The organism is Streptomyces sp. LARHCF249 (genome assembly GCF_052871255.1).
This window is the reverse complement of record NZ_JBIXJQ010000020.1, coordinates 57,672-103,615: the sequence shown is the minus strand read 5'-3', so window position 1 is coordinate 103,615 and position 45,944 is coordinate 57,672. Positions and strand designations below refer to the sequence as shown.

At 72.7% G+C, this 45,944-nt stretch carries 33 protein-coding genes; 26 read left to right on the top strand and 7 right to left on the bottom strand.

All coding sequences use genetic code 11. From position 1 onward, the window contains the following. Positions 1-102 precede the first annotated feature (102 nt). Positions 103-345, bottom strand: coding sequence for an antitoxin (locus ACIPUC_RS35670; protein ID WP_446594539.1), 243 nt, complete (start codon positions 343-345; stop codon positions 103-105). Positions 346-368: 23 nt separating this feature from the next. Further along, entirely contained in the window at positions 369-515 is a 147-nt protein-coding gene (locus ACIPUC_RS35665; RefSeq protein ID WP_446594538.1) for a hypothetical protein, read from the bottom strand. 244 nt (positions 516-759) lie between these two features. On the opposite strand from ACIPUC_RS35665, the gene miaA reads away from it, so the two are divergent. The 6 genes from miaA (at position 760) to hflX (ending at position 8,741) form a co-directional block, all read left to right on the top strand. Further along, positions 760-1,698, top strand: a complete 939-nt coding sequence (miaA, locus tag ACIPUC_RS35660) for a tRNA (adenosine(37)-N6)-dimethylallyltransferase MiaA (protein WP_446594537.1) — start codon at positions 760-762, stop codon at positions 1,696-1,698. A gap of 132 nt (positions 1,699-1,830) precedes the next feature. Continuing rightward, entirely contained in the window at positions 1,831-2,406 is a 576-nt protein-coding gene (locus tag ACIPUC_RS35655; protein WP_446594544.1) for a hypothetical protein, read from the top strand. A gap of 34 nt (positions 2,407-2,440) precedes the next feature. Then, a complete protein-coding gene (gene dapF, locus ACIPUC_RS35650) occupies positions 2,441-3,316 on the top strand; it encodes a diaminopimelate epimerase (protein WP_446594536.1) in 876 nt (291 codons plus the stop codon). A 140-nt stretch (positions 3,317-3,456) separates the two neighbouring features. After that, on the top strand, positions 3,457-5,583 hold the full coding sequence (locus ACIPUC_RS35645) for a RelA/SpoT family protein (RefSeq protein WP_446594535.1): 2,127 nt from the start codon (positions 3,457-3,459) through the stop codon (positions 5,581-5,583). Positions 5,584-5,691: 108 nt separating this feature from the next. Beyond that, positions 5,692-7,131 (top strand): M1 family metallopeptidase, encoded by a 1,440-nt coding sequence (locus ACIPUC_RS35640; RefSeq protein WP_446594534.1) that lies wholly within the window; start codon positions 5,692-5,694, stop codon positions 7,129-7,131. Positions 7,132-7,235: 104 nt separating this feature from the next. Next, positions 7,236-8,741, top strand: coding sequence for a GTPase HflX (hflX, locus tag ACIPUC_RS35635; protein ID WP_446594533.1), 1,506 nt, complete (start codon positions 7,236-7,238; stop codon positions 8,739-8,741). A 75-nt stretch (positions 8,742-8,816) separates the two neighbouring features. Here the strand turns inward: hflX and ACIPUC_RS35630 are convergent, their stop codons facing one another. Next, positions 8,817-9,986, bottom strand: coding sequence for a trypsin-like serine peptidase (locus tag ACIPUC_RS35630; RefSeq protein WP_446594532.1), 1,170 nt, complete (start codon positions 9,984-9,986; stop codon positions 8,817-8,819). 286 nt (positions 9,987-10,272) lie between these two features. Here ACIPUC_RS35630 and ACIPUC_RS35625 point away from each other — a divergent pair, with 286 nt between their 5' ends. The 5 genes from ACIPUC_RS35625 (at position 10,273) to ACIPUC_RS35605 (ending at position 19,518) form a co-directional block, all read left to right on the top strand. Then, on the top strand, positions 10,273-11,670 hold the full coding sequence (locus tag ACIPUC_RS35625; RefSeq protein ID WP_446594543.1) for a diaminobutyrate--2-oxoglutarate transaminase family protein: 1,398 nt from the start codon (positions 10,273-10,275) through the stop codon (positions 11,668-11,670). A 1,110-nt stretch (positions 11,671-12,780) separates the two neighbouring features. Beyond that, positions 12,781-14,775 (top strand): IucA/IucC family protein, encoded by a 1,995-nt coding sequence (locus ACIPUC_RS35620; RefSeq protein WP_446594542.1) that lies wholly within the window; start codon positions 12,781-12,783, stop codon positions 14,773-14,775. A 30-nt stretch (positions 14,776-14,805) separates the two neighbouring features. Further along, positions 14,806-15,504 (top strand): GNAT family N-acetyltransferase, encoded by a 699-nt coding sequence (locus ACIPUC_RS35615; protein ID WP_446594531.1) that lies wholly within the window; start codon positions 14,806-14,808, stop codon positions 15,502-15,504. Positions 15,505-15,602: 98 nt separating this feature from the next. Next, on the top strand, positions 15,603-17,495 hold the full coding sequence (locus tag ACIPUC_RS35610; protein WP_446594530.1) for an IucA/IucC family protein: 1,893 nt from the start codon (positions 15,603-15,605) through the stop codon (positions 17,493-17,495). A gap of 52 nt (positions 17,496-17,547) precedes the next feature. Continuing rightward, complete coding sequence (locus ACIPUC_RS35605) at positions 17,548-19,518, top strand: ATP-dependent DNA helicase (RefSeq protein ID WP_446594529.1); 1,971 nt, start codon at positions 17,548-17,550, stop codon at positions 19,516-19,518. A gap of 144 nt (positions 19,519-19,662) precedes the next feature. Here the strand turns inward: ACIPUC_RS35605 and lexA are convergent, their stop codons facing one another. Then, positions 19,663-20,454 (bottom strand): transcriptional repressor LexA, encoded by a 792-nt coding sequence (lexA, locus tag ACIPUC_RS35600; RefSeq protein ID WP_384216050.1) that lies wholly within the window; start codon positions 20,452-20,454, stop codon positions 19,663-19,665. 468 nt (positions 20,455-20,922) lie between these two features. Here lexA and nrdR point away from each other — a divergent pair, with 468 nt between their 5' ends. The 7 genes from nrdR to ACIPUC_RS35565 all read left to right on the top strand — a co-directional run bounded on the left by nrdR (position 20,923) and on the right by ACIPUC_RS35565 (position 29,632). Next, positions 20,923-21,435 carry a transcriptional regulator NrdR gene (nrdR, locus tag ACIPUC_RS35595; protein WP_266940660.1) on the top strand — a complete coding sequence of 171 codons (513 nt, stop codon included), beginning with the start codon at positions 20,923-20,925 and terminating at the stop codon, positions 21,433-21,435. Positions 21,436-21,575: 140 nt separating this feature from the next. After that, positions 21,576-24,467, top strand: coding sequence for a vitamin B12-dependent ribonucleotide reductase (locus tag ACIPUC_RS35590; protein WP_446594528.1), 2,892 nt, complete (start codon positions 21,576-21,578; stop codon positions 24,465-24,467). A gap of 139 nt (positions 24,468-24,606) precedes the next feature. After that, a complete protein-coding gene (locus ACIPUC_RS35585; RefSeq protein WP_446594527.1) occupies positions 24,607-25,455 on the top strand; it encodes an arylamine N-acetyltransferase family protein in 849 nt (282 codons plus the stop codon). Positions 25,456-25,487: 32 nt separating this feature from the next. Next, positions 25,488-26,093 (top strand): YdbC family protein, encoded by a 606-nt coding sequence (locus tag ACIPUC_RS35580; protein WP_030709623.1) that lies wholly within the window; start codon positions 25,488-25,490, stop codon positions 26,091-26,093. Positions 26,094-26,176: 83 nt separating this feature from the next. After that, complete coding sequence (locus tag ACIPUC_RS35575; RefSeq protein WP_446594526.1) at positions 26,177-26,836, top strand: histidine phosphatase family protein; 660 nt, start codon at positions 26,177-26,179, stop codon at positions 26,834-26,836. A gap of 11 nt (positions 26,837-26,847) precedes the next feature. Continuing rightward, complete coding sequence (locus ACIPUC_RS35570; RefSeq protein WP_446594525.1) at positions 26,848-27,765, top strand: ADP-ribosylglycohydrolase family protein; 918 nt, start codon at positions 26,848-26,850, stop codon at positions 27,763-27,765. Positions 27,766-27,934: 169 nt separating this feature from the next. After that, complete coding sequence (locus ACIPUC_RS35565) at positions 27,935-29,632, top strand: DUF4153 domain-containing protein (RefSeq protein WP_446594524.1); 1,698 nt, start codon at positions 27,935-27,937, stop codon at positions 29,630-29,632. Between the two features lie 77 nt (positions 29,633-29,709). On the opposite strand, the gene ACIPUC_RS35560 is transcribed toward ACIPUC_RS35565, so the two are convergent. Next, entirely contained in the window at positions 29,710-31,263 is a 1,554-nt protein-coding gene (locus ACIPUC_RS35560) for an MFS transporter (protein ID WP_446594523.1), read from the bottom strand. 627 nt (positions 31,264-31,890) lie between these two features. Between ACIPUC_RS35560 and ACIPUC_RS35555 the strand changes: the two genes are divergently transcribed. Together ACIPUC_RS35555 and ACIPUC_RS35550 are read left to right on the top strand one after the other, a co-directional pair. Further along, positions 31,891-32,601: a ribonuclease HII gene (locus ACIPUC_RS35555; RefSeq protein WP_446594522.1), complete on the top strand. Its 711-nt coding sequence runs from the start codon at positions 31,891-31,893 to the stop codon at positions 32,599-32,601. Between the two features lie 76 nt (positions 32,602-32,677). Next, positions 32,678-33,331: a hypothetical protein gene (locus ACIPUC_RS35550; protein WP_446594541.1), complete on the top strand. Its 654-nt coding sequence runs from the start codon at positions 32,678-32,680 to the stop codon at positions 33,329-33,331. A gap of 136 nt (positions 33,332-33,467) precedes the next feature. Here ACIPUC_RS35550 and ACIPUC_RS35545 read toward each other — a convergent pair whose 3' ends face one another. Continuing rightward, positions 33,468-34,097: a hypothetical protein gene (locus ACIPUC_RS35545; RefSeq protein ID WP_446594521.1), complete on the bottom strand. Its 630-nt coding sequence runs from the start codon at positions 34,095-34,097 to the stop codon at positions 33,468-33,470. A gap of 215 nt (positions 34,098-34,312) precedes the next feature. After that, positions 34,313-36,472 carry a RecQ family ATP-dependent DNA helicase gene (locus ACIPUC_RS35540; protein ID WP_446594520.1) on the bottom strand — a complete coding sequence of 720 codons (2,160 nt, stop codon included), beginning with the start codon at positions 36,470-36,472 and terminating at the stop codon, positions 34,313-34,315. Positions 36,473-36,595: 123 nt separating this feature from the next. On the opposite strand from ACIPUC_RS35540, the gene ACIPUC_RS35535 reads away from it, so the two are divergent. From ACIPUC_RS35535 to ACIPUC_RS35510, 6 genes are all read left to right on the top strand, one after another. Next, positions 36,596-37,858, top strand: a complete 1,263-nt coding sequence (locus ACIPUC_RS35535) for a DUF4192 domain-containing protein (RefSeq protein ID WP_446594519.1) — start codon at positions 36,596-36,598, stop codon at positions 37,856-37,858. 209 nt (positions 37,859-38,067) lie between these two features. Then, positions 38,068-40,056: a glycogen debranching N-terminal domain-containing protein gene (locus tag ACIPUC_RS35530; RefSeq protein ID WP_446594518.1), complete on the top strand. Its 1,989-nt coding sequence runs from the start codon at positions 38,068-38,070 to the stop codon at positions 40,054-40,056. Positions 40,057-40,158: 102 nt separating this feature from the next. Then, positions 40,159-40,905: an NUDIX hydrolase gene (locus tag ACIPUC_RS35525; protein ID WP_446594517.1), complete on the top strand. Its 747-nt coding sequence runs from the start codon at positions 40,159-40,161 to the stop codon at positions 40,903-40,905. A 170-nt stretch (positions 40,906-41,075) separates the two neighbouring features. After that, on the top strand, positions 41,076-42,908 hold the full coding sequence (locus ACIPUC_RS35520) for an ATP-binding cassette domain-containing protein (protein ID WP_446594516.1): 1,833 nt from the start codon (positions 41,076-41,078) through the stop codon (positions 42,906-42,908). Positions 42,909-43,044: 136 nt separating this feature from the next. After that, positions 43,045-43,986 (top strand): FadR/GntR family transcriptional regulator, encoded by a 942-nt coding sequence (locus tag ACIPUC_RS35515; protein WP_446594515.1) that lies wholly within the window; start codon positions 43,045-43,047, stop codon positions 43,984-43,986. Between the two features lie 362 nt (positions 43,987-44,348). Then, on the top strand, positions 44,349-45,944 hold the full coding sequence (locus ACIPUC_RS35510) for an RNA polymerase sigma factor (protein WP_446594514.1): 1,596 nt from the start codon (positions 44,349-44,351) through the stop codon (positions 45,942-45,944).

Here is a 45,944-nt window from a genome sequence, read left to right as displayed (position 1 = left end):
GGCGGGGGGGGGGGGGCCCCCCCCCCCGGGGGGGGGGGGGGGCCCCGGGGGGGGGGGGGGGCCCCGCCCCCCGCGGCCCCCGCGCCCCCTTCCGGTACCGCGTCAGGAAGTGGCCGGCGGCGTCGGCCCGCCGGCGTCCTTGTGCGCGATCTTGCCCAGGGCGTCCTTCGCCTTGCCCGTGCCGCTCGTGATCCGGTCGCTGTACTTGCCGTGGGTCTTGGAGTCCACGGCCTTGGCCACCTTGTCCAGACCCTCGGTGATCCTGCCCTCGTTCTTCTGGGCGAGGTCGCCGACCTTGTCCTTCGCCGGAGCGAGCTTGGCCTTCAGATTGTCCAGCAGGCCCATGGGTCACCTTCCATTGGCGGTCGCTACGTACGGGCGCCCTCGCCGGCTTCGTTGTCCACGGCCACCTCGGCCGACTGCTGCTTCGGGATGTCCACGGCTTCCGCCGCGGGGGCCTCCGGACCAGCGGGCTCGGCCTCGGCCTCGTCGGCCGTACCGGACTCCGTCGTCACGGCCTCGGCAGCGACCTCCTCGGCCGCAACCTCGTCCTTACGACGAAAAAACCGATCAAAAACGCCCATGTCTACTCCCATAACGTTACTCGTGTGAGTGAAGTTCCGCCTTGGCCGGACCGGCCTCCGCCGGACGCACCGCCGGGCGCACTCCGGCCGGAACCTCGCCAGGGCAACGACCCCGTCACTGCCCCGTCACCTCACCCGATCGGGTACACGCCGCGGGGTTTGCGAGACTGGGGCGGTGAGGAAAGCAGCCCCCGCACCGCGGGTCATCGCCGTCGTCGGACCCACCGCGGCCGGAAAGTCCGATCTGGGCGTCGCCCTGGCCCGTCATTTCGACGGCGAAGTCGTCAACGCCGACTCCATGCAGCTGTACCGGGGGATGGACATCGGCACCGCCAAACTGACGACCGCGGAACGAGGCGGGGTCCCGCACCACCTCCTCGACATCTGGGACGTCACCGAGACCGCCAACGTCGCCGAGTACCAGCGCCTGGCCCGCATCGAGATCGACAAACTCCTCGCCGAGGGCCGTACGCCCGTCCTCGTCGGCGGATCCGGCCTGTACGTGCGCGGGGCCCTGGACGCCATGGAGTTTCCCGGCACCGACCCCGCGGTCCGCGCCCGGCTGGAGGAAGAGCTCGCCCTGCGCGGCTCCGGCGCCCTGCACGCACGCCTCGCCGCGTCCGACCCGGCCGCCGCCCGGGCGATCCTGCCCAGCAACGGGCGCAGGATCGTCCGCGCGCTCGAGGTCATCGAGATCACCGGCCGCCCCTTCACCGCCAACCTGCCCGGCCACGAGTCCGTCTACGACACCGTGCAGATCGGCGTCGACGTGGCCCGCCCCGAACTCGACGAGCGGATCGCGCTCCGGGTGGACCGGATGTGGGAGGACGGGCTGGTGGAGGAGGTCCGCGCCCTCGAGGCCCGGGGACTGCGCGACGGAATCACCGCCTCCAGGGCGCTCGGCTACCAGCAGGTGCTCGCCGCGCTCGCCGGGGAGTGCACCGAGGACGAGGCCAGGGCCGAGACCGTCCGCGCCACGAAGCGGTTCGCCCGTCGGCAGGATTCGTGGTTCCGCCGCGACCCGCGGGTGCACTGGCTCAGCGGCGCCGCCGCCGACCGGGGGGAACTCCCCGGGATCGCACAGACGTTGGTCGAACGAGCGGTTACAGCCTGATCACGTGATGGCATCGGGACGCCCCGGGCGCCCGTTCGGGGGTCGGCGGCGTGCCATCATCAAACTCCTGGCGGTGCGGTCACCGGCAGTGCATGGCGGCGTACTGAGTCCGAGTGGGGAGGGCGCGTGGCGATGGAGGCCGGCCCTCGTGACACCGGGCAGGGCAACACCCGGCGGGAAGCGGACCCGAAGCTTCTCGACCGGCTGGACGGAACCGGAACCGGAACCGGAAGCGGAACGGGAAGCGGAACCGGAAACGGAACCGCCCCGGGAACCGAACCCGCCGGGCTCGGGCTGCCCGCCGACCCCGCGCGGCTGACGCCCGACGGCCCCGACGCGCCGGACAGCGCCGACGTGGATGCGGGCGGGCCCGAGTTCGAGGTCGAACTGCGTCCGCAGCGCCGCCTGCGCCTGTGGCAGATCGCCCCCATCGTGATGCTCGGCGCCGCCGGCTCGCTCATGTTCGCCTTCCCGCTCGCCTTCGAGTTCGGCGACGGCGGAGCCGTGGTCGCCATGCTCGGCTTCCTCATCAGCTGCTGCGCCGGCGGCTGGGGCATGATGGCCGCGCGCCGCGTCGGCTACACCTGGCCCGGGCTCCCGGCCCGGGGCAGCGGCCGCCGCCCCGACTGGCGCGTGGCCGCGCTGTACGCCGTGGCCGCGCTGGCCCTCGTAGCCCTCGCCGTGTACCGGGTGGCGCGGCTCCGCTGAACGCCCGCGACCAGCGGATCGGTACCATGAGCGGGTGACGCAGAACAGCCTCTCCTTCCTCAAGGGCCACGGCACCGAGAACGACTTCGTGATCATCCCGGACCCGGACAACGCCATCGAGCTGCCCGCGTCCGCCGTCGCGAAGCTGTGCGACCGGCGGGCCGGGATCGGCGGAGACGGCGTCCTGCACGTGGTCCGGTCCGCCGCCCACCCCGACGCCGCGCACCTGGCCGGCGAGGCGGAATGGTTCATGGACTACCGCAACAGCGACGGCTCCATCGCCGAGATGTGCGGCAACGGCGTCCGCGTCTTCGCCCGCTACCTCGAGCACGCCGGCCACGTCGAGCCCGGCGACCTCGCGATCGCCACCCGGGGCGGCGTCAAGCAGGTCCACCTCGACAAGAGCGGCGACGTCACCGTCGCGATGGGCCGCGCGGTCCTCCCCGAGGGCGAGGTCACCGTCTCCGTCGGCGAGCGCAGCTGGCCCGCGCGCAACGTCAACATGGGCAACCCGCACGCCGTGGCCTTCGTCGACAGCCTCGACGACGCCGGGAACCTGTACACCGCCCCGCCGTTCAGCCCCGCGTCCGCCTACCCGACCGGCGTCAACGTCGAGTTCGTCGTCGACCGCGGCCCCCGCCACGTCGCCATGCGCGTGCACGAGCGCGGCTCCGGCGAGACCCGCTCCTGCGGCACCGGCGCGTGCGCCGTCGCCGTGGCCGCCATCCGCCGCGACGGCGCGGACCCCGCCGCCACCGGCGCGCCGGCCACGTACACCGTCGACCTCCCCGGCGGGACCCTGGTCATCACCGAGCACCCCGACGGGCGGATCGACATGACCGGACCGGCCGTGATCGTGGCCGCGGGCGAGTTCGAGGCGGCCTGGCTCACCGAAACGGCTTTCGCCTGAAGCTTCCCTCTAATGGGTGATCCATTTCACGCTGAGCGAGAGGTGGACTGCGCCACGTGGTGGGGTCGGTAACATCAGGCACCGGCCCTGAGGGCTCACCCCATGCCCACCACCGCCGGTCGAAGCCGCCGGAGGTGCCCATGAGTGCAGAGGCCACGAACCCCGAAGCACACCCCGAAGCGCCCCCCGAGCTCCGCAGACGCGGCCGGACCAGGCTCGATCTGCGCCGGCTCGGGCGCGCGGCCCTGCTCGGGCCGACATCCCGCGACCGGCTCCCGGACGCCATCGGCCACGTCGCGGAGGCACACCGCGCCCACCATCCGGACGCCGATCTGTCCGTTCTGCGCCGCGCTTACCTGCTCGCGGAGACCTCGCACCGCGGCCAGATGCGCAAGAGCGGTGAGCCGTACATCACACATCCGCTCGCCGTCACCCTGATCCTGGCCGAACTCGGCGCCGAGACCACCACGTTGACGGCCTCCCTCCTCCACGACACCGTCGAGGACACCGACGTGACCCTCGATCAGGTCGGCGAGGAGTTCGGCGACGAGGTCCGCTTCATCGTCGACGGCGTCACCAAGGTCGAAAAGATCGACTACGGCGCCGCCGCCGAACCCGAGACCTTCCGCAAGATGCTCGTCGCCACCGGCAACGACGTCCGCGTGATGTCCATCAAACTCGCCGACCGGCTGCACAACATGCGCACCCTCGGCGTGATGCGCCCCGAGAAACAGGCCCGCATCGCCAAGGTCACCCGCGACGTCCTCATCCCGCTCGCCGAACGCCTCGGCGTCCAGGCCCTCAAGACCGAGCTCGAAGACCTCGTCTTCGCGATCCTGCACCCCGAGGAGTACGAGCGCACCCGCGCGCTCATCGCGGCCCACGCGGGGGACCGCGACCCGCTGCCCGCCATCGCCGACTCCGTACGGACCGTCCTGCGCGAGGCGGGCATCACCGCCGAAGTACAAGTACGGCCGCGGCACTTCGTCTCCGTGCACCGGATCGCCCTCAACCGCGGCGAGCTGCGCGGCTCCGACTTCGGCCGCATCCTCGTCCTCGTCGCGGAGAACGCCGACTGCTACGCCGTGCTGGGGGAGCTGCACACCTGCTTCACCCCGGTCGTCTCGGAGTTCAAGGACTTCATCGCCACCCCGAAGTTCAACCTCTACCAGTCGCTGCACACCGCCGTCGCCACCCCCGAGGGCCACGTGGCCGAGGTCATCGTGCGGACCCGGCAGATGCACCGCGTGGCGGAGGCGGGCGTGGTCGCGCTCGGCAATCCGTACGCCACCGCGTCCGCCGCGTGCGGCGCGTCCACGACGGCCACCGCCGCTTCCGGGGCCCCGGCCGCCCCGGCGGACCCGTACGAGGAACGCGTGGACCCGACGCGGCCCGGCTGGCTGTCGCGGCTGCTCGACTGGCAGCAGTCCGCGCCCGACCCCGACACCTTCTGGAGCGTCCTGCGCGCCGAGCTGGCCCAGGACCGGGAGATCACCGTGTTCCGGGCCGACGGCGGGACGCTGGGCCTGCCGGCCGGGGCCAGCTGTATCGACGCCGCCTACGCGCAGCACGGCGAGGCGGCCCACAGCTGTATCGGCGCCCGCGTCAACGGGCGCCTCACATCCCTGTCCGCCCCGCTGTCCGACGGGGACACCGTGCAACTGCTGCTCGCACAGGACGCCTCCTCGGGACCCGCCGCCGAGTGGCTGGACCACGCGAAGACCCCCGCCGCCCGGATCGCCATCAGCAGCTGGCTCGAAACCCATCCCGACCGCGCGATGGCCACCACCACGGCGGCCCGGGCACCGCTCTCCGTGGTCGGGGCGCGCGGCGGCGGTGCCAACGCCGTCGCCGACCTGCCGAACGCCCCCGTACGGCTCGCCGGCTGCTGCACCCCCGTGCCGCCGGACGCGGTCGCCGGATTCGTGGTCCGGGGCGGGGCCGTCACCGTGCACCGCATCCACTGCGCCGCGGTCGCCCAGATGCGGGCGGTGGGGCGCACTTCCGTCGCCGTGCACTGGCGGGCCACGGCGGACTGCCGGGTCACGCTGCTCGCCGAATCGTTCGGCCGCCCCCACCTGCTGGCCGACCTCACCGAGGCCATCGCCCGCGAGGGCGTCGAGGTCGTCTCCGCGACCGTCGAACCCCCCGTGGAACAGCGGGTCCGGCACACCTACACCCTCCAGCTCCCCGACGCGGCCGGGCTGCCCGCCCTGATGCGCGCGATGCGGAACGTGCCCGGCGTGTACGACGTGAGCCGCGCCTAGCCGGCCGGCTCCGACGGCTAGCCCGGGTCCGCGCCGGAAGGTCCCGTTCGGGTGGACCCGTCGCGCGCCGTACGCGGCCGTGTGGCGGACGCTGATATGCGGTGGTGGATGCAGCTCACCTCCCCGCGCCTGCGCGCCGCCCTGCTCGCCGCGGCCTCCCTCACCCTCGTCGCCGCCGTACTGCCCCCGCCGACGCCGCTGGGCATCGGCGACCGGCTGTTCCCCGAGCTCGGGAACCCCGGGTACGACGTGCTCTCGTACGACCTCTCCTTCACGTACAAGGACAACCGCACCCCCCTCGACGCCGTCACCGTCATCGACGCCTGGGCCCTGCAGCCGCTGGAGCGGATCAACCTGGACTTCACCCACGGAAAGGTGGCGTCCGCCGAGGTCAACGGCGAGCCGGCCCGATTCGAGAGCGTGGGGGAGGACCTCGTCCTGACGCCCGCGCGCCCTGTCACCGCCCACGTGCCGCTGCACATCACCGTCCGGCACACCAGCGACCCGCGAGGGCGCGTTGACGGCGGCTGGGTGCCCACCGAGGACGGCCTGGCCATGGCCAACCAGGCGGACGCCGCCCACCGGGTCTTCCCCTGCAACGACCACCCCGCCGACAAGGCGTTCTTCACCTTCCGGGTCACGGCCCCCGAAGCGCTCACCGTCGTCGCCAACGGACTGCCGGTGGCAGCGGCCCTGCCCGCCGGTCCCTCCAAGACGTGGACGTACCGCACCCGGCATCCGATGGCCACGGAACTGGCCCAGGTCTCCGTCGGACGCTCCGCGGTCGTCCACAGCACCGGACCGCACGGGCTGCCGCTGCGCGACGTGGTGCCCGCCGCCGACCGGCAGAAGCTGGACCCCTGGCTGAAGAAGACCGCCGGCCACATCGCCTGGATGGAGGAGCGGGTCGGCCGCTACCCCTTCGAGAACTACGGGGTGCTGATCGCGCGGGCGACCACCGGCTTCGAGCTGGAGACACAGACCCTCTCGCTCTTCGAGCACAGCCTGTTCTCGGGCGAGGGCTACCCCGAGTGGTACGTCGAGTCCGTGATGGTCCACGAGCTCGCCCACCAGTGGTTCGGCGACAGCGTCGCCCCGCGCACCTGGTCCGACCTGTGGCTCAACGAGGGACACGCCACCTGGTACGAAGCCCTGTACGCGGACGGCCTCGGCAAGTACTCCCTGGAGCGGCGCATGCGCGAGGCGTACCAGCGCTCCGACCAGTGGCGGGCCGCGGGAGGCCCCCCGGCCGCGCCCAAGGCGGCCGCACCGGGCGAGAAGATCGGCCTGTTCCGGCCCGTGGTCTACGACGGGTCCGCCCTGATCCTCTACGCGCTGCGCCAGGAGATCGGCACCCAGGCCTTCGACCGCGTGGAGCGCCGCTGGGTGTCCGAGCACAAGGACGGGGTCGCGGGCACGGAGGACTTCGTACGCCTGGCCTCGCAGGAGGCCGGACGGGACCTGACGGCCTTCCTGAAGCCCTGGCTCTACGGGCAGACGACCCCCGCGATGCCCGGCCACCCCGAGTGGAGCGGGAAAAGCGTGTGACCCGCGAGGAACGGGCATGTCACCATCGACAGGGCCGTTCGGGGAATCCCCGGGCGGTGTGACACGTTGGACGTGACAGTTATCCGAATCGACGTAGGGATCCAATGACCTCCTCTTCTTCCCCTTCCCAGGACGCGCGGGACGCACAGGACGTGCGCGAGTCGCAGAGCTTCACCGAGAGCCTTCGGGCCGATGCCCTGATGGAAGAGGACGTCGCCTGGAGCCACGAGATCGACGGAGACCGCGACGGCGAGCAGTTCGAACGCTCCGAGCGCGCGGCACTGCGCCGCGTGGCAGGCCTCTCCACCGAGCTCGAAGACGTCACCGAGGTCGAGTACCGACAGCTCCGTCTGGAGCGGGTCGTCCTCGTAGGCGTCTGGACCTCCGGCACGGTGATCGACGCGGAGAACTCCCTCGCGGAGCTCGCGGCCCTCGCCGAGACGGCAGGTGCCCTCGTACTCGACGGTGTGATCCAGCGCCGCGACAAGCCGGACCCGGCCACCTTCATCGGCTCCGGCAAGGCGCGCGAGCTGCGGGACATCGTCATGGAGAGCGGCGCTGACACCGTCGTCTGCGACGGCGAGCTCAGCCCCGGCCAGCTCATCGCCCTCGAGGACGTCGTCAAGGTGAAGGTGGTCGACCGGACCGCCCTCATCCTGGACATCTTCGCCCAGCACGCCAAGTCCCGAGAGGGCAAGGCACAGGTCGCACTCGCGCAGATGCAGTACATGCTCCCGCGCCTGCGCGGCTGGGGTGCCTCGCTGTCCCGGCAGATGGGTGGCGGCGGCGGTGGCGGCATGGCCACCCGAGGCCCCGGTGAGACCAAGATCGAGACGGACCGGCGACGGATCCGCGAGAAGATGGCGAAGATGCGCCGGGAGATCGCGGACATGAAGACCGGCCGCGACATCAAGCGGCAGGAACGGCGCCGCAACAAGGTCCCCTCGGTCGCCATCGCCGGCTACACCAACGCAGGCAAGTCCTCGCTGCTCAACCGCCTCACGGGCGCGGGCGTGCTGGTGGAGAACGCACTGTTCGCCACCCTCGACCCGACCGTGCGCCGGGCCGAGACGCCCAGCGGCCGGATCTACACCCTGGCCGACACCGTCGGCTTCGTCCGGCACCTGCCCCACCACCTCGTCGAGGCGTTCCGCTCCACGATGGAGGAGGTCGGCGACTCCGACCTCATCCTGCACATCGTGGACGGCTCGCACCCGGCGCCGGAGGAGCAGCTGGCGGCGGTCCGCGAGGTCATCCGCGAGGTCGGCGCGGTCAACGTGCCCGAGATCGTGGTGATCAACAAGGCGGACGCGGCGGACCCGCTCGTCCTCCAGCGCCTGCTGCGCATCGAGCGGCACTCCATCGCCGTCTCGGCGCGCACGGGCATGGGCATCGAGGAACTCCTCGCGCTCATCGACTCCGAGCTGCCGCGGCCCGAGGTCGAGGTGGAGGCCCTGGTGCCGTACACCCGCGGCTCGCTGGTCGCCAAGGCGCACGCCGAGGGCGAGGTCCTCTCCGAGGAGCACACCCCGGAGGGCACCCTGCTCAAGGTGCGGGTCCACCAGGAGCTGGCGGCGGACCTCGCTCCGTACGCGCTCGCCAAGCGGTGACCTGACGCGCGCACATGTGAAAGGACCGGGGCCCCTGCGACGCAGGGGCCCCGGTCCTTTCACATGCGGTGGGCCCTACTTGAACTTGCCGCTCACGGCGTCGAAGATGCCCTTCGCCTCCGGACCCAGCCGGGGTCCGGCCAGCCAGCCCGCCTTGGCCGGACCGATCGAGGTGTTCGACACCAGCGCCGGCTTGCCGTCCGCGCCCGCCGCGACCCAGCCGCCGCCGGAGGAACCGCCCGTCATGGTGCAGCCGATGCGGTACATCACCGGGTCGTTCGCGGTCAGCGACAGCCGGCCCGGCTTGCCCGCGCACTGGTAGGCCTTCTGCCCGTCGAACGGAGCGGCCGCCGGATAGCCGGTGGCCGTGATGCTCGCGACCTTCGGCACCGCGGGAGCGGCGAACTCCACGGGGAGCGCCGAACCGACCGTCTCCTCCAGGGACTTGCCGCTGCCCTTCTCGGGGGTCACGTGCAGCACCGCGAAGTCGTACGGGGCACCCGCGCCGCCGGTCGGACCGCCGGTCGCGATCCACTGGTCGGAGGTCTGCGCCCAGTCGCTCCACCAGACGCCGTACGGGGCCACCTGCTCGCGCGGCGCGCCCTTGAGCTGCGCCGCGGGCTTGCCCGCGTTGTTGTACGACGGGACGAAGGCGATGTTGCGGTACCAGCCGCCGGACTTGCCCGCGTGCACGCAGTGGCCCGCCGTCCAGACCAGGTTGGACTTGCCGGGATGGGCCGGGTCCTTGACCACGGTCGCCGAGCAGACCATCGAACCCTCGGGCCCGTCGAAGAAGACCTTGCCGGCCTCGGGAACGCTCTGGTGGTAGGGCGGGTTCGCCGCCTTGGCCGTCACCGGCGCCGGGGTCGGGTCGGTGACGCCCTGGTCCTTGCCCGCGTCCGGGTCCACGGAAGGCTGCTTCGGCTGCTCCGCGTCACGCATGCGGTCCGGGTCCCACAGGTCCTCGATGATCGGGTTGATGTAGTCGCCCGCCTCGCGGAGCCAGTCCTCCTTCTTCCAGTCCTTCCACGCACCCCCCTTCCACTTCTCCAGGTCGATGCCGTGCTCCTTGAGCTTGTCCTTGAGCTGGTCCGGGATCTTGATCCCGTCCGTGCCCGGAAGGCTCGCCGCCACGGTCGGCTTGGCGTCGCCGCCGGCCTCCCCGTCGCCGGGCCCGCAGGCGGCGGCGGTCAGCGTGAGCGCGACCGCGCACAGGATCGCGGTGACCGGTCGGTTCGGTCGCATGTCGTTCGTCCCCCAGGTGGATTCGAGGCGTGGAGTGCAGCACCCCACTATGCCGCCGAGGTTGGGGACGGCACAGCCCGGGGCAGCGGTTCCGTGTTCTCTTCGCCCGGCGGGCAAGGATCTTGGCCCCACCCGTGATCCGTCGCCGCCGCCGTCGTTGGTACGTACGGGGGATGGGCGGGCAGCGCTCGTGTTCGAGGCGCAATCCGGAAGAGAACTCCGTGCGGGAGGACCGACACTCGTGGCTTTGACCGAGCCGGCGGCGGCCGCGGCCGCCGCCGCACAGATGACGCCGCCGCAGGCGCCTCCACACGATCCACCGCAGGTTCCGGCTCAGGTTCCGGCGCAGGTTCCGCCGCAGGGAGGCCGGTTGCCGGGGGTCGCCGGCCCGGTCCTCGCCGACGCCATCCTGCGACGGCAGGCGCAGCGGGAGTCGGCCGCCCGGACGTACGCGCGCTCGCTGCCCATCGTCCCCGTGCGCGCCCGCGGCCTGACCATCGAGGGCGCCGACGGACGCCGCTACCTCGACTGCCTCTCCGGGGCCGGGACCCTGGCCCTCGGGCACAACCACCCGGTCGTCCTCCAGGCCGTTCGCGGAGTCCTCGACTCCGGGGCGCCGTTGCACGTCCTGGACCTCGCCACCCCGGTCAAGGACGCCTTCACCACCGAGCTGTTCGCCAACCTGCCGCCCGAACTGGCAGCCGACGCCCGCGTCCAGTTCTGCGGACCGGCCGGCACCGACGCCGTGGAGGCCGCCCTCAAACTCGTCCGGACGGCGACCGGCCGCTCCGGGCTGCTCGCCTTCACCGGGGCCTACCACGGGATGACCGCCGGAGCCCTGGACGCCTCGGGCGGGGCCCAGGACGTACGGGTGACCCGGCTGCCGTACCCGCAGGACCACCGCTGCCCGTTCGGAGTCGGCGGCGCCGAAGGAGCCGAACTCGGCGCCCGCTGGACCGAGAACCTGCTGGACGACCCCAAGGGAGGGGTGCCCGCCCCCGCCGGGATGATCCTCGAACCCGTACAGGGCGAGGGCGGGGTCATCCCGGCCCCGGACGCCTGGCTGCGCCGGATGCGCGAGATCACCGCGGCGCGGGGCATCCCCCTGATCGCGGACGAGGTGCAGACGGGCGTGGGCCGGACCGGCGCCTTCTGGGGAGTCGACCACGCCGGGGTGGTACCTGACGTGATGGTCCTGTCCAAGGCGATCGGCGGCAGCCTGCCGCTCGCGGTGATCGTGTACCGGGCGGGTCTGGACGTGTGGACCCCCGGTGCCCACGCGGGCACCTTCCGCGGCAACCAGCTCGCCATGGCCGCCGGCACCGCCACGCTCGCCTTCGTCCGCGAGAACCGGCTCGCCGAGCGGGCAGCCGCGCTGGGCGAGCGGATGCTGACGGCCCTGCGCGGCCTGGCCGCCGCCCACCCCTGCATCGCGGACGTGCGCGGCCGCGGCCTGATGATCGGCGTCGAACTCGTCGACCCCGACACCGGGACCGCCGCGCCGGCCCTCGCCGAGGCCGTCCGCCAGGAGTGCCTGCACCGGGGCCTGATCGTCGAACTCGGCGGCCGCCACAACACCGTCGTCCGCCTGCTCCCCCCGCTGACCCTGACCGACGAGCAGGCCGCGGCGGTCCTCGACCGCCTGGCCGACGCCATCCCGGCCGCCGCCCGCCGGACCCACTGACCCGCACCCCGAGGACCCGCGATGCCCGACCCGCACCACGCCACCCCGCCCCCCACCCACCTCCTCCCGAAATCCCCACCCCCCGCACAGCACCACGCCCCGCCCGAGCCCCAGTCCCCGCCCCAAGCCCCCCCACTGAGCCCAGCCCAGTCCCAAGCCCCGGTCCTGGCACAGGCTCAGTCCCAGTCCCCAGCCCTGGCCCAGGCCCAATCACAAGCCCCGGCGTTGGGCCAGGCCGAGGCCCCGGCGTTGGGTGCTGCCCAGGCCGCGACTCCGGCCCAGGCCCCCGCCGCCGGTACGGCCGAGGTGCACGCCCCGATGCGGGCCCCGGGTCCGGAGCAGGCTTCGGCCCAGGCCCCCACGCTGGGCCCTGCCCAAGCCCCGGCGTTGGACGCTGCCCAGGCCGCGACTCCGGCTCAGGCCCCCGCCCCCGGTACAGCCGAGGTGCACGCCCCAATGCAGGCCCCGGGTCCGGAGCAGGCTTCGGCCCAGGCCCCCGCGCTGGGCCCTGCCCAGGTCCAACTCCCGGCGTTGGACCGGACCCAGGCTCAGGCCCAGCCCCCAGCCCCAGGCGCGACCGAGGCGCACACCCCCGCCCAGGGCCAGGCCCAGGTGCAGGCCTCGACCCAGGCCCCTGCCATGGATCCGACCCAGACGCAGGCCCAGCCCCCGACCGAGGCCCCGACTACCGAGGGCCCGGCGCTGGGCCCGGTCCAGCCCCAAGCCCGGGCGTTTGGCCAGGTCCAGAACCTGCCCCCGGCCCCCGCCCAGGCCGCGACCGCAGCCTCCGCGCTGGGCCCGACACAGGCGCATGCCCCCGCCCAAGCCCAGGCCCCGGAACCCGACCCGGACCCCGTACACGGCCCGGCTCAGGTTCCGGCCCTAGGCACTGTTCAGTCCCAGGTCGCCGCCCCGGACCCTGCCCAGACCCCCGTGCAGGGTCCGGCTCAGGCTCCGGCCCTGGATACGGTCCAATCCCAGGACGCCGCCCACGACGCCGCCCAGGGCCCGAACCGGGACCCGGCGCAGGCGCAGGCTGCGGGTGAGGCACCGCCCGAGGCTCGCGCGTCTTCCGACCCCGCGCCCAGGCTCCTGCCCTCCGTGCCCCCCTTGCCCCCGGCGCCTTCCGCACCGGTGGGGCCCGCCGGTCCGCCGGAGCACCCGCAGGCTGGTGTCCCGGCCGCCGCCACCGGGGCGCCGCGCCAGCAGCCCCACGCGGCCGGCGTCGGGGCGGCGGCCACCGTGCCGCGGCAGAAGGACGGCACGCCCAGACCCCGGACCATGTGGGCCGTTCCCGCCGGACCCGGGCCGACCGCGTGGCCCGACCTCCTGGACCACCCGGACCCGGCCGTCGCCGCCGAGGCGGCGGCGGTGGAGAACCTGCTCCGGTGCTGGGTCCGCGAAGCCGCCATCCGACGGCCCGACGGCCCCGCCGGGACCCCGCTGCGCATCCCGCTCCCCGCATCCGGCACGGCCCTGCTCGTCCCCGTCCAGTACTGGTCCGCCGCGGGCTGGCACCGCTTCGGACCCGCCCGGCTGGCCGGGGCCCCCGCCACCGCCCAGGCCGTGGACGCCGTCACCCTGGCCGCACTCATCGCCCGGGAGGGCGCGCTCCCAGGCCCAGGCCCGGGCGCGGTCCCGGGCTCAGCCGGACGCTCCGGCGCGGTCCGCGGCAACGCCGACCTCGTCGGCCGGGTCGCCGACTCGGTCCGCCGCACCGCGGAGTTCATCGCCGACCGGCGCGAACGCCCCGCCGCCCCGGCCGCCATCGGCGTGGACCGCTTCCTGACCGCTGAACAGTCCCTCCTCCTCGGTCACCCCCTCCAGCCGGACCCGAAGAGCCGCGAAGGACTCTCCGAGGCCGAAGTACGCCGTTACTCACCCGAACTCCACGGCTCCTTCCCCCTGCACTGGTTCGCGATCGCACCCTCCGCCCTCGCCACCGAATCCGCCTGGACCGAGCGCGGCCGACCCGTATCCGCCGCCCAGCTCCTGGGCCGCCTCGCCCCCGGACTCCCACTGCCCGACGGCGCCACCCCCCTTCCCCTTCACCCCTGGCAGGCCCGCGACCTGCTCCACCGCCCCGCCGTCGCTGCCCTCCGCGACGCCGGACTCCTGCACGACCTGGGCCCCTACGGCGTCCACTGGTACCCCACCTCCTCCGTCCGGACCGTCCACCGACCCGGCTCACCCGCGATGCTCAAGCTGTCCCTGGGCCTGCGCATCACCAACTCCCGCCGTGAGAACCTCCGCAAGGAGCTCCACCGCGGTGTCGAAGTGCACCGGCTGCTCCGCACCGGCCTCGCCGAGCAGTGGCAGGCGGCCCACCCCGGCTTCGACGTCGTCCGCGACCCCGCCTGGGTCGCCGTCGACTCCCCGGACGGCACCCCCGTCCCCGGACTCGACGTCCTGCTGCGCCACAACCCCTTCCGCTCCGGCGACGACGCCGTCTGCATCGCCGCTCTCACCGCTCCCCGCCCATGGCCCGGCCGGGCCACCATGAGCTCCCGGCTCGCCGAGATCGTCTCCGGACTCGCCGCCGCCACCGGACACGCCACCTCCGCCGTCGCAGCCGAGTGGTTCCTGCGCTACCTCGACCACGTGGTCCTGCCGGTCCTCGCCTTCGACGCGCTCGCCGGCATCGCCCTCGAATCGCACCAGCAGAACACCCTGGTCCTCCTCGACCCGGCCGGCTGGCCTGTCGGCGGCCGCTACCGCGACAACCAGGGCTACTACTTCCGCGAATCCCGCCGCGCGGAACTGGAGCACCGGCTTCCCGGAATCGGCAGCCTCAGCGACACCTTCGTCTCCGACGCCGTCACCGACGAGCGCTTCGCCTACTACCTCGGCATCAACAACGTGCTCGGCCTGATCGGGGCCTTCGGATCCCAGCGGCTCGCCGACGAACGCGTGCTTCTTGCCGCCTTCCGCCGCTTCCTCGGCAAGGCCGCAGGCCTCGGCCCGCTCCCGGCGAAGCTGCTCGACTCGCCCACCCTGCGCTGCAAGGCGAACCTGCTCACCCGCCTGGGCGGCCTCGACGAACTCGTCGGACCCGTCGACACCCAGTCCGTCTACGTCACCATCACCAACCCCCTTCACGATTGACGCGTCGGAACCGACGCGGGGAAGAACCCGATGCCCACCACAGACGCCCCCGCCAATTCCGCCGGCTCCACCACCCATGCCACCGGCACGGTCCGCGCCCACGACGACACCATCGAACTGCGGCTCCCCGCCGGACTGTTGCCGCTGCTCGCCGAAGCCGACCTCCTCGACTCCCCGGCCACCTGGGGCAGCACCGACACCCCTGCCGGAGACTTCCGCCTCGAACCCGTACGACCAGGCCGCGACCTGGAACTCCTCACCGCCTGGATGAACGACCCCGAGGTGGCCGCCTATTGGGAACTCGCCGGTCCCGCCGAGGTCACCGCAGCCCACCTTCGGGCCCAGCTCGACGGGGACGGCCGCAGCATCCCGTGCCTGGGCCTTCTCGAGGGCGCACCGATGAGCTACTGGGAGATCTACCGGGCCGACCTCGACCCGCTCTCCCGCCACTACCCGGCTCGACTCCACGACACGGGTATCCACCTGCTCATCGGAGACGGCACGAACCGCGGCCGCGGTCTGGGCACCACCCTGCTGCGCGCCGTCGCCGACCTGATCCTCGACAACCGCCCCCGCTGCACACGTGTCATCGCGGAACCGGACATCCGAAACACCCCCTCCGTATCGGCCTTCATGAGCTCTGGCTTCCGCTGTTACACCGAAATCGATCTTCCCGAGAAGCGTGCCGCCCTGATGATCCGGGAGCGGGCGCTGCGCAATCTCCTCTGAGTGCCGCCCCGAGCGTCCCGACCGTCGTCGCCGCTTCGCACCTCTCCCTTCGAAAACTCTGCGTCACGCAGCAAAGTTCCCGATCTCCGAGGAGTCCCGTGCCGAATTTCCCCGCAGCCCCCGACTCCGCAGAATCCCCGCTGCCCCCGTCGCCCCAACACCCCTGCACACCGCCCGAGCTCACCCTCGCGACCTGGGGCTCCGCCGCCCGCTGCCTGCTCGCCAAGATGCTCGCCGAGTTCGCCTACGAGGAGATCGTCAGCCCCGTCCCCGTCCCGGCCGCCGCCGGTGACGCGTGGAGCCTGACCCTGGACGACGGCAGCGTCCTCGGCTTCCGGGCCCGCCGCCGCTCGTACGGCAGCTGGCACGTCATCCCCGACACCATCACCCTCACCCCGCCGTCAGCCTCCACCCCGCCGTCAGCCCCCACCCCGCCGGGAGCCTCCGCGCAGCCGCCGACCGCCTTCGGGGATCCGTACGCCTTCCTCGTCCGCTCCCGTACCCTCCTCGGTCTCGACGGAGCCACCCTCGGCCACCTCGTCCGCGAGCTCAGCGCCACCCTCGCCGCCGATGCCCGGATCGACCACACCGCGCTCACCGCCGACGTCCTCGCCGACCTCGAATACGCCCTCCTCGAAGGCCACCAGACCGGTCACCCCTGGCTCGTCCTCAACAAGGGCCGCATCGGTCTCTCCTTCTCCGACACCGCAGCCTGGGCGCCGGAGGCCCGCACCCGTCAGCGGCTGCCCTGGCTCGCCGCCCACATCTCGCTCGCCACCTACCGGGGGACCGCCGGTCTGGAGGAGCCGGCCCGGCTCTACGCCGCAGAGCTCGACCCCGTCACCCGCGCCGGCTACGACCAGGCCCTGCGCGACCGCGGCCTGGATCCGCTCCACTACCTCTACCTGCCGGTCCATCCCTGGCAGTGGGACGAGGTCGTCCTCCCCCTCTTCGCCCCGGCCCTCGCCTCCGACGCCCTCGTACCGCTCCCGGCCGATCCCGACGTACGCCTGCCCCAGCAGTCGATCCGTACCTTCCTCAACCTCACCCGCCCCGACCGGCACAGCGTCAAGCTGCCGCTCTCCGTCTTCAACACCATGGTCTGGCGCGGCCTGCCCAGCGACCTCACCCTCGCCGCCCCCGCCGTCACCGCATGGATCCACTCCCTCCGCGACGCCGACCCCTTCCTGCGCGAGGAATGCGGGGTCATCCTGCTGGGCGAGGTCGCCTCCGTCACCGTCCGCCACCCCGTCTACGACGCGCTCCCCGAGGTCCCCTACCAGTACAAGGAGCTCCTCGGCGCGATCTGGCGCGAGCCCCTCACCGGACGCCTCGCACCCGGCGAGCGCGCCCGCACCCTCGCCTCGCTCCTCCACACCGACCCCCGCGGCCGGTCCTTCACCGCCGAACTCGTCGCCCGGTCCGGGCTGACCCCGACCGCCTGGCTGCAGCGCCTCTTCACCGCCCTGCTGCCCCCGCTCCTCCATTTCCTCTACCGCTACGGCACCGTCTTCTCCCCGCACGGCGAGAACGCCATCGTGATCTTCGACGAACACGACGTCCCGGTCCGGCTCGCGGTCAAGGACTTCGTGGACGACATCAACATCACTGCCGAACCGCTCCCCGAGCTGGACTCCCTGCCCGACGAGGTCCGGGCGGTCCTGCTCACCGAGCCCGCCGACTTCCTGCCCCAGTTCATCCACTCCGGGCTCTTCGTCGGCGTCTTCCGCTACCTCTCAGCCCTGTGCGAGGACCGCCTCGGTGTCCCGGAGAGCGATTTCTGGTCCCTCGTACGGGCGGAGATCCTCCGCCACCAGGCCCGGTTCCCCGAGCTGAAGGACCGCTACGAGCTCTTCGACCTGCTCGGCGAGCGCATCGGACGGCTCTGCCTGAACCGGAACCGTCTCTACGAGGACGGCTACCGCGACCGCCCCACGCGCCCGCACGCCGTCCAGCACGGCACCGTCCCCAACCCCTTGTACCGGCCATGAATCCTCGCCGGTGCGGTTGCTGTCAGTGCGGCCCCGTAGGGTTGTCAGTGCTATGACGAAGCCCTCCCTCCCCGACCTGCTGCACGCCGCCGTCTCCGCCGTCGGCGGTACGGAGCGCCCCGGCCAGGTGGCCATGGCCGAAGCCGTCGCCGAAGCGATCGACGGCAACTCCCACCGGCTCATCCAGGCCGGCACCGGCACCGGCAAGTCCCTCGGCTACCTGGTGCCGGCCCTCGCCCACGGCGAGCGCGTGGTCGTGGCCACGGCGACCCTCGCGCTCCAGCGGCAGCTCGTCGAGCGCGATCTGCCCCGGACGGTGGAGGCACTGCACCCGCAGCTGCGCCGCCGCCCGCAGTTCGCCATGCTCAAGGGCCGCTCCAACTATCTGTGCCTGCACCGCCTGCACGAGGGCGCTCCCCAGGACGAGGAGGAGGGCCTCTTCGACCAGTTCGAAGCGGCCACCCCCACCAGCAAGCTCGGCAAGGACCTGCTGCGCCTGCGCGACTGGGCGGACGAGACGGAGACCGGCGACCGCGACGACCTCACGCCGGGCGTCTCGGACAAGGCCTGGTCGCAGATCTCCGTGTCCTCCCGCGAGTGCCTGGGGGCGACGAAGTGCGCGTACGGGGCCGAGTGCTTCGCCGAGGCGGCCCGCGAGCGGGCCAAGCTCGCGGACGTGGTCGTCACCAACCACGCGCTGCTCGCCATCGACGCCATCGAGGGCGCGCCGGTGCTGCCGCAGCACGAGGTGCTGATCGTGGACGAGGCCCACGAGCTGGTCTCCCGGGTGACGGGGGTCGCCACCGGCGAGCTCACCCCCGGGCAGGTCAACCGGGCCGTGAAGCGGGCGGCCAAACTGGTCGACGAGAAGACGGCCGACTCCCTGCAGACGGCCTCGGAGTCATTCGAGCGCGTCATGGAGCTGGCGCTCCCCGGCCGGCTGGAGGAGGTTCCCGAGGATCTCGGCTACGCGCTGATGGCGCTGCGGGACGCCGCGCGCAACGTGATCTCGGCGATCGGCGCGACCCGCGACAAGTCCGTCCACGACGAGGACGCCGTCCGCAAGCAGGCCCTCGCCGCGGTCGAGAGCATCCACGGGGTGGCGGAGCGGATCACCAACGGTTCCGAGTACGACGTCGTCTGGTACGAGCGTCACGACCGCTTCGGCGCCACGCTGCGGGTCGCCCCCCTGTCGGTGTCGGGCCTGCTGCGCGAGAAGCTCTTCGAGGACCGCTCCGTGGTGCTGACCTCGGCCACCCTCAAGCTCGGCGGCGACTTCAACGGCGTCGCGGCGTCCATGGGCCTGTCCCCCGAGGGTGTCGAGGGGGAGGACGCTCCGGTCTGGAAGGGCCTGGACGTCGGCTCGCCCTTCGACTACCCGAAGCAGGGCATCCTCTACGTCGCGAAGCACCTGGCCACACCGGGCCGTGAAGGGACCCGCGGCGACATGATGGACGAGCTCGCCGAGCTGATCGAAGCGGCCGGCGGCCGCACCCTCGGGCTCTTCTCCTCCATGCGCGGTGCGAAGGCTGCCGCCGAGGAGCTGCGCGGCCGGCTCGACAACCCGATCCTGCTCCAGGGCGAGGAGACGCTCGGCGAGCTGATCAAGGCGTTCGCGGCCGACCCCAAGACGTGCCTGTTCGGGACCCTGTCGCTGTGGCAGGGCGTGGACGTGCCCGGCCCCAGCTGTCAGCTGGTGGTGATGGACAGGATCCCGTTCCCGCGCCCCGACGACCCCCTGATGAGCGCCCGGCAGAAGTCGGTCGAGGAGCACGGCGGCAACGGGTTCATGGCCGTCGCGGCCACGCACGCCGCGCTGCTGATGGCCCAGGGCGCCGGCCGCCTCGTACGGGCCATGGGTGACCGGGGTGTGGTCGCGGTCCTGGATCCGCGCTTGGCCACGGCCCGGTACGGGACCTTCCTGCGGGCCACCCTGCCGGACTTCTGGTACACCACGGACCGGAACCAGGCCCGCCGCTCGCTCGCTTCGATCGACGCCGCTGCGAAGGCCGACGGGAAGTAGTTTCCGGGCGCACGGCAGGAGCCTGAATTGAGCAACCCGTGCGGCGAGCACCCCCCTCTCCAGAGCGGCGCCGGTTAGGCCCAACACACAGCAACCCCCGGGACCGGCGCAGTGGGTCCCGGGGGCTGGACGGAGGCGGCGGTGTCAGACCCGCCGCAGTACGGCGACGACCTTGCCGAGGATGGTCGCCTCGTCGCCGGGGATCGGCTGGTAGGCGGAGTTGTGCGGGAGGAGCCAGACGTGGCCGTCCTCGCGCTTGAAGCGCTTGACGGTGGCCTCGCCGTCCAGCATCGCCGCGACGATGTCGCCGTTCTCCGCGACCGGCTGGCGACGGACCGTGACCCAGTCGCCGTCACAGATGGCGGCCTCGATCATCGAGTCGCCGACGACCTTGAGGACGAAGAGCTCGCCGTCGCCGACGAGCTGGCGGGGAAGCGGGAAGACGTCCTCGACCGACTCCTCGGCGAGGATCGGGCCGCCGGCCGCGATCCGGCCGACCAGGGGAACGTAGGAGGCGGCGGGCTTGCCGGTGGTGTCCGTGGGCTGCGAGCTGGGCTGGTCGGAACCGCGCACCTCGTACGCCCGGGGGCGGTGCGGGTCGCGGCGCAGGAAGCCCTTCCGCTCCAGGGCCATCAGCTGGTGGGCGACCGACGACGTGCTGGACAGGCCGACCGCCTGGCCGATCTCCCGCATCGACGGCGGGTAACCCCGCCGCTGCACGGAGTCGCGAATGACCTCGATGACCCTCCGCTGCCGGTCCGTGAGCCCGGAGCTGTCGGCGCGGATGCCTGGAGGTCGACCTGGCAGCGAGCGTGCGGGGCGTACGGGCTCCGCCTCCGGGTTCAGGTTTGCGTCGTTCATGGCATGCACCGGCTCAAGTCGGCTCTGGGAGCGGTTCTGGGCAGTGATGGCGGCACTGTCTGCGGTCGTGGTCACGTCGGCCCCTCTCGAAATGTTCTCCCTAGCTGGACAACGGTAGTTGCTTTCGAAAGGTTGCGCCAAACACACGTTCGAGTGAAAAATCGCAGATCGTCCCGCGTGGGCAAATCGAGAGGTGTATGGGCGAGCGGTTCGCCGAACGCGGGTTCGGCTCGGCATCCGCTGCTTACGGTACCCTTCCCGGTCGGTCGCGACCCTCCGGGCCAGGGCCCAGTGTGGCACCGGAAGGCCTCGTATCCGCCTATCGGGCGCTGCGACACGCGGAGTCGGGTAAATCCACCCCAACCCAAGATCTAGTGGTTGGATGAGCGCAGCCGCCCAGAAGTTGTGGTCCCAGGGTCCGTCGAGGGTCCCGGCATCGCATATGCTGGAGGCTGCTTCACCAGCCCCCGGCAAAGCTCGTCTCTGCCGTTCAGGGGTCTCGTGAGGTGATTCAGTCGTGCCAAGAGGGAGGGTGAGGGAACCATGCACTGCCCCTTCTGCAGGCACCCCGACAGCCGCGTCGTCGACAGCCGAACCACGGACGACGGCACGTCGATCCGCCGGCGCCGTCAGTGCCCCGACTGCTCCCGTCGCTTCACGACGGTGGAGACGGCCTCCCTGATGGTGATCAAGCGCAGCGGGGTGACCGAACCCTTCAGCCGTACCAAGGTCATCTCCGGCGTGCGCAAGGCGTGCCAGGGGCGGCCGGTCACCGAGGACGCCCTCGCCAAACTCGGCCAGCGGGTCGAGGAGGCGGTGCGCGCCACCGGCAGTGCCGAGCTGACCACCCACGACGTGGGTCTGGCCATACTCGGCCCCTTGCAGGAGCTCGACCTGGTCGCGTACCTGCGGTTCGCGTCCGTGTACAAAGCGTTCGACACCCTTGAAGACTTCGAGACCGCCATCGTGGAACTGCGCGAGCGGCGGCCTCACCCCGAAGAGTGCGGGCCCGGTGGGACCGGTTCGGTCCCCGTGCCCGCCTCCGCCGCCGACTGACCGGACGGCCCTCACCGCGGCGCTTGCGCACCGCGGTGTGGCCGGTCAGTCGAGCGAAGAGACGTAGATACAGATACACAGCACCGTGCCGCGGAATAGCGCTGGCACTTTAGGGCGTTTTGCCCGCATTGGGAGGCGGCATGACAGAGACGGCGAGCAGCTCGGCACGTGGTTCCCGCGCCAAGGGGACCAAGGCTGCCAAGGGCGGCCTGCGTATCGAGCGCATCCACACCACCCCCGGCGTGCACCCTTACGACGAGGTGAGCTGGGAGCGTCGTGACGTCGTCATGACCAACTGGCGCGACGGCTCGGTCAACTTCGAGCAGCGCGGCGTCGAGTTCCCCGACTTCTGGTCGGTGAACGCGGTCAACATCGTCACCAGCAAGTACTTCCGCGGCGCGGTCGGCACCCCGCAGCGCGAGACCGGCCTGAAGCAGCTGATCGACCGGATCGTGAAGACGTACACGAAGGCCGGCGAGGACTTCGACTACTTCTCCTCGCCCGCCGACGCGGAGATCTTCGAGCACGAGCTGACCTACGCGCTCCTGCACCAGATCTTCAGCTTCAACTCCCCGGTGTGGTTCAACGTCGGCACGCCCCAGCCGCAGCAGGTCTCCGCCTGCTTCATCCTGGCCGTCGACGACTCCATGGAGTCGATCCTCGACTGGTACAAGGAAGAGGGCATGATCTTCAAGGGCGGCTCCGGCGCCGGCCTGAACCTCTCCCGCATCCGCTCCTCCAAGGAGCTCCTCTCCTCCGGCGGCAACGCCTCCGGCCCGGTCTCCTTCATGCGCGGCGCCGACGCGTCCGCCGGAACGATCAAGTCGGGCGGCGCCACCCGCCGCGCGGCCAAGATGGTCGTCCTGGACGTGGACCACCCGGACGTCGAGGCCTTCATCGAGACCAAGGTGAAGGAAGAGGAGAAGATCCGCGCCCTGCGCGACGCGGGCTTCGACATGGACCTGGGCGGCGACGACATCACGTCCGTCCAGTACCAGAACGCCAACAACTCCGTCCGCGTGAACGACGAGTTCATGACGGCCGTCGAGAACGGCACCAAGTTCGGCCTGCGTGCCCGCATGACCGGCGAGGTCATCGAGGAGGTCGACGCCAAGGCGCTCTTCCGCAAGCTCGCCGAGGCCGCGTGGGCCTGTGCCGACCCGGGCATCCAGTACGACGGTGTGATCAACAACTGGCACACCTGCCCCGAGTCCGGCCGCATCACCGCGTCCAACCCCTGCAGCGAGTACATGCACCTGGACAACACGTCCTGCAACCTCGCCTCGCTCAACCTGATGAAGTTCCTGAACGACGACGGCAAGGGCAACCAGTCCTTCGACGCCGAGCGCTTCGCCAAGGTCGTCGAGCTCGTCATCACCGCGATGGACATCTCCATCTGCTTCGCGGACTTCCCGACGCAGAAGATCGGCGAGAACACCCGCGCCTTCCGCCAGCTGGGCATCGGCTACGCCAACCTCGGCGCCCTGCTGATGGCCACCGGCCACGCGTACGACTCGGACGGCGGCCGCACGCTCGCCGCGTCGATCACCTCGCTGATGACCGGTACCGCCTACAAGCGCTCCGCCGAGCTGGCCGCCATCGTCGGCCCGTACGACGGCTACGCCCGCAACGCCGAGTCGCACAAGCGCGTCATGAAGCAGCACGCCGACGCCAACGCCGTCGCGCCGCGCACCGAGGACCTGGACAACGCGATCTGGGCCGCGGCCACCGAGGCCTGGCAGGACGTCCTGCGCCTTGGCGAGAAGAACGGCTTCCGCAACTCCCAGGCCTCCGTCCTGGCGCCGACCGGCACCATCGGTCTCGCGATGTCCTGCGACACCACCGGTGTCGAGCCGGACCTGGCCCTGGTCAAGTTCAAGAAGCTCGTCGGCGGCGGCTCGATGCAGATCGTCAACGGCACCGTCCCGCAGGCCCTGCGCCGCATGGGGTACCAGGAAGAGCAGATCGAGGCGATCGTCGCCCACATCGCCGAGCACGGCGTGGTCGTCGACGCCCCGGGCCTGAAGACCGAGCACTACGAGGTCTTCGACTGCGCCATGGGCGAGCGTTCCATCTCCGCGATGGGCCACGTCCGGATGATGGCCGCGATCCAGCCCTGGATCTCCGGCGCGATCTCGAAGACGGTCAACATGCCGGAGACGGCGACCGTCGAGGAGATCGAGGAGATCTACTTCGAGGCGTGGAAGCTGGGCGTCAAGGCGCTGGCGATCTACCGCGACAACTGCAAGGTCGGCCAGCCCCTCTCCGCCAAGAAGAAGGAGGAGGAGAAGGAGCAGGTCACCGCCAAGACGGAGGAGACCATCCGCGCCGCCGTCGAGAAGGTCATCGAGTACCGTCCCGTCCGCAAGCGCCTCCCCAAGGGCCGCCCGGGCATCACCACCTCCTTCACGGTGGGCGGCGCCGAGGGCTACATGACCGCGAACTCCTACCCGGACGACGGTCTGGGCGAGGTCTTCCTGAAGATGTCCAAGCAGGGCTCGACCCTCGCGGGCATGATGGACGCCTTCTCGATCGCCGTCTCGGTCGGTCTGCAGTACGGCGTGCCCCTGGAGACCTACGTCTCGAAGTTCACCAACATGCGCTTCGAGCCGGCCGGCATGACGGACGACCCGGACGTGCGGATGGCGCAGTCGATCGTCGACTACATCTTCCGCCGCCTGGCGCTGGACTTCCTGCCCTTCGAGACCCGCTCGGCCCTCGGCATCCACACCGCCGAGGAGCGCCAGCGCCACCTGGAGACCGGCTCGTACGAGCCCCTCGAGGACGAGCTGGACACCGAGTCCCTGGCGCAGTCGGCCCCGCTCGCCGCGGTGCCGTCGGCTCCGAAGCCGGTCGAGGCCGCTGTTCCGGTCCCCGCTCCGAAGACGGCGCACAGCAACGCCGAACTGGTCGAGATGCAGCTCGGCGTCTCCGCCGACGCCCCGCTCTGCTTCTCCTGCGGTACGAAGATGCAGCGGGCCGGCTCTTGCTACATCTGCGAGGGCTGCGGCTCCACCAGCGGCTGCAGCTGACATCCGGCTGATGCCGTGATCCGCTGAGGCGGGCAGGTCCCTTGGGGACCTGCCCGCCTCAGGCGTTCTCGGGCCCGCGATCATTGGGCGAGTGCTGCCGACGGTGCGGATGCCGCGGACGCGCGAGGGGCACGGGGAGATGGGGAGATGGGGAGCCATGTGGAGCGGTGACGAGCTGGACCTGGACGCGTATCTGGCGCGGATCGGGATCGGGGGTGGGGGCCGGGAACTCCGGCCGGACCTCGAGACGTTGTACGCAGTGCACCGGGCCCACACCGGCGCCATCACCTTCGAGAGTCTGGACGTCCTGTTCGGCCGCCCCGTCGAGTTGGACGTCAAGGCGATGGAGGACAAGCTCGTGCACGCCGGCCGCGGCGGCTACTGCTACGAGCAGAACTCGCTGCTGGCCGCTGCCCTGGAGCGCATCGGCTTCGAGGTCTCGGGGCGGGGCGCCCGCAACCGCACCCGCGGCGACGCCCTGACCCCGGTGACGCACGCCGTCCTCGTCGTCACCGTCGAGGGACAACCGTGGCTGTGCGACGCCGGGTTCGGCTACCAGGGCCCCCGCGAGCCCGTCCCGCTGGCCGAGCCGGGGGCCGAGGTGCGGCAGGGGGAGTGGACGTACCGCGTCCGGGAGGAGGCGGACGGCGTCCTCGTGCTGTGCTTCCTGCGCGGGGGAACCTGGCGCGACCTGTACGCGTTCTCCCCGCAGCAGTACCACCCCGTCGACTACGTCCTGCTCAACCACTACAGCTCCACCCACCCCCGCTCCGCCTTCATCGGGCGGGTCATCGTCCAGCACCCGAACGAAGACGTCCGCCGGACGCTGGTCGGGCGGGAGCTCGTCCGGCTCCACCCCGACGGGCGGGAGGAGCGGGAGACCGTCGATCCGGAGGCGCTGCTCGGCATAATCGACCGGGAGTTCGATCTTCGGTTGCCCGAGCGGGATGCGGCCGAACTGGTACGGATCCACCGCTCCGGGGACTGACCCGGGCCGCGCCGGGACCGTACGATGGCGCAGTGCTGGTCAAGTGGATTCGCTGCACGGTGACGGACCGACGCGGGTTCGAACGGGGGCAGCGCAAATGGGCGGGGCTGCCGGGCGAGCCGGGATTCCGGGGGCAGGGCGGCGGATGGAGCCGGGGCCGGCAGGGCGTCGCGCATGTCTTCGCGTTCTGGGAGAGCCGGTCCTTCTACGACTCCTTCATGGCCCGGAGCCACGACCGGCTGGCCGCCGCGCAGAACGGCACCTACACCGATCTGCGCGTCACCCTCTTCGATCACCGCTTCGACGTGAAGACCGGCTTCGAGCCGCGCTTCACCGATGCCGACGTGGTCCGGGTCGCGCACACACGCGTCCGTGAGGGCCGGGTCGACCACTTCGCCCTCATGCAGGAGAAGGTGTGGAACCCGGCCATGGCGGGCTCGCCCGGCATGGTCCGCGGCCTCTTCGGCGAGGCCCCGGGGCGGGAGTTCCTGGTCCTGTCGATGTGGCACGCAGCGGCCGAGCACGGCAAGTACCGGCAGGAACGGGTCGAGCGGCTCTCCCTGCGCGCCCAGATCCAGGCCGATGTCGAGGCCCTGACCGGCGACGTCGTCGACCTCGAACCCTCCTGGACGGTCTGAGCCGGTGTGACGGTACGACGATCCGGCATGCCTCCCGGCGTGCCCGGTCGGCCGGCCCGACCATGGCCGAATAGGGTCGTGGAATGGTTCGACCACGGCGCATCGTCCTCGTCCGGCACGGGGAATCCGAGGGGAATGCCGACGACACGGTGTACGAACGCGAGCCCGACCACGCCCTGCGGCTGACCGCGACCGGGCGCGAGCAGGCGGCGGCGGTCGGCGTACGGCTGCGCGAGCTCTTCGGCGACGAGACGATCAGCGCTTACGTCTCCCCGTACCGCCGGACCCTGCAGACCTTCCGGGAGCTGCGGCTGGACCCGACGCGGGTCCGGATGCGCGAGGAGCCTAGGCTGCGCGAGCAGGACTGGGGAAACTGGCAGGACCGGGACGACGTACGGCTGCAGAAGGCGTACCGGGACGCCTACGGGCACTTCTTCTACCGCTTCGCGCAGGGCGAGTCGGGCGCCGACGTGTACGACCGGGTCGGAGCCTTCCTGGAAAGCCTCTACCGCAGCTTCGAGGCCCCGGACCATCCGCAGAACGTGCTGCTGGTGACGCACGGGCTGACCATGCGGCTGTTCTGCATGCGGTGGTTCCACTGGTCGGTCGCCGAGTTCGAGGCCCTGTCCAACCCGGGGAACGGCGAATTCCGGACGCTCGTGCTGGGCCCGGACGGCCGGTACCGGATGGACCGCCCGTTTGAGCGGTGGACCACACCCGAGCCCTACGACCTGGACGGCTAGAGTGGCCCGCGATGACCCCTGATTCCACTCCCGAACGGCGCTACGCACGCGCCCTGTCCAGCCTCCGCGGGCTGGCCCTGGGGGACGCCCTGGGCTCCCAGTACTTCGTCCCCGTCAACTACCCGCTCCTGAAGCGGCGTGAACTGCCCGTCGGCACCGACCCGTGGCAGTGGACCGACGACACCGAGATGGCCTGCTCGGTCGTGGCCGTGCTCGCCGAGCACGGACGCATCGACCAGGACGCGCTGGCGAGCTCCTTCGCCCACCACCACGACTTCGACCGCGGCTACGGGCCCGCCGTCAACCGGATGCTGCGCCTGATCCGGGAGGGCCAGGACTGGCGCACGCTGGCCGCCGAGCTGTTCAACGGCCAGGGCTCCTGGGGCAACGGCGCCGCCATGCGGATCGCGCCGCTGGGCGCCTGGTACGCGGACGACCCCGAGCAGGCCACGCACCAGGCGGAGATCTCCGCCTACACCACCCACCAGCACCGCGAGGCCGTCTGCGGGGCCATGGCCGTCGCCGCGGCGGCCGCGCTCGCGGCGGACCCGGCCGGCCCGCCGAAGGCCGCCGACCTGCTGGACGGGGTGATCGCCCTGGTGCCGCGCAGTGCCGTGGGCGCCGGGATCCGTCGCGCGCGGGACATGCTGGACTACGGCGACGCGACCACGGTCGCGGCGGTATTGGGCTGCGGGCGGCGCACGAGTGCCCATGACACCGTGCCCTTCGCCCTGTGGTCGGCGGCGCGGTCGCTGGACGACTACGAGCGGGCGTTCTGGACCACCGCGCAGGTGGGCGGCGACGTCGACACGACCTGCGCGATCGTCGGCGGCGTACTGGGCGCCCGCGGCGACGAGGTGCTCCCGGCCGCGTGGCTGGCGCGCACCGAGGCCCTGCCGGCCTGGCTCCCGGAGGCGGTGGCGCGTTAGCGGCATCCGACCGCGGCGCCCCGGGCGGGGCGAAAGACTCCGTTCCGATTGTCACGGTCCTGCCACAGGAGCCTTTTGAGCCTGTTCAAAACTGCCTGACACCGGCCTACGCTGTCCGCTCCGCCGCCCCAGCTGGAATCGGGGGCGGCCGACAGGGGAGGGGAACCCGATGTCAGAGAACACCGACGGGGCGGACAAGGCCGCGGACCGGACCGAGGGCGCGGCGGCCGAGAGGCCGGCCGCCGAACAGGCGCCACCGGCCGCGGCCGCACCACCGACGGGCACCGGCATCCCGGCCGACGCCGCCGCCTGGCAGGCGTGGCAGCACCAGCAGGCGTGGCAGCGGGGCGCCGCGGCCCGGGCGGCGGCCGCGGCTGCGCCACCCGCGTGGGTGGTGGCGCTGCGGCCCGCCGAAGCCGCCCCGATCGGGGCCGTGACCCTCGCCGCGACGCTGGTCACCGGCCTCTCGGCCGCCCTGCTCCTCGGCGACGGCATCGGCCCGGGCCTGCTGCTGGCCGTCGTACCCGCCGTGGTCGCCGCGTACGCCGCCGCCCGCGCGGCCCGCCGTCCCGCCCGCCCCTGGACCCTGGTCTGGGCGATCGGCTGCCTCGCCCTCCTCGCCGTACCCGCCCTGCGCGACTCGGCGTGGCCGTCCACCCTCGCGGTCCTCTCCGCCCTCCTGCTCGGCGCGCTGGCCCTGCACGGCAGCCGCACCTGGCCCGGCGTCCTGCTCAGCCCGCTCGGCATTTTCGAAGCCGCCGTGTCCGGGCTCGGCTGGGCCTGGGCGGGCCTGCGCTCGCGCGGCGGCGTCAGCAAGGACCGCTGGCTGCCCGTGGCCAAGGCCGTTGTCGTGGCCGTGGTCCTCCTGCTGCTCTTCGGCACGCTGTTCGCCTCCGCCGACGCCGCCTTCGCCGATCTGCTGGGCGGGCTGACGCCCGACATCTCCATCGAGGACGGACCCATCCGGGTCGTCCTCTTCCTGTTCGGCTCCTTCCTGGCACTGGCCGCCGCCCGCGCCGCCGCCGCCCCGCTGCGCTGGGACCGGATCAAGGTGGCTCCAGGCAAGTCGAGGTCCCGCCTCGAATGGGCCCTTCCGCTCGTCGTGCTCAACCTGCTCTTCGCCGGCTTCAACGCCGTACAGCTGGCCGTCCTGTTCGGCGGCTACGACAAGGTCCTGAAGAGCACCGGCCTCACCTATGCCGAGTACGCCCGGCAGGGCTTCTGGCAGCTGCTCTGGGCCACCCTGTTCACCCTCGTCGTGATCGCGCTGGCCCTGCGCTGGGCCCCCCGCTCCGGCTCCGGCGACCGCCGCTTCGTCCGCATAGTCCTCGGCGTCCTGTGCGCGCTCACGCTGGTCGTCGTCGCCTCCGCGCTGCGCCGCATGGAGCTCTACGTGGACGCGTACGGACTGACCATCCTGCGGGTGTCGGTGACCGCGATGGAGATGTGGCTGGGCCTGGTCCTCGTACTGATCATGGCGGCCGGGGTGTTCGGCGCCCGCTGGCTGCCCCGCGCGGTCGCCGGGAGCGCGGCGGCCGGCGTCCTCGCCTTCGCCCTGCTGTCCCCGGACGGGATGGTCGCCGAGCGCAACGTGGCCCGCTACGAAGCGGACGGCAAGATCGACCTGGCCTACTTCCAGAGCCTGTCGGCGGATGCCGTGCCGGCCCTCGACCGGCTGCCCGAGCCCCGGCGCTCCTGCGCCCTGCGCGGGATCGACAAGGAGATCTCCAGGGCCGGGGACGTGCCGTGGTACGCCATGAGCCTCGGTGAGCACCGGGCCCGGCAGATCCTGCGCGAGCGGCCCGTGACGGCCACGTACGAGGTCTGCTCGCGCCTAGGCGCCTTCGGCAGCCGCAGCGAGTACTAGGCCGCCTGCCCCCTCTCGTACGAGGGCCCGGGCGCGGGATCGTCCCCGCGGCCGGGCCCTCCTTCGGCCGGCCGCGCTCAGGCCGCAGGGCCGCCCTTCGGGGCCGCGCCGTTGAGGGCCTCCAGATCGCTCTTGCGCACCCGGATCACCAGCAGCGAGGTGGCCAGGGCGACTCCCGCCATCGCCACGGCGGCGGCGAACGCGGTGGAGATGCCCTGGGTGAGCACGAGGTCGCCCCACGGGTCGGGCAGCTGCCCGGTCTCCTGGAACGCGGCCGCCTGGCCCGGCTCCGCCGTGGCCATGAAGGCGGGAACCTGCTGGTCGGCCTCGGTGCGGGCGGCCGTGCCGAAGACGGTGACCAGGATGGACAGGCCCAGGGAACCGCCCACCTGCTGGCTGGCGTTGAGCAGTCCGGAGGCCGCGCCCGCTTCCTTCGGCGACACCCCGGAGACGGCGGTGAGGGTGAGCGTCACGAAGTTGAGGCCCATGCCGAAGCCGAACAGCAGCATCGGCCCGAGCACCCCGGTCGCGTACGAGGAGTCGGTGCGGATGAGGGTGAGCCAGCCGAGCCCCACACCGACGAGGGCGGAACCGGAGACCATGAACGGCTTGGGGCCGAAGCGGGGCAGGAAGCGCTGGGAGAGGCCCGCGGCCGTGACGATGGCGACGGTCACGGGCAGGAAGCCGAGCCCGGACTCGATCGGGGTGAAGCCCAGCACGTTCTGCACGAACTGGACGATGAAGAAGAACATGCCGAACATCGCCGCGGCGAGGCTGAGCATGATCAGGTAGGTGCCGGCGCGGTTGCGGTCGGCGAACATGCGGAGCGGGATGATCGGTTCACGGGCCCGGGACTCGACGGCGACGAAGAGCCCGAGCAGGATGACGGCCGCCGCGAACGAGCCGAGGGTGAGGGGATCGCGCCAGCCGTCCTCCGAGGCGCGGATGAAGCCGTAGACGAGCGAGGCCATGCCGCCGGTCGAGGTCAGGGCGCCGGCGACGTCGAAACGGCCGGGGTGGCGCTCGGACTCGGTGATGTAGAGCGGGGCGAGGACCGCGATCAGCACGCCGATCGGCACGTTGACGAAGAGGACCCAGCGCCAGTCGAGCCATTCGGTCAGCATGCCGCCGGCCAGCAGGCCGATGGCGCCGCCGCCCGCGGAGACGGCGGCGAACACCCCGAAGGCCCGGTTCCGCTCGGGCCCTTCGGCGAAGGTCGTGGTGATCAGCGCGAGCGAGGTCGGGGAGGCGATGGCGCCGCCGACCCCCTGGAGGGCGCGGGCGGCGAGCAGCTGCCACGGTTCCTGGGCGAAGCCGCCGAGGAGGGAGGCCAGGGTGAAGAGCAGGATGCCGGCCATGAACACCCGGCGCCGGCCCAGGATGTCACCGGCCCGGCCGCCGAGCAGGAGCAGGCCGCCGAAGGTGAGCGTGTAGGCGCTCAGCACCCAGGAGAGATCGGTGGTGCTGAAGTCGAGGGCGGTCTGGATGTGCGGAAGCGCGATGTTCACGATGGTCGCGTCGAGGACGACCATGAGCTGGCAGGCGGCGATCACGGTGAGCGCGATTCCGGGGCGCCCCTCCCGGTGGGCCGCGCCGGGTATTCGGGGTGAGGCGAGTTGAGAACGTGTCACTGAGGATCCCCCAAAGTGAAACAGTGGACGCATTCGTTCACTTGCGGGCCACGTTACGAGCCGGAACCTGGTGGACGCGAGCATTCACCGTGGCGGAAATAGGGCGCACGTGCCGCACGCGGGCGCGTCCCGAACTCGAACGGGCGATTCTCGGGACGGAAGTTGGGGAAGCCGCGTGTGGTCGCCCGGTCGGCCTCGCGGTCGCTCCTTCACGAGTGCGACGAGATGCGTGGCGGGCGGTGGGCGGAGCGGTCCGGTCCGGAGTGTGCGCCTCGACCCGGCTGCTGAGCAGGGAGGCGGTGCGGAGGGGAATCGGGCGGGACGGTGTGAGGTCGCCGTGAGTGTCGCTCCGGCGCTGCCGGCACACTGCGTATGGGTGTGCGGGCGCGAAGGCGGACACGGACATCGCGGAGATGATCGGTGCGGTGGTGGCGCCGTCGTCCGGTGTGAATGCCGCGACGTCGGACCGGGCAGGAGCCGGGCGTGGGACTGTGGATCGTGTCGGCCCTGGGGTCGGCTGTGGGGTCGGCCGCGGGGCGGACGGGGGACCGGTCGGGCGGCCTGAGCCGGGCCCGACCCGGGGCGGGGTGTGCAGGCGGCGCGGGGCGGCGTAACCTTGCTGGCGCCATGCCGTACGAAGCACCCACCCACGCCGTCGAACGCTCCCTCCGTGCAACCTCCGGCGCCAAGGTCATCGCCGGGGTCGACGAAGTCGGACGAGGGGCCTGGGCCGGTCCCGTCACCGTGTGCGCGGCGATCACCGGTCTGCGCCGGCCGCCCGCCGGGCTCACCGACTCCAAACTGCTCACCCCCAAGCGACGCGATGCCCTCGTCGACGTCCTGGAGGCCTGGGTCACGGCCCACGCCCTCGGACACGCCTCCCCGGAGGAGATCGACGAGCTGGGGATGACCGCCGCCCTGCGGCTCGCGGCGGAGCGGGCCCTGGAGGCCCTGCCGGTCCGGCCCGACGCGGTCATCCTCGACGGCAAGCACGACTACCTCGGTGCGCCCTGGCAGGTCCGCACGGTGATCAAGGGCGACCAATCGTGCGTCGCCGTCGCGGCGGCCTCGGTCATAGCCAAGGTGCGGCGCGACCGCATGATGGCGGACATCGGCGGTCAGGGCGGCGGCTTCGAGGAGTTCGCCTTCGCCGCCAACGCCGGATATCCCTCGCCCGTACACCGGGCGGCGCTGGAGGAGCTGGGGCCCACCCCCTACCACCGGCTCTCGTGGTCGTACCTCGACGCGCTTCCCCGGTGGCGCCACCTCAAGAAGGTGCGCCGCAGCGAGGAGTCGATGGAGCTGGAAAACGGAGGCCAACTCGGCTTCGATTTCTGATCGCACGCACGTGCCACCGGCCGGTACGTTTCGTACCGGTGTTTGATAGACATCACCTCACGCCTCTCACCACGCCATCGAGGAGCCTCAGATTCACGAGAGTGCCCAGGGTCCCCGCGTCACCCCGGCAGCGAGCCGCACCGCGCAGACCCCCCGTCCCGTACCTGGTCCGCGTCCCGTAGCCGTACCGCGGCCCGGACGCCCCGGTCCCTCACCCGCCGCGGGCCGCGCGGGTGGTGCCCCCAGGCCCGCCCCGCCCGCGCAGCGTGCGCCGCAGGCCGCCCCCGGACCCGTTCCCGCAGCCCCCGCCGCCCCCGCAGCGCCGTCCGTCTCGGCGGCGGTGCCGCAGATCCAGCTGATTCCGGCCTCCCTCGAAGGTGCGCTCGACGCGGCCGAAGAGGCCGTGGACCTGCTGCTCGACACCGGGCGAGCGCCCGGCGACATCCTGGTGCTCACCACCGGCGACCCGCACCCGTGGGCCGCTCACGAACTGTCCTTCGGCGAGGCCGCTTACTGGGCCCTGCACGACGCCGGGGACGACGTCTTCTACGCGGACGCCGCTCAGGTTCAGCGCGCCGCCGGCCGTCCCGTCGTCGTCTTCGCCGTCAACGGCGGAGGGGTCGACACGGTCGCGGGCTCGCTGCCGGTCGCGCTCACGCGGGCCGGTGCACTGCTCATCGTGTGCGGCGACCCGCAGCAGATCAACTCCGTGCTGGGCGCGGGCGTCTGACGCCCCGTATCCCGGCACGGGCGGGGGGCGGGGCGGGCCGTCGGTCGGCCCGCTGAAGCCCGACGGTCTCCATGCGCCGTACTCGCCGCCTACGCACCCGCCTGTGACCCCGTTCGGCCCGGCGGCCGTACGAGGGTCAGCGGGCGGCGGTCCGGCGCTGCGCCTCGGCCGCGCCGCCGCCGGTGTGCAGGGCGATCGGGGCGAACTCGGCCACCGTGTCGCCGAGCCGCTGAGGCCGTGAGTCCGAGCTGGGCTGCCGACCGCCCCGGCCCTCGCCCAGGACCTGCCAGCCTCCGCGGGTCAGCGTGATGTACGCGCCGCAGCGGAGCCCGTGCAGGGTGCAGGCGTCCCGCAGCCCCCACATCCAGGCTCCGTCCTCCTCGGTCCAGCGCTCGTCGCCCTCGCGGCAGTAGAGCAGCACCGCCGTGCGCACCGGGGTCCGGCGCCGCAGATCGTGCGGGATCACCCGGCGCAGCCGGGACAGCAGGGCGTTGCGGTACTCCCAGCCGTCGGCCGATGTCGACCGCTGCGCGAAGGAGGCGCTCGCCACGAGCTGTTCCTCCGGGCCGAGGACGGCGATGACCGCCGTCGAGGGCACGGGGCTGTGCCGGGAGTGCAGCCCGCTGACGACCTCGCGCGGATTGCGGAGCAGGGGAATGCCCGCCGCGGTCCATTCGGCGGGTTCCAGCAGCCGGCCGTGCCGGCTGGTGCCGCCGGTGGCCGTTGTCAGGGACGTGGTCGAGGGCGGGGCGAATCCGAAGGTCACGGTCCTCCCTTCGGGTACACGCCCGCGGACGGGCACGGCTGGAGTGTGGGCGCGCCGCAGCACGGCCCAGGAGGGTGCCGAGGAGCCGGGCGGGAGCACTTCAATTCTCGCGTGGCCCGCAAGCATGCGGCAACGAGCAATTGGCGCCGCCGACCGGAATTCGCCGGTATGCCGTTCATATCCTTGCCCCGTCATGCCGGAGATGACGCATTCGGCTATGGCTGAAGCGCCAACACCAGCGGGAATACCCCCTTCGCGCCTGCCCGCCGGAGCAGTCGGGCGGCCACGGCGAGGGTCCATCCGCTCTCCGCGCGGTCGTCCACGAGGAGCACCGGTCCCGCTGCCTGGGTCAGTGTCGCGGCCAGATCCGGGGGCACGCTCAAGGCCTGGTGGAGTCCCCGTACCCGCTGGGCGCTGTTGGAGGAGGGCAGGCCGTACTCCGGGACCTGGTCCGTGTAGGCGATCGTCCCGAGCAGCGGCAGCCGTCCGACCTCCGCGATGCGCGCGGCCAGCGAACCGACCAGCTGGGGCCGGCTCCTTGAGGGCAGCGCGACCACGCCCACCGGCCTGGCCGGTGCGTCCGGGGCTCCCGAAGCCCAGCCGCCCGGGCCGCGGGCCCAGTCGGCGAGGACGGCCACCACGGCCTGGGCGACATCGTCCGGAATCGGCTGGTCGGGACTCTGCGGGGCGAGCATCGGGCGCAGCCGGTTGCCCCAGCCGATGTCCGACAGCCGGCCCAGCGCCCGCCCCGTGGAGGCCTGTTCCCCCGCCGGGATGCGTCCCTTGAGGTCGACGCCGACCGCCGCGAGACCGGTCGGCCACATCTTGCGCGGCTCCAGTTCCACTCCGGGGCGGCCGAGTTCACCGCGGGCGGTGTCCAGCGCGGCGGTGGACACGTCCGCCGTGAACCGGGCCCCGGCGCAGTTGTCGCAGCGGCCGCAGGGGGCGGCCTGCTCGTCGTCGAGCTGGCGGCGCAGGAACTCCATCCGGCACCCGGTGGCCGCCGCGTAGTCGCGCATCGCCTGCTGTTCCGCGGCCCGTTGACGGGCCACCCACGCGTAGCGCTCGGCGTCGTACGCCCAGGGCTCGCCGGTCGAGGTCCAGCCGCCCTTGACCCGGTGCACGGCGCCGTCCACGTCCAGGACCTTGAGCATCGTCTCCAGCCGGGTGCGGCGCAGGTCGACGAGCGGCTCGAGGGCGGGCAGGGACAGCGGCCGCCCCGCCTGGGCGAGCACGTCCAGCGTGCGGCGCACCTGTTCCTCGGGCGGGAAGGCCACCGAGGCGAAGTACTGCCAGATCGCCTCGTCCTCCCGGCCGGGCAGGAGCAGGACCTCCGCGTGCTCCACGCCGCGGCCGGCGCGGCCGACCTGCTGGTAGTAGGCGATGGGGGAGGAGGGGGAGCCCAGGTGCACGACGAAGCCGAGGTCGGGCTTGTCGAAGCCCATGCCCAGGGCGGAGGTCGCCACCAGCGCCTTGACCCGGTTGGCCTGGAGGTCGTCCTCGGCCTGCTGCCGGTCGGCGTTCTCCGTCTTGCCGGTGTACGAGGACACGGTGTGCCCGCGGTGGCGCAGGTACGCGGTGACCTCCTCGGCCGCCGCGACCGTCAGCGTGTAGATGATCCCGGAGCCGGGCAGGTCGCCGAGGTGGTCGGCGAGCCAGGCCAGCCGGTGCGCCGCGTCGGGCAGCGTGAGCACGGCCAGGCTCAGGCTCTCGCGGTCCAGCGGGCCGCGCAGCACGAGCGCGTCGGTGCCGGCGCCGGTACCGAGCTGTTCGGCGACGTCGGCGGTCACGCGCGCGTTGGCCGTGGCGGTCGTGGCCAGCACGGGGACGCCCGGCGGGAGATCGGCGAGCATGGTGCGCAGCCGGCGGTAGTCCGGTCGGAAGTCGTGCCCCCAGTCGGAGATGCAGTGGGCCTCGTCCACGACGAGGAGGCCGGTCGCGGCGGAGAGCTTGGGAAGGACCTGGTCGCGGAATTCGGGGTTGTTGAGCCGCTCGGGGCTCACCAGCAGGACGTCCACCTCGCCCGCCGCGACCTCGGCCTGGATGCCCTCCCACTCTTCGGGGTTGGCGGAGTTGATGGTGCGGGCGCGGATCCCGGCGCGGGCGGCGGCCTCTACCTGATTGCGCATCAGTGCGAGGAGCGGGGAGACGATCACGGTGGGTCCGGCGCCGCTCGCCCGCAGCAGCGAGGTGGCGACGAAGTACACCGCGGACTTGCCCCAGCCCGTGCGCTGTACCACCAGCGCCCGGCGCTTGTCCGCGACGAGCGCCTCGATCGCCCGCCACTGGTCCTCGCGCAGCCGAGCCGTGCCCGTGGGGTCGCCCACGAGGCGGGCTAGTACGGAGTCGGCCGAGGACCTCAGGTCTGCGTTCATGCCCCCATGCAACCCGATGCCTGTGACATCGCGCCAATGGCGCTCTGAGCCTGTGGATGTTGAAGCTTGAACTGGTTATCCACAGGGCTTTCGCGATCGGATCTTGCGCGGGACCTTCGGGGCATGACGAACAACCGCGAATCACGCACCCCGTCCGACCGGCCGTCCACCAGCACCGCCGGATCCACCACCGACCCCAGGATCACCCTGCGCAGCCCGGCCGAACTGGCCGACGCGCTGCCCTACATGCTCGGCTTCCACCCCACCGACTCCCTCGTCATGGTCGCCGTGCACGGCGAGGGCGGCCGCTTCGGCGGTCGGCTCCGCGTCGGCATCCCGGCCACCACCGCGGAATGGGAGGACACCGCCCGACAGGTCGCCGACTGCCTGATCCGCGGCAGCGAGCGGCGCGGAGTCAAGCCCGACGGCATCGTCGTCTTCCTCTGCCAGGAGCCGCACGGCGGGGAGAGCGGCCAGCGGGTGATGACCCGGCTGCGGCCGCTCGCCCAGCGCATCAGGCTGGCCTGCGGCGCGCTCGACGTGCCCGTGCTCGAGGCCCTGTGCCTCTCGGCGGGCCGCTTCTGGTCCTACGTGTGCCCCGACCAGCGCTGCTGTCCGGCCGAGGGCAGCCCGCTGGCCGCGGTCGGCACCTCGGTGATGGCGGCCGCGGCCACCTTCGCCGGCCTCCAGGTCCGGGGCTCGCTCCAGGAGATCGAGGGCCGGCTGGCGCCCCTGGGCGGCGCCGTGGCCGTGGAGATGGAGCGCGCCCTGGACCGGGCGGCCGCGGCCCTCGTACCGAAGATCCTCGACGGGGCCACCCGTGAGGAGGTCGGCGCCGAGACCCTCGCACTGGCCCGGTCGCTGATGCGGCGGATCACCCTTGCCCCACCCGCCGAAGGGCCCCGCGCAGACGACCGGGACGACGCGCTGCTCGACCACGACGAGGCGGCCGCGCTGATCCTGGGCCTCCAGGACCGCGAGATCCGGGACATCGCGGCCGAGTGGATGGAGGACGAGGAGGCAGGGCCCGCGCTGCGGCTGTGGCGGGCCCTCGCCCGGCGCTGCGTCGGCGCCTACGGCGAGCACGCGGCGGCTCCGCTCACCCTCGCGGGCTGGGTCTCCTGGTCCACCGGGGACGAGCCGACCGCCCGGATCGCCCTCGGCCTGGCCCTGCGGGCGGACGCCGACTACCGCTTCGCCCAGCTGCTCCACCACGCCTGCAACGAGGGCATCGACCCCGAGGGGCTGCGGCAGTGCCTGCGGGAGGAACGGCGACGCCGCGAGCCCCGGCGGGGCCGCCGCCCGGCGGGTACGCGTCCCCCCGGCCGCCGGGCAAAGCCGGCTCCGAGCCGCGAGTCCCGCCGCACCGCGGGGAGCGGGCAGTGAGCCCGCGCCGGCTCCGCTGCGGCTCCTTGCTGCGGCGGATCCGGAGCCCCCTCGGCGGAGTGCTGCGGCGGCGGCCCCGTCCCGGGCGTGCGGGGCCGGCGCCTCGGCCCGTGACCCGGGCGGGGGTGAGGGCGTTCCCCTGGAGGGTGGCGGGGGCCCGGCCGCGCTGCCGCCCAGCTGAACCGACCGGAGCGCAGACAAGGCGACGCATGTCTCACCCCGCACCTCTCCGACCACCCGGCGTGCCTGCCGCCCGCAGGCCCGAACTACCGCCCGTCCACGGCGCCGTCATCTGCGTCGCCGCGCCCTGTCTGGTCATCTCGCCGGAACACGGCCAGCTGACGGGGCGGGGGATCGACGGGATCTACCGCTCCGGGCGCCGACTGCTCTCCCGTTGCGTGCTCCGCGTCGCCGGGCGGGACCCGGTGGCCGTCCAGGGGCGCAGCCTCGGCGCCGACCGGGCCTCCTTCACCGCGACGGTGCGCACCGGGGCCGAGCCCGGCCCCGACCCGGACGTCGGGGTGGAACGGGTCCGGCACGCGGACGGCACCGAGCGGATCACCTTGCGCAGCTTCGCGACCCGACCGGTCCGGCTGCCGGTGGAGGTACTGCTCGGCACCGATCTGGCGGAGCTGGCCGCGGTGGCCGCCGGGAGTCCCGGGCCGGAGCTGCCCGCCGGGGTGCATGCGGCGGGGCTGCGGTGGAGCACCGGCGGGGCGCAGGCCGTCACCACGGCCGATCCGCCGCCGGACGACGCGCTGGCCTCGTCCGGGCTGCTGCGCTGGCAGCTCGAACTGGGCCCTGGCGAGTCGCGCACCATCGAGCTGCGGACCACGCACGACCGGGTCACGCGGGCGCCCGCCGGGCAGGTGGCGAATCCGCTCGCCGAAGCCCGGGCCGAAGGAGACGATCCGAGAGCCGAGGCGTGGTTCCGCACCAGCGTCGAGGACCTGGGGGCGCTGCTGCTGAGAGATCCCGGGGAACCGGGCGACGCCTTCGTGGCCGCGGGGGTGCCGTGGCGGCTGGGACTGGCCCCGGCGGAGTCCCTCTGGGCCGCCCGGATGGCGCTGCCGCTCGGAACCGGACTGGCCGAGGCCACCTTGCGGATCCTGGCCCGCAACCAGAGCGGCGGGAACGGCCCCGACGCGGGCAAGATCCCCGGCCCGCTGCGGGGGGCGGGCCCCCAGCTCCCGCCGGGGTGCACCGGTACGGAGGCGACCCTGGCCTTCCCCGCCGTGCTCGCCGAGGCGCGGCTCTGGGGGATGCCGGAGGGGGAGTTGGCCCGGCTGCTCCCCGCCGCCGAGCGGTGCCTCGGCTGGCTGCGGGGCGCCCTGGGCGACGACGGGTTCCTGGCCGATCCCGACCCCGGTCCCCGGCGCTGCGAGACCCAGGCCCACGCTCACCGGGCCGCCCTGCTCGGAGCCGATCTGCTCGCCGCGTGCGGGCGGCCCGGAGCCGAGGAATGGCGGCAGTGGGCGGCCGCGCTGCGGGAGCGTTTCCGGGCCCGGTTCTGGATCGACGGTCCGGACGGCGGCAGGCCCGCGGCGGCCCTGCACCCCGACGGCCGGCCGCTGCCCCGGCTCACGGGGGCCGCCGCACACCTGCTCGACACCGGCCTCCTCGGCGGCGGCCGGCTCGCAGCGGGACTCCTGGACCGGGCCCGCACGGAGCAGGTGGCCCGGCTGCTCGGGGCCCCGGCCATGGACTGCGGATGGGGACTGCGGAGCATGGCCGCCAGGGAGCCCGGACACAACCCCTTCGGCCACCGCTCCGGCGCGGTCCGGGTGTACGAGAGCGCCGTGGCGGTGGCCGGACTGGCCCAGGCGGGGTTCGAGAAGGAGGCCGCGGGCCTGCTCCGCGGCCTGCTGGACGCGGCGGAGAGCTTCGGGTACCGGCTGCCGGAGATGTTCGCGGCCGAACAGCGCGTCGCCCGCAGCGCCCCGCTCCCGCACCCGGCGGCGTGCCGCCCGGCCGCGGTGGCCGCGGCCGCCGGGGTCCACGTCCTGACCGCCCTCGCCGGGATCCGTCCCGACGCCCCCGCGGGCACGGTCGCGCTCGCCCCGCTCCCCGGCGCACCGCTCGGGGCGCTGCGCCTCTCCGGCCTGCGCGTCTCGGGGGAGCCCTTCGCCGTCCGGGTCAGCCGGCTCGGGCTGGGCATGGTGGAGGAGGCTGCCGATGCGCTGCAACTGGGAGGTTAGGGACGTCCTACCGGTCAGGCCGGACACGTCCGGCCCGCAGAACGGCGTCTTCAAGGTCACCAAAGCGCTGTTTATCGTCAGGCAGACGACTATGATCGCGGCATGTCGCCCTACGACCCGTCGGCCTTTCCGCCCTTTGCCGTCACCGTCGACCTGGTCGTGCTCACCGTGCGGCGCCACGCGCTCTGCGCGCTGGTCGTCCGGCGGGGTGAGCAGCCGTTCCAGGGGCGCTGGGCGCTGCCCGGCGGATTCGTGCGCGGAGACGAGGACCTCGCAGCGGCCGCGGCCCGGGAACTCTCCGAGGAGACCGGGCTGTGCGCCCACGACCCCGCCGTGCCGGGCGCGGGCAACGGGGCCCATCTCGAACAGCTCGCCACCTACGGTGACCCGAAGCGCGATCCGCGCATGCGCGTGGTCAGCGTTGCGCACCTGGTGCTGGCCCCCGACCTGCCGGCGCCCCGTGCGGGCGGGGACGCCAACAGCGCCCGCTGGGCTCCCGTCGACGAACTGCTGGCATCCGAGGAGCAGACCTCCGCCGGACTCGCCTTCGACCACGCCCGGATCCTTGCCGACGGCGTCGAGCGCGCCCGCTCGAAGATCGAGTACTCCTCCTTGGCCACCGCCTTCTGCCCGCCCGCGTTTACCGTCGGCGAGCTGCGCCGGGTCTACGAGGCGGTCTGGGGCGTGGCCCTGGATCCGCGGAACTTCCACCGCAAGGTCACCGGGACCCCCGGGTTCCTCGTACCGGCCGGAGGGACGACGACCCGTCAGGGCGGGCGCCCGGCACAGCTGTTCCGCGCAGGCGGGGCCACCCTGCTCAACCCGCCGATGCTGCGTCCGGAGGTCTGACGCAGCGACACCGGCCCCGGCCGCCGGCTCGGCCCCGGCACGCCTGCCCGACGCGGCGGCAATATCGCCATCCCATCGGACCGGTTGCGCCGTAAATCGGACATATCGCGTTATCTTGCTTGCGGTACCCACGCTGCCGCAGAGCGGTCTCACACCCCGCGAGAGAAGCGATGCTCCAGGCCATCGGACTTACCAGCACCCCCCGTCCCGACGCCCCGCCCCTCGTGGACGACCTCACCTTCGAGGTCCGCCCGGGGAGCGTGACCGCCCTGCTCGGCGAGCCGGGATCGGGCAAGACCACCGCACTGCGACTCATGCTCGAACTCGAACCGGGCCGCGGCGTCACCTACTTCCGCGGTCGCCCGCTGCACCGGATCCCGTATCCCGGCCGTGAGGTCGGCGTGCTGCTCGGCGATGTACCCGGGAACCCCGCGCGCACCGTACGCAACCAGCTGCGGATGCTCTGCGCCGCCGCGGGGGTGCCGGCCTCCCGGGCCGACACCATGCTCGAGGTCGTCGGGATCGCCGGCCTGCGGGACCAGCGGCTCGGCTCGCTCTCGCTGGGCATGGAACGGCGGGTCGCGCTGGCCGCGGCACTGCTCGCCGACCCCTGCACCCTGGTGTTGGACGAGCCCGCCGCCGGCCTCTCGCCCCGCGACAGCGGCTGGCTGTACGGGCTTCTGCGCGGCCACGCCTCCCTCGGCGGAGCGGTGCTCTTCACCACCGCCGACGCCAAGGAGGCCGCCCGCAACGCCGACCGGGTCGTCAGCGTCGAGGCGGGCCGGCTCGTCGCCGATCAGGACGCCGCCGAGTTCGCCCGGACCCGGCTGCGGCCGCGGGTCGCCGTGCGCACCCCGCACGCGGCCCGGCTGGCCGACGTACTGGGCCGGGAGGCCCGGGCCGCCCAGCGCGCGGTGGAGATCGTGGAGGAGAGCGGCAGCCGCCTGTCGGTGTACGGCAGCAGCTGCGCGGAGGTGGGCGAGGCGGCGTTCAAGCACGGCGTCCTGGTCCACCGGCTCGCCGACGAGACCGGAGACGCCGGAGCTCCCGCGTCGCCGGTCCCGCACGCCCGGGCCGCCGCCGACGCGGTCTCCGACGCGCCTTCCGGCACGGATCCCGGCGGCCCGGCCCGCGAAGCGGCTCCCGGCGCGAGATCGAACGAAGCCGCCGGCTGGGGCGGGCGGTCCCGGCGCGCCCGGTCCCGGCGGCCCGCCTCGGCGGTGCGCCGCGTCGGCGGACCCATGCGGCCGCTGCGCTACGAGCTGCTGCGGGTCTTCGGCACCGCCACGCCGGTCCTCACCACCGCGCTCGTGGCCGTCGTCTCCGTCCTGACCGCCCTCGTCCTGGCCCGGGCCGGGCACACACCGCAGAACCGGCTGCTCGCCGCCTGGCCCGAGCTGCTGCCGCTGCCGCCCGCGGCCCTCGGCGCGGGCCTGCTCGGCGCCCTGGCCTTCGGCGAGGAGTACCGCTACCCCGCGCTCGCCGCCGACCGGGGCACCGTGCCCCGCCGGATGGGACTGCTCACCGCCAAACTCGGCGTCTGCGCCGTCCTCGCCCTCCTCCTGGGCACCCTCGTCGTGGTGGCCGACGCCACCGCACTCGCCCTCGTCTTCGACCGCGGCCCGCTGCGCACCCCGGTGGAGTGGCTTTCCCCGGCCGCGAGTTGGGCGGGGCTGCTCATCGGCTGCGCCTGGGCCGGCGTCCTGGCCTCCGGCGTCTTCCGTTCCGCCACCGCGGGCCTGGCCGCGGTACTCGCCGTGCCGGTGATGGTGGTGCCGCTGGTGCGCAAGGTGCTGGAGGGTTCGTCCGCGTACCCGGTCACGGGACTCGGCCCCCGGCTGCGGAGCCTGACCTGGGTGCAGTGGCCGCCGGAAGCGGACCGCCTGGTCACGGGGGCCCTGCGGGTGATGGCCCAACCCGTCGGCACCGCTCTGGTGCTGTCGCTGATGGTCCTGTTGTGCGCCTATGGGTTCACCGGACTGCGCAGCCGGGTCCGTTGGTGATCGTTCCGATGCGCAGAAGGCCCGTACGAGACCGTTGGAGTCCACCTCGCGTGATGCGGACCGCAACTCCCCGTAAAAGGCCCGGTTCTTTACGATAAGTCGTCAATTGCGCGGGTGGCACCGATCACCCTTTCGTGTGCTTTTCACCAAAGACCTCAAGGGTGATGGAGGCACGGCCGACAAAGGATTCGTGAGTACCCTTGCGCACACCATGATGACCGCCGCCCGCCATGCCGACTCCGGCCTCGCCGGCCCGGGCGAACTCGACCGCTACCCCTACGCGGAGGCCCCCGGGTCCGACCGCGCCGCAGCGCCCCACTGGGACGGCGCCGACGTCGAGTTGAGCCGCGTCGGCCGCCGCGCGGCCGGCAGTCGCGGCCGCGGACTGCACGGCCAACTCGTCCAGCAGCTCGGTCAGATGATCGTTTCCGGCGATCTCGGGGCGGACCGCCCGCTGGTCCCCGAGGAGATCGGCCAGCGCTTCGAGGTCTCCCGGACCGTCGTCCGCGAGTCGCTGCGGGTCCTGGAGGCCAAGGGCCTCGTCAGCGCCCGCCCGAACGTCGGCACCCGGGTCCGCCCGGTGGCCGACTGGAACCTGCTCGACCCCGACATCATCGAGTGGCGGGCCTTCGGCCCCCAGCGCGACGACCAGCGCCGCGAGCTGGGCGAGCTCCGCTTGACCATCGAGCCGCTCGCCGCCCGCCTCGCCGCCGGGCACGGCCGCCCGGACATCCAGCAGCGCCTCGCCGACATGGTCGAGATCATGGGCCACGCCCTCGGTCAGGGCGACTCGATCACCTTCGCCCGCGCCGACAACGAGTTCCACGCGCTCCTCATCCAGGTCGCGGGCAACCGCATGCTCGAGCACCTCTCCGGCATCGTCTCCTCCGCCCTCCAGGTGTCCGGCAGCCCGGTCACCGCGTGCGACCGCCCCAGCGAAACCAGCGTCGCCCACCACGCGCGGATGGTCGAGGCCCTCGCCACCGGTGACGCGACGGGCGCCGAGAACGCCATGCGCCAGCTCCTGACGGTGCATCCGGAGGTCGAGCGCGTGGTCCCCGCCCCGCGCGAGCACTGACGGGCGAGCGCGCGGGGGCGCGGGAGTGCACGCCGGTGTCGCCGGGCCCTGGGGAGGGTCCGGCGACACCGGCGTGCGGTGCCGCATCCCGGCCGGGCAGGAACCGTGCGTATGACCCTATGACCGGCATTGGCGCATACGGGGTGTGACTCGGGCCACGAAGATTGGGCGTAACGCTCTGCGAGGTCACGCGATGACTTAAGAGGTGATGGCCGACGGAGGGAAGACAGCAGCCCTTGCGGGTGCTGTGCAGCTCCCCGGTCCCTGCCTGCGCCCCCGGCCCATCCCCAGTCGGTGGTCGTCGGCTCCGGTCCAGCACCACCAGGCCCGGGGTCGGAAGCCGTTCCCATCGTTCCGAGAGGTTGTTCGTGTCGGCCAGCACATCCCGTACGCTCCCGCCGGAGATCGCCGAGTCCGAGTCTGTGATGGCGCTCATCGAGCGGGGCAAGGCCGAGGGGCAGATCGCCGGCGATGACGTGCGTCGGGCCTTCGAGGCTGACCAGATTCCTGCGACCCAGTGGAAGAATGTTCTGCGCAGCCTCAACCAGATCCTCGAGGAAGAGGGTGTGACGCTGATGGTCAGTGCCGCGGAGTCGCCCAAGCGCACCACCCGCAAGAGCGTCGCAGCGAAGAGCCCGGCCAAGCGGACGGCCACCGAGCCCGTTGCCAAGAAGGCGGCGGCGAAGACGGCGGCGGCGCAGCCCGCCGCCACCGCCGCCGCGGCCCCGGCGGCGGACACGATGGACCCGGAGACCACGGACGCCCTCGCGGAGGAGCCCGGAACCGAGCCCGCCGCGAAGAAGACGGCGGCCAAGAAGACGGCGGCGAAGAAGGCCGCGCCCGCCAAGAAGACCGCGGCCAAGAAGACGGCGGCGAAGAAGACCGCGGCCAAGAAGGACGCCGACGCCGGTGACGAGGAGACCCCGGACGAGGGTCCCGACGCGGCCAAGGCCGAGACCGAGGAAGAGGACGAGGGCGGCGAGAACAAGGGCTTCGTCATCTCCGACGACGAGGACGACGCCCCCGCCCAGCAGGTGGTCGTCGCCGGAGCCACGGCCGACCCCGTCAAGGACTACCTCAAGCAGATCGGCAAGGTTCCCCTCCTCAACGCCGAGCAGGAGGTCGAGCTCGCCAAGCGCATCGAGGCGGGTCTCTTCGCCGAGGACAAGCTGGCGAACTCGGACAAGCTGGCGCCCAAGCTCAAGCGCGAGCTGGAGATCATCGCGGAGGACGGCCGCCGTGCGAAGAACCACCTGCTGGAGGCCAACCTCCGCCTCGTGGTCTCCCTCGCCAAGCGCTACACCGGCCGCGGCATGCTCTTCCTCGACCTGATCCAGGAGGGCAACCTGGGTCTGATCCGCGCGGTCGAGAAGTTCGACTACACCAAGGGCTACAAGTTCTCCACGTACGCGACCTGGTGGATCCGCCAGGCGATCACGCGCGCCATGGCCGACCAGGCCCGCACCATCCGCATCCCGGTGCACATGGTCGAGGTCATCAACAAGCTCGCCCGCGTGCAGCGCCAGATGCTCCAGGACCTGGGCCGCGAGCCCACCCCGGAGGAGCTGGCCAAGGAACTCGACATGACCCCCGAGAAGGTCATCGAGGTCCAGAAGTACGGCCGCGAGCCGATCTCCCTGCACACGCCGCTCGGCGAGGACGGCGACAGCGAGTTCGGCGACCTGATCGAGGACTCCGAGGCCGTCGTCCCGGCCGACGCCGTGAGCTTCACGCTCCTGCAGGAGCAGCTGCACTCCGTGCTCGACACCCTGAGCGAGCGGGAGGCCGGCGTGGTCTCGATGCGCTTCGGCCTCACGGACGGCCAGCCCAAGACCCTCGACGAGATCGGCAAGGTCTACGGCGTCACGCGCGAGCGCATCCGCCAGATCGAGTCCAAGACGATGTCGAAGCTGCGCCACCCGTCCCGTTCCCAGGTGCTGCGCGACTACCTCGACTGA

Excerpts from the sequence above, each read along its gene's own strand:
- ACIPUC_RS35670 (WP_446594539.1), bottom strand. The coding sequence starts at position 345 with ATGGGCCTGCTGGACAATCTGAAGGCCAAGCTCGCTCCGGCGAAGGAC.
- ACIPUC_RS35655 (WP_446594544.1), top strand. The coding sequence starts at position 1,831 with ATGGAGGCCGGCCCTCGTGACACCGGGCAGGGCAACACCCGGCGGGAA.
- ACIPUC_RS35645 (WP_446594535.1), top strand. The coding sequence starts at position 3,457 with ATGAGTGCAGAGGCCACGAACCCCGAAGCACACCCCGAAGCGCCCCCC.
- ACIPUC_RS35640 (WP_446594534.1), top strand. The coding sequence starts at position 5,692 with ATGCAGCTCACCTCCCCGCGCCTGCGCGCCGCCCTGCTCGCCGCGGCC.
- hflX (WP_446594533.1), top strand. The coding sequence starts at position 7,236 with ATGACCTCCTCTTCTTCCCCTTCCCAGGACGCGCGGGACGCACAGGAC.
- ACIPUC_RS35630 (WP_446594532.1), bottom strand. The coding sequence starts at position 9,986 with ATGCGACCGAACCGACCGGTCACCGCGATCCTGTGCGCGGTCGCGCTC.
- ACIPUC_RS35625 (WP_446594543.1), top strand. The coding sequence starts at position 10,273 with ATGACGCCGCCGCAGGCGCCTCCACACGATCCACCGCAGGTTCCGGCT.
- ACIPUC_RS35615 (WP_446594531.1), top strand. The coding sequence starts at position 14,806 with ATGCCCACCACAGACGCCCCCGCCAATTCCGCCGGCTCCACCACCCAT.
- ACIPUC_RS35605 (WP_446594529.1), top strand. The coding sequence starts at position 17,548 with ATGACGAAGCCCTCCCTCCCCGACCTGCTGCACGCCGCCGTCTCCGCC.
- nrdR (WP_266940660.1), top strand. The coding sequence starts at position 20,923 with ATGCACTGCCCCTTCTGCAGGCACCCCGACAGCCGCGTCGTCGACAGC.
- ACIPUC_RS35590 (WP_446594528.1), top strand. The coding sequence starts at position 21,576 with ATGACAGAGACGGCGAGCAGCTCGGCACGTGGTTCCCGCGCCAAGGGG.
- ACIPUC_RS35585 (WP_446594527.1), top strand. The coding sequence starts at position 24,607 with ATGGGGAGATGGGGAGCCATGTGGAGCGGTGACGAGCTGGACCTGGAC.
- ACIPUC_RS35575 (WP_446594526.1), top strand. The coding sequence starts at position 26,177 with ATGGTTCGACCACGGCGCATCGTCCTCGTCCGGCACGGGGAATCCGAG.
- ACIPUC_RS35570 (WP_446594525.1), top strand. The coding sequence starts at position 26,848 with ATGACCCCTGATTCCACTCCCGAACGGCGCTACGCACGCGCCCTGTCC.
- ACIPUC_RS35565 (WP_446594524.1), top strand. The coding sequence starts at position 27,935 with ATGTCAGAGAACACCGACGGGGCGGACAAGGCCGCGGACCGGACCGAG.
- ACIPUC_RS35555 (WP_446594522.1), top strand. The coding sequence starts at position 31,891 with ATGCCGTACGAAGCACCCACCCACGCCGTCGAACGCTCCCTCCGTGCA.
- ACIPUC_RS35540 (WP_446594520.1), bottom strand. The coding sequence starts at position 36,472 with ATGAACGCAGACCTGAGGTCCTCGGCCGACTCCGTACTAGCCCGCCTC.
- ACIPUC_RS35535 (WP_446594519.1), top strand. The coding sequence starts at position 36,596 with ATGACGAACAACCGCGAATCACGCACCCCGTCCGACCGGCCGTCCACC.
- ACIPUC_RS35530 (WP_446594518.1), top strand. The coding sequence starts at position 38,068 with ATGTCTCACCCCGCACCTCTCCGACCACCCGGCGTGCCTGCCGCCCGC.
- ACIPUC_RS35525 (WP_446594517.1), top strand. The coding sequence starts at position 40,159 with ATGTCGCCCTACGACCCGTCGGCCTTTCCGCCCTTTGCCGTCACCGTC.
- ACIPUC_RS35520 (WP_446594516.1), top strand. The coding sequence starts at position 41,076 with ATGCTCCAGGCCATCGGACTTACCAGCACCCCCCGTCCCGACGCCCCG.